This is a genomic window from Legionella pneumophila subsp. pneumophila str. Philadelphia 1 (assembly GCF_000008485.1).
Lineage (GTDB): Bacteria > Pseudomonadota > Gammaproteobacteria > Legionellales > Legionellaceae > Legionella > Legionella pneumophila.
On record NC_002942.5, the window covers coordinates 2974531 to 3032201 of the forward strand.

The following is a 57671-nucleotide window of genomic DNA, read 5'->3' on the forward strand; positions in this document are numbered from 1 at the left end:
CACATCACAATCCTTTTTTTCGGCGGCTTGCAATAAGTGAATTAAAGGGATTGCTCGTTTAGCCAAACTGATATCAGGCTCACTATCCTCATCGTCTTCTAGCAGTTTATTTTCGCTTTTTATTTTTTCCAGCCCTTGTTGTAAATGATGCAAAGCATCAGGTACATTTTCAGACTTAATAGCACCGGGGATTGTGCCGCCATGCCCCATTAACAACAATAATTGTTTTGCCACATTTTCAAAATAAGTAATGTTCTCATATGCATCACAACTAAAAGTCACAAACATAACTAGCTCCCAACTGAAAATTCTATCCGTAAGTCTGTAATAAATACTCAGCAACAGCTCGCAAGCCCATTGCTTCACCACCTTCTGGCTTTCCTGGCTTACTTACTGCATTCCAGGCCATGATATCAAAATGAACCCATGGTATTGATTTTGTCACAAATCGTTGTAGAAATAAGCCGGCAGTAATAGCCCCAGCATAGGACGAAGAACTGGAATTGCTCATGTCTGCAATATTCGAATTCAATAACTCTTCGTATGGTGAAAATAAAGGCAACCGCCAGACAGGGTCTGAGACTTTATTAGATGCCGCTACTATATCCTGAGCCAGTTGATCATGATTAGAAAACATGGCTGCAATTTCAGTTCCGACAGCGACACGAGCAGCACCTGTTAAAGTAGCAAAATCAATGATCAAATCTGGTTTTTCTTCACAAGCCTTAACCAAAGCATCTGCCAGAATCAATCGACCTTCTGCATCAGTGTTTTCTATTTCTACGGTTAATCCGTTGCGCATGGTTAAAACATCTCCTGGCCTAAAAGCATTCGGACCAATGGCGTTTTCAACAGCGGGGATTAATACCTGTAATCGAATCGGCAAACGCTGAACCATGATCCACTGGGCTAAACCTATGACGTGTGCGGCGCCGCCCATATCTTTTTTCATCAAACGCATGCCTGATGAAGGTTTGATATCAAGCCCGCCGCTATCAAAACAAACACCCTTTCCAATCAAAGTTACGCGTGGATGTTTCTCATTTCCCCACTGCAAGGATAATAAACGAGGCGTTAAAGCAGAAGCTCTTCCAACCGCATGAATGGCAGGAAAATTATCCTTTATCAATTCCTCTCCAATCCATTGTTTAAAGTAAGCCTTGTGTGTTTTAGCCAATTCTTCGACAACATGAGCTAACGATTCTGGCCCCATATCGCAGGTTGGCGTGTTAATTAGATCGCGCACGAGAAATAAAGAATTCGCCAAGGATAAAATATAATCCATATCATTTGCCTCAACAATTAAAACTCGAGGCTGTAACTCGTACTTTTTATACTCATCAAATCGATATTGCGCTAATGCCCAAACTACGCCAGACTCACGACTTAACTTATCTTGAAATTGATAGTTCCCTGGAGGCAATAAAAGTGCTGCATTGGCCAAAGCACTTTCCTGATTGCCAGTTCCCGATCCAATAAAAGCTTTTTCAATCACGCCATCCGCATTGAGGATAAAACAATAATCGCCTAATTTGCCCTTAAACTGGCGTACAGAAAAACAATTTCGTTCCATGGGGGTTAGATTTTCAATTCCTTCGTCCCATTGTGATTGAGAAATGAGATGGACAGGAACTATCCTATCGCCGCAACTTTTGTAAAATACTTCTGCTTGCATCTTTTTAATCCTTTATCTGGCCACGAAAGTGGCTAGGCCTAAGCCCTATTATACCTAAAACTAATAAATAGATGACTACGGTGACGAACACATGAGCTAATAACAAGCTCAAACGCATCAAAGGAGAGAAACCAAGCCAGTAAGTCGCTGTTCCACTCATAAAATATAAATAAACCCCAATGGCAAAATTGGCTATCAACAACTGCATACTGTATTTCAGCCATCCGGGAGATGGTTTGAACAATCCCCTTTTAATCAAGAGAAACAGCAAAATAACACAATTCACATAACCAGCTAATGCTGAAGCCAATGTCAAGCCAGCATGAGCCAAGTGCCAGACAAATATGAAACATAAAAGAGTATTAACTACCATGGCTATGGCACCCACTTTTACAGGGGTACTGATGTCCTGACGAGCATAAAAACCAGAAGCCAACACTTTTACTACCATAAAGGCGGGAACTCCCATGGCAAGAGTAATCAAGCTTTTTTGAGTTTGTAATAAATCATAGGCAGTAAATTTACCATAAGCAAAACAACTGGCAATCAGAGGCAAGGCAAAAAAGGACAATCCCAAACCGGCTGGAATTCCTATTAATAAAATCGAACGCAGCCCCCAATCCAAAGCGCGAGAATATTGATTAATATTTTGTTCTGTGTGTTTTCGGGACAGGTGGGGCAAGATAACTGTCGCAATCGCGACCCCAAAGACACCCAAAGGAAAATCAGTTAATCTGTCTGTATAGTATAACCAAGAGACACTCCCTACCTTTAGAAAAGAAGCAAAAATACTATCTATCATCAAGTTAAGTTGCGCAATTGAAACGCCAAATAAAGCTGGGATCATTAACTTGAGTACTTTATTGACTCCTGGATCATCCCGAACAACTCTCGGCCTGATAAGCAAATGTCGTTGATACAAAAATGGTAATTGAAAAAGCAATTGCACGATACCGGCAATCAACACACCCCATGCCAAACCAACAACGGGTTGTGGCAAATCAGGGCACAAATACACCGCAGCAAGTATCATACTGATATTAAGCAAAACGGGAGTAAAGGCTGGAACCCCGAAATAACCATAGGTATTTAATATTGCCCCTGCCATTGCTGTTAAGGAAATAAGCATTAAATAGGGAAAAGTGATACGAAGCATCTGAGTTGCCAATTCAGCCCGGACGCTGTCATGATGGAAACCTGGCGCGAATAAAAAAATAATAACAGGCGATGCTACAATTCCCACTACAGTGACCAGGGTTAATATAGAACTCAAATAGCCTGAAATCCGAGCGATGAAAGTACGAACGTCTTCAGCAGAACGCGTTTTTTGATATTCAGCCAATACCGGGACAAACGCTTGAGAAAAAGCGCCTTCCGCAAAAAGGCGCCGCATAAAATTTGGTATCCTGAAAGCAACAAAAAAAGCATCCATGCCAGCTTGAGCCCCAAAAAAATTGGCAAGAACCATATCTCGTGCAAACCCTACCATCCTTGAAATAAATGTCATTAATGAAACAAGGGAAGTGGATCGTATCAAGCTTTGTTTTTTAGGTACCATAATATCCGTTGTCAGCATGATGTTTTAAATAGATAAAAATTTTCTTTATGATATACTTAAACTGGCGCGAGTTCGATATAAAAAGCATGGAAATACCTCTTATATCTGGTTAAACTGGCATTATCCAGTAAAACACAACACATCAGGATATGGGTTCCACTGCAAATGAAGTCGAGCATGGTATCAAATGAGTAAGTGAATCACCTGAAATATTGGTTTTACAGGATTTATCCGGATAATAAAACATTTCAACATCAACCTGCGTTAAAACAAATACATAAATACAAAAGGTTCAAAGCAGGTCTATTGACAAATTCTAACTCATTGTGCAAGATCTACATCTTTTGCAACATCTGATTGAGTGGAGATTTTTAAGTGGCAAATATCAAATCAGCGATTAAGCGTGCACGTCAAAACGTCAAATTGCGTCAACATAACGCCAGCGCGCGTTCCATGTACCGCACCTACATTAAAAACGTGCTGAAAGCCGTAGAGTCAGGAGATCAAGAAGCTGCGCGTGCTGCTTATACCAAAGCACAGCCAGTGATAGACAAAGCCGCTAATAAAGGCTTAATTCATAAAAACAAAGCAGCACGTATTAAAGGCCGTCTGGTTGCACGTCTTAAAGCTATGGCTGCCTAATCGAGAGTTTCCGTCGCTCTAAGTTCGAAACTACCGAACCGGAATTCCCGGTTCGGTTCCCTAGTGTAGCCCGTTGGAATAATTGCTTGCCTCGATGAGGGGTTTTTCATCATCTGTTATCCTGGGTTCTTGGCTTTGATTCCCTTTGATAAAAGTTGAATAAAAATAATCTCTACCCATTGCTGCTGCAACCCCCTGGAAAAAGCCTAACATACTTAATGGTTGAGCAGGGAACAGCAATGCGGCTAATTTTCTTTGTGACTGCATGTGTATCACTATATCCAATTCCGAGGACATGGCATACACATTTTCTCTGGCTATTTTTTGCTCATTCTCTACTTTTTCTATTTTGCCCTGTAACTCTTTTTCCAAAGAACAAAAAGGCGCCATCATCAATTTGGCAAATTGTTCTGTAATTGCTTTTAAATGTGAGCGATTCACTTCAATGCTGTCGATTGTCGGGTTAGTAAAGCCATTTGTAGTAAAGAGCCATGTGGCTACCTCATTAAGCATGCTATGCCAAGGTAAAGAGGGTAGTAAAAATTTTGTTAGCCAATACCTGTCGTCTTTTACAGAGGAAAAAGCGGCAACCAGGCACTCAACAAAGAAATTTAATGATTCATTAAAGTACATTATCCGTGCATCCAATTGCTCCTTATAAATCCCTAAACACTCATGACAAAAATCCGATGCCAATTTATATTGTTTTTCTGCTATCTGCAGACGCTCCGCATAATACTCTACAGTTTCACGACCCTTTTCGACATCGCGCCACTCCTTATTGATACTGCGTGCCATGCGATAAGCCAAATTTAAGCCTCTAAAATGAACATTAGTTTGGACTTCAAAGGTTAACTCCTCCAATGTATGCAATTGTTCCATTAAGGTAGTAAGTTGGCATAATCTCTTGATTACTTGATTATTTTCTCCTGAGTGGCATACATAAATCACTCTGGGCACTGTTCTTGAGTTGAATTGCTCGGGGAAATTTTCTGAGTGGATCAAAGACGAGGATTGCTCCAGACTATGCTGCGGAAGTTCATCCTCCGATTGATTGACCAATATTGCATTGCGGATCAGGGGAAAACCTGTGGCTTTTAATTGCTCCTGCATTGCTTCTTTTGTCGAGGCTTGAAATGCATTGAGCCAATTTGCCTTATCTTTTGAATTGATTGCTTCCTTTTGAGTATCCAGCCAATTTTTGGCTAAAGCATACAGTCTCTTTTTAGCCAATTGAACTTGGCTTTGTAAATCATTTATGGTTAAAAACATCCTTTTATGCTCACTTGTTTGCTTGAGTGTCCTTAATCTATCACTCTAAAATACATACTTCAATCAAAAAAATTCATTCATAAGCGGATATTTTAATGCAAATTGTTTATTAATAAACAACATGGATTACGTAAAAACAAAGGTCAAGGCAAAAAACATTTTTAATGAGGTGGTTTTTATAAACTAAATGACTGAATTAAAACCATTTTTTAACGAAGAGATTAAGAGATTTCATAAATCCTTTTTTATTTGATATTAATTCCTAAAAAGGGTTGGTCTTTATCAGTCCCTCAACACCAACCCAAGCTGGAATCACAAAAAGCTCATGAACTGGAATCTATTCCACAACCTCTACGTTGCCAAAGGTTGTGGAGATAAAGCAATTTTCCCCTCATTGTCTTCTAGCTCGACATGATCCTCGCAATAGGTGCGTCCGATAATTTTACAAAGATTAATTTTATCCTTCCTGGATAAGTAAGAAGCTACTGCTTCCACCATATTTTCAAATCTGTTTTCGCTAGTTTCTTCATAGGGAAGGATATTTTTATTTTCCATTGGAGCATTATCGTCAATTTGATAATTATCCACAATGGCCATATAAATGCTGTTAAATAGCGATTTTGCTTTTTTAATTTTGCCTTGTAAGGTTCTTTCTTCCGCACTTCTTGGTGCTGAAAATAAAGAAAGCGCCCAGCCATACCAACCTCCAAGTTTAAGTTCTTCTTGCTTAGGCTCAATAAAAGAAAAGGCCTTATAACATCCAACTACCTTATTGATTAATTCATCTTTATAAGGCCGATATTTTTCAGGTAAATTGCTATTGATTAATAACCACTCCAGGCGTTGCAGTTTTCTGACAATTGCCTTCACTTCTTCGCAATATTCCCCATCTATTTGAAATAATTTGATTGTCTCTTCAGATAATGCTTCAAGTTCTTGCGGAGGAACTGTCCAATAAAGCTTTACTCCAGGATCCTTCAAATCACGATAGTGCACAACGTCTCCTGAAGATTTCCTATGCTCCCGTAAAGGACCCGTACTATGTAAAAAAATTGACTCCATTGGCCCACTACGTCTGGGCACTGTGGGATGTTCACCATATTCTGTAAGGCGTTCAATTTGCTCCTTTGATAATACATAAGACAGCAATGATAAAGCTTGTGTTTTACAGTTTTGTGAAAGAGCTAAACTAGGCCCAAACAATCCCCAGGACAAACGCAACTCAAAAGGTTTTAAGCGAGCTTCCCGCCCTTGTTGCTCCGCTTTAATTTTTTCAGTCGCATAAATCAATCTTGAAAATTGTTCGTGAGGATAAATTCTGGTTTTTTCAGGTGGTTTCCCTTTAATGCCCTGCGTTTCGACAAACTCATTTATCGCTGTTTCCTGATCGGTTGCCATCTGCAAACACTTTTTTTGTAATAACTCAAAATCGTCTTTGGTTAACTCAAAGGTAACCCCGCGCAAACCACATCCCTGATCGAGAAATCTGAGCTCTTCATGCCGCAACATTCCATGATTGCCAATCAAATCAACATCCAGCCCCATTTTTATTTTCAATTGATCTAACCAAGAACTATTACGATTGGTTGTCGGTAATCCATAAAATCCCCAATTATCAACAACTTCCAGCAATTTACTGGTTTCGTCCATTTTTGAAAGCAATAGACAACTGTGCCACAGTGGATTACTCCCTACCTCCTGATCTGTAGTACAAAATGTAACAGCATATTTCATATCACCACCCTCATCGATTTGTATCTAATTATTTGACCTTGATTAAATAGAACTTTTGCCCAAGCCGATTCTTTCATTTTATTGCTGCTTTGCAAACATTTCTGCGTTGCTCATTAACTGCATTATAAACTCCGCTCCTCAAAACGTTTGTACCTTGCCCTAAAAAATAATTGGCTTAGACATAAAGCCTAACTAACAATTTAAATCTCTAAAAGATTATTTTTAAAATTACAATAAGACATGGCTACACTTTCGTAAATAGCCAAGATGAGCGCAATCCTTCATGTGTTTAATATAATCGAGGCAACAAATGCAGGCTGGGCCTTGTGGCCCAGAAAAATCGGATAATTGATTAGCAAAATTGAAACATCATCTGTTAAATGGCTCAAAGAGCCGAGCAATGATCTTAACCCAAGTTATTCATTAATTTGGCTTGATTCAACTGCTCATAAGCTCGCTTTGCAGGAATAAAATTGGGATATTGCGTCACCAGACGTTGCAAGATCATTCTGGACAAAACCTCCTCCCCATGATTCCATTCATTTAATGCATCAAAATAAATCATATCAGCGCTTTGGCCATCAAATTTGGGAACATTATTAAATAACACGGGCTCGACATAACTTACTTTACCCTGGGTTTGTGCATCTAATCTTTGCAATACTCTACGGGCCTGTAAACTTCCATTTTCACTCGCTTGTTGTAATAGCTCACGGCCTTTTTCGGGTAGTCGTTCGCCTGCCGTTCCCTCAATATAATAAGTACCTAATTGATATTGAGCATAAGCATTTTGCTTTTGTGCCAATTTTTGATAAATACTCGCTGATCTTTTATGATCCTTTTCGACACCAAGACCATAATGATACATTCTTGCCAAAGCCAGCATTGCTTTTTCATTACCTTTATCAGATGCATCCTGGTAATACCGTAAAGCATCTGGAAAATCCAATTTAACACCAACACCAGTTTCGGATAATAAACCGAGGGCATACAAGGCATTCCCATTACCTAAGCTTGCAGCCTTTTTATACCAGACCAAAGCTTGTTGTTCGTTTCTTGGTTGCCCCAAACCATAAAAATACATTCCAGCCAATTGACTCATCGCTTCAGGAGCACCTTTCTCTGATGCTTCTTTAAACAAAGATAACGCTTTGGAGTAAGTGACGGGCACACCCTTGCCATACTCATACATTAAAGCCAAATTATAAGCGCCTAACATATCTCCTTTTGCTGCTGCATTTTCATAGGCTTTTAGTGCTTGAGCATAATCATCATCTACCGTTTCATAAATAAAACCTAATGCTACATCGGCTTTAGATAAATGTTTCGCTGCTTTTTGATACCAATATTTGGCTAAATTATAATCAGGCTCCCCTGTTTCACCTAGTTGATAAAATTGACCTAATAAGTATTGTGCTTCAGGATTGCCTTGTTCTGCCGAAGCAGTATACCAATGTTGCGCGCCAGCAAGATCCGGTGCGGCACCCAATCCTTTTTGTAGCATATAAGCCAACTTTAATTGTGCATATTGATCGCCTTTATCAGCTAAGCCCTTATAAATTTCCTTAGCTTGATTCATTTGTTCAGGAGCACTGCTTTGAGATAAATAATAATCTGCCAATACTATCCCCGCATGACTATTCCCTAATTTATAAGATTCAATTAAATTGGGTAAAAAGTCTTCCCCTGATTGTTGCTTAAGTACTGCCAGATTAAAGTCGGCATAGGAAAATTGGGAGTTTGCAGATTGCCTCAGCAAATCCAATCCTTTTTCCTTATCCTGTGCGACCCCTTTTCCTTCTGTTATGTAAGTACCCAATATAAACTGACTTACGGGATTTTGTCCGGCTTGTTGATACCAGTACATGGCCTTGGCTGGATCAGCTGTTATGCCTATACCACGGTCATAGAGCATTCCCAGTAAAAGAGCAGCGTTCTCATTACCTGTTTCAGCTTGCTCTTCAGCTACTTTAAATGCTTGTTCCTGCTTTTGCCTGTTATCATCCATCGCATTATAAAATGCCAATGGCAACAATGCCTCTGCCACTTTATTCTTCACAGCACCTTGGTATAACTTTCTTATTAAGGCAATTTTTTGTTTTCTGACATCTACACTTAAACCATTGTTGTAGTCTCTTGCCAAATATTCTGCCAACTCATATTCTGCCGGACCATAATCATTGGCCGCTGAAAGATAAAGCATGGCCATAGCTTGCTCATCATTTGCTTTAATATACTCTTTTCCATCAGGACCAACGATCCCCTGGCGCAATATCCGTGCCAATACATATTGTGCTCTCTTATTCCCTTTGAATGCGGAATCAGTCAGCCAATTTAATGCTTGTTGGTAATCATTTTCGTCTTTACCGCGTTTCAGATAAAGTATTCCCAAATTATATTCAGCACCTAAGTGCTTTTGTTCTGCGGCATTCTCATAAAAAATAATAGCCGAAGCATCATCTTGCATTAAACCAATGCCATATTGAAACAATTGACCAATTTCAAATTGAGTTTGGGCATTTCCAAGTATTGCCCTGAAATACAAATAATTGACCACAGACATATAATTGACAGTCCGCTTCCAATCTCCTGTCCAAATGTCCATCAAATCAAAACTGCCAACTTCGCTATCATCATAATTCGCGTCGGTATAAGGAACTGGCAAGTTGAGCTTTTGTACAACAGGACTATTAGTCCTCTCTAGAGCTTCTACGAATGGGTTAAGTCTGTAAGTTGGATAAGCCCATTGATTTGATTGAAACTCTACTTGTTTACTGATTAAAGCATCATAGTAATTGCTTATAGGAATACTGTTAGGCTGAGTCAACTCAAATTGTGGTTTGAAAATATCCTGACGAGAGATGGTTTCAAGCTTAGGTGCTTGATTATAGCTATTATTTCTCAAGGCAGACGGATTATTCCATGGGCTAAATATACCATTCATCTGGTAAGCCGTCTCTTCCAATTTATCCGTTCTGTCATTACTTAGCCATAATGCAGCTTGGGCAAGAAGAGGAGGCTCTGCATTTTTCTTCTCATTTTCTGCTGCTTTAAGAGTCCATTGTTTAGACAATTCCTCATCAGCCGCTACGCCAATCCCTTTTTGATATAAATTGGCTAATTCTTTTTGAGCTTGAACCGAACCATTCTGGGCTGCTTTTAGTACAAATAAAAAACCTGTTTTTGGATCATAAACTGGACTTTTATCTTGTAAATAAATATGGGCTAACTCAAGAGTAGCTTCTGTACTTTGTTTCGCGGCCTTATTAAGCCATTGAATAGCCTCATCGTATTGATTTTGCATTAAAGCCAACTTACCCAACTCAAGCATGGCTGGAGCATATTGTTCTGACGCTGCTTTATTTAATAATTCAACACCTTTGGCAGTATCTTTGGTAACCATTTGTCCGGCCACATAAAATCTGCCCAATTCTGTTAAAGCTTTTGGATCTCCATTTTCTGCTGCTTTATTCAGCCAAATGATCCCTAATTTTTTATTACCCGCATGCTTACTCTCTAAGAAATACTTTGCTAAGGTGTATTGAGCAATAGGATTACCATTTTTTGCTGCATCAATATAATAACGTCTCGCGATATCTGTATTTTTCTTGACGCCAACACCATATAAATAAGCTGCCGCCATAAACATTTGTGCGCTCATATCTCCCACTGCGGCTGCCTGCTTAAACCAACGAGCAGCTTCTTCCGGATTTTTTTCATGGAGCAAACTGTATTTGGCCATGAGCAGGACAGCAGGTAAATATCCTTTTTCCGCTGATTTGGTAAAGTAGCGCATCGCAACACGATTGTTTTTTAACTGCCCATATCCATAGAGATAAAGTCGCCCTAAATAGTATTCGGCAACAGCATCCTGACCTGATTTAATGATTAGGGGCTCAGCTGCTTCATTATAATTGCCTAATCTATAAGCATTGAACGCCTCATTGGCAAAAGCCTGTTGGCCAGCTGACGCGACTAAAACACACACCCAAGGTACTAGTGATTTCATGAAGATTCCCCTCTTTTCATGGCCATTTATACACCGGGTATAATGCCATAATGCACCACTTGACTAACTGCCCCATTTCTCGTATTGCTGTCTACTATCCAAAAATTACCTTTATTATTCAAACCAAATTTGACATTAACATATTCGCATACTTTAATCACATCAGCACAATCCAGTATTTTTCCATAGGACTTTTTGCCATCACCCAAGGTACAGATGAACTTCACTTCCTTTTCACCTGTGGCCAAAACAGCCCAGGAATTCCCTCTGATAGAGTGATTTAGCCAATAGGAATATAAACTTTCCTTATCATGCATCTGATATAAGCTAACGGTTTCTGGCAATGTATTATAAATAAAATACATCGATTGCAAGGCCCCTTCCTTCCCTGGAAGAAGAGTCAATACCTTTAAATTTTGCTGATAGCCAACAGCAGTACAGCCGAGAGGAAATTTTCCGTTATCTTTTTTCTCCGCCTTATCTTCGGCGGTTGCTGTTTTATTGGATTTGGCGGCATATGCCGATATATTTAGTGCACCAGTTAATAGAATCACAACGATTGCAGTTATCGAGCTTCGGCTTTTTAGGTTCATTTTTTATTCTCACTGTCATTTAAAGGACGTACAATTACCTTAGTCCCCATAAAATTGTTACGCTCACTGGACAACTCTACAAAATTTTCGTTTAACCACTTGGCATCCTGGATAAACATACGCACACAACCATGGCTAGCCCTTACCCCCGGAATATCATCAGAACCATGTAAAGCAAACCCTTTATGAAAATACATGCAATAAGGCATTTTGGCACCGCCTCTGCCTATAGGAAAAACATCTGAAGTACAACGAACATTTTCCTTGCTGAATACACGGAAAATTCCTGTCAAAGTACGACAGACTTTATTGGAATCAGAGCATTTATCACTTCCAGAAGAAATAGGTCCCCACCATACTAAATTGCCCTGAGCATCATAGGCGCCCCAAGCCAGCTTCTCTTGATCCACGATAATTTGTTTTTCATTTTCACTCTGGATTTTAAGTGGGAAAGGAGAGACATCAAAAATATTGATGTTGGCTAAATTCTTTGGTACAGCGATTTCTCTGCCTGACCAAAGGTAGTTATAAGTACGATTGACTCTTTGAACAATATCTCTTTGGACAGGATCAGGGAATAATTTTTCCCAACTTTGTCCCCCGGTTACCTTAATACATTCATATTGAGGATAAGCACATAATGCCGTTCCATAAAAATGCCCAGCGTTAAGTGCAGTCACCATTGACATCATGAACGTTGTTAATAGTATTTTTTTCATGGTGCCGCCCCCTTATGCCTGATTTTTATAATTTTATGCAAAATTTGTGCTAAAAATGAAATGCCACTCTTTTTATCTTTTTTCGGTTATTTTTAATTTAAGTTTAGACCCATACAAAAAAAAATTGAAATTATTGCTATATTTAAATTAGCATTGACTGGGTTGAACACTCATGAGTCCTTTAAAAAGTAAAATTAAAACAAAGTCTTTCAACAAATTAACAAAAACTCAAGACATTACCAACACGATTGAAAGATTATTTACAAACTCTCAAGACAGCATCATTGTTTTTAATCAACAAGGCAAAATTATTGCTATTAATGAAAAAGCTGCTGCTTTATTTAAAAAAAGCCCTGACAAACTAATCGACAAACCGATTTGGAAACTATTTAAGTTAAATAGCTTCGCCATTAAGAGGCAATTTATTCAAGCAAAGAGGTGTTTTCTTTTAGCCAATGAAGGGATAGCCCAGCAATTCACTTGGCTTGAAAGCAAAGCACAAAAACCAGTACTTGCATACCATATCCTGTTCAATAAAACAGAAATAGAAGACACATCAATCATTTTTACCAAGCTTACCGATATTCTAAAATCGAAAACCATAGAATGGATTTTATGGTCTTTAACTAAAATAAGTAACCACCAGGAAATCAATGAAATTATTGATCAAATTCTACAATTAACCAGTGATGTTTTTGCAGCGGATTATACTTCTGTATCTTTCATAAACAATCAACAAATTGCCAGGACAATCAGCTACTATAAATTTGGAAAGAAAGAAGAAAATATTAGTTTTTCTTTAATCAATACACCCTGCGCTAAAGTAATCCAGACAAAAGCTATCTGTTATTTTAATGATGTTCAAAAGCAATTTCCAAACGATAAATTATTGAAAAAGATGAAAATCAATACCTATCTCGCAGGCCCAATTACAAATACCCAGGATGAGGTGATTGGCATAATGACTATCCTGTGTAAACGCAAAGTCGAATTTGACACACTGAATAATACCTTGTTTGGTTTATTTTTAAGCCGAATCAACTCGGAGATTGAGAGACTGATAAACCTTAGAAAATTAGAGTTTCTGGCGAGTATACCCCAGCAAAACCCTAATCCAATCATAAGGATTCTTCTCAATGGGGATGTCGTATTCACTAACGATGAAGGGAAAATCATTTTAAACTACTGGATAAAATTATTTAAGGAACTTCCAGTCGAGTTACTAAAAGAAGCACAAAAAATTCAGAACTCCAATCAAAGCACAAGAATTGAAATGGAAATTGAGGATAAAATCTATTTATTCACACTTGTCTGGATTGACGAATTTAAACAAATCAATATTTACGGAACTGATATAACCCAGCTCAAGAATACACAAAACGCTATGTTAAATCTAACCCGCAGAGATACTTTAACTCAAATCGCAAATCGACAATATTTTGAAGAAAAACTAATTGAAAAAATATATGAGCATCATCTGAAAGAAAAAAGCCTGGCATTATTATTAATCGATTTAGATAACTTTAAAATTGTTAATGATACATTAGGGCATCCAACAGGAGACAAACTACTGATGGCTGTTACCAATAGAATGACCCGATGCCTAAGAGCAAATGATTTTATTGCCCGCCTTGGAGGAGATGAGTTCATCGTCCTTCTTGACCAATGCAATACCGATACCGCAGTTAAGGTTGCGGAAAAGATTATTAACGTGCTCGGCAAACCTTTCCAATTTGATGAATATCATATGACAATCACAGCCAGTATTGGCATTGCCATCTATCCTGAAACAAGTGAAATAGCCAGCGACTTACTAAAGTACGCCGATATTGCAATGTACCTATCCAAAAAAACAGGTAAAAACAAGTGCACTGTGTTTTCAAAAAACTTACACTATAAGGAAAATCAAAGAAATGAAATTCTCAAAAAAGACATAGAATTAGCAGCATTAAAAAGAGAGCTCTATATAGACTACCAACCCCAAATTGACTTATCCGATAACACAATAGTTGGAATTGAAGCTTTATTACGATGGTCACACCCTACTCTGGGTTTAATATTACCTACTGAGTTTATTCCTATAGCAGAGCAAACAGGGTGTATACATACCATCAGTCAATGGTTCATAGAACAGACATTACTTGATTACTCCCAGTTTCAGCAATTAAGTTCAAACATCAAATTGTCGATAAATGTTTCCTTGAGTCAATTAAATGACACGCGATTTACTAAAATATTGTGTGATAGTTTATTGCAAAATAATTTAAGCAAGAGCAAGATCATTTTAGATATATCAGAACGTATGATTGCCCCACACTTTATTCAAATATCAAAAAAATTAAAACAAATACATCATATTGGAATTAATATAAGCTTGGATAATTTTTGCTGCCCACAAATTTCCCTTCCTGAATTGCTGTCATTACCACTTGATTATCTCAAAGTAGATCAACGATTATTAATAGGCATAGAGGGAAAAATCAAATTACGTAAATTATTATCAGGAATAATCAATTTAACTAAAGATCTTAATATTAAAATCATTCAAAAGGGTATTGAAACTGCAGAACAACATGAAGTGATTAAATCTTTAGGATGCCAATACGCACAAGGATATTTTTACTGCAAACCTGTTGCCTTAAATGATTTACTGCCACTTATAAAAAAAACTATCCACTAAGTAATTAATAATTCAACCTAATTTTATGGCATCAAACGCAATAATCTTATAAGATTCTAACTGTTTTGAACCATTACTTAGACAGTTTTTCGTCATAATTAATTGATATAAGAATCATACATTGCAATGGAAGTGACCTTATGCCTTTTTGTTTTTCCAACCAACCAAATATTTTAAATAACAAACTTATTCTAAAAATAGTTGTGCTTATTCTCTTCTTTAGTAATTCGAGCCTTGCGAAAACAATCAATTATCCATGGACAGTCTCCGCAAGCTTGGGGTATGTCAATTATCAATACGTACATGAAGGCGACCATATTACCGCAACAGGTCGGTTTGCAATAGGAAGAGATTTGTTGATGAAAGGTCCCTTTTTATTTGGACTTGAATTAGGTTTACAAAGTGGGAATCAAATGCGACTGCAAATGACGGAAGAAGAAGTCGATGCCCTCGGAGGACTTTTGGTACAAACCACCTTGAAACCTATGGTTGATGCATTAGCTACAATCCGTATTACCCCTGAATTTACCGCCCCTTTGTTTCTACAACTGAAAGCAGGAACCGCCTACAGGCAATGGCAAATGGATAGAGACACGATCAATGACATCTCTCAACTTGCAGGCGAAATAATGGCTGGATGTGGTTATTCAATTACACCAAATGCCAGTATTACCCTATCGTATCAAGGCCTATTTGGAGACAAACCAAATTTCACTATTGATCTGGAAAGTGGCATTGGCCATGTACAAAAGATTCCTGTTCAACACGCCATTTTGTTAGGTATTGTTTTAATGATTTAACTAATTTTTCTAATAGATCTCTTGCATAACCTGCTTATTTTGTTTTAGGGCAAGGTACAAACGTTTTGAGGAGTAGGATTTACAAGCAGTAAATGAGCACCGCAGAAACGCTTGCAACGCAGCAGTAAAATAAAAGAGACAAGTGAGCATAAAGTGGGAAATAAAGAATGATACATCGAAATAAAGTCCTTAATAGCATTTTATTAATCTTATTCACATCACAGATAGCATTTGCCAAAAGCAATCCGGCCTCGCAAGCCTATGTGGACAGCAAGGTATCTGAACTAAAAAATGAATTAACCAACAAAATCAACAGTATCCCCTCTGGACCTCAAGGACCTCAAGGACCTAGAGGAGATAAAGGCGAGGCTGGCCCTAAAGGAGACCAAGGAGAGGCAGGGCCGCAGGGATTACCCGGACCTAAAGGAGACCGAGGGGAAGCAGGGCCGCAGGGATTACCCGGACCTAAAGGAGACCAAGGGGAGGCAGGACCGCAGGGATTATCAGGCCCTAAAGGAGACCAAGGGGAAGCAGGACCGCAGGGATTACCCGGACCTAAAGGAGACCAAGGGGAAGCAGGACCGCAGGGATTACCCGGACCTAAAGGAGACCAAGGGGAGGCAGGACCGCAGGGATTACCCGGACCTAAAGGAGACCAAGGGGAGGCAGGACCGCAGGGATTACCAGGCCCTAAAGGAGACCGAGGGGAAGCAGGACCGCAGGGATTACCTGGTCCAAAAGGTGACAGAGGAGAGGCAGGACCTCAGGGATTACCTGGTCCAAAAGGTGACAGAGGAGAGGCAGGACCTCAGGGATTACCCGGACCGAAAGGAGACAAAGGGGAGGCAGGACCTCAGGGATTACCTGGTCCAAAAGGTGACAGAGGAGAGGCAGGACCTCAGGGATTACCTGGACCGAAAGGAGACAAAGGGGAGGCAGGACCTCAGGGATTACCCGGACCGAAAGGAGACCGAGGGGAGGCAGGACCGCAGGGATTACCAGGCCCTAAAGGAGACCGAGGGGAAGCAGGATCTCAGGGATTACCTGGTCCAAAAGGTGACAAAGGAGAAGCAGGGCCGCAGGGATTACCAGGCCCTAAAGGAGACAAAGGAGAAACAGGAGCAGTAGGTCCACAAGGTATGCCAGGACCTAAAGGCGAAGCAGGAGATGACGGCCAAGGTGTGCCTGCAGGTGGTGAAACGGGTCAAGTCCTTGCCAAATCAAATGACCTCGATTTCAATACCATGTGGGTTGATCCGGCAAATTCCGGCATTAGGCGGCAATTAGGCGATAAAGCTCTTGGCGGTACAGTAATTTATGTTAATGCGCTAGGTACCCATGGGCTTGTGGTGGCAAACTCAGATCAAGTTAATGCAAGCACATGGTGGGATGCACATGACTTCATATCAAATCCTGCCCACTTTGACAATGAAGGTAAATTATATTCTGACTGGAGACTCCCTACCCGTTTTGAATTGAATTTAATTTATATGATGCGTAATGAGCTGGGAAATTTTTTGGCAGGTAATTACTGGAGCTCGATTGAAAAATCATCGGCAAACAGCTGGGTATTTAATTCTAAAACAGGGGAAATTAAAGACCTTGCCAAAAATAAAACGGCTGCTGTACGTGCTGTAAGAGCCTTTTAAGCATGGCAAAACTTCAATTTTGATCAAGGGTGGAAATGTTCATAAATTCGCTTTGCCAACTGCTCGCTGATTCCCTGGACCTTACAAATTTCTTCCAGTGGCGCTTTAGCCAACTCTCGCAACCCGCCAAAACGCTGCAGCAACGCTTGACGTCGTTTCGCGCCAACACCCTCTATACTTTCAAGAGTGGATTCAACACGTGTCTTTTGTCTTTTCTTCCGATGGGCAGTAATAGCAAAACGATGCGCTTCATCACGAATATGTTGTAAAAGATGAAGCGCTTTGGAGTCCTCTGGCAAAACAAATTCTCTGTTTTCATTAACCAGTATCAATTTCTCCCATCCCGCCTTTCGTGAAGGCCCCTTGGATACACCTAATAAAGTAATATCTTCCACACCCAGAGAGGTTAAAACTCGTTTTACAATAGAAACCTGGCCTTTACCTCCATCAATAATCAAAACATCTGGCAATAATTGAACATCAATCAGTCTTTTAAATCGGCGAGTAACTGCCTGTTCCATTGCTGCGTAATCATCCCCTGGAGTAATACCCTCAATGTTAAATCGCCTGTATTCACTGGGGCGAGGGCCTTCTGTATCAAATACAACACAAGATGCAACAGTTGCTTCACCTTGAGTATGGCTAATATCAAAACACTCCATTCGCTCTATATTTTTATCAAGCGCAAGCAATTGCTTTAATGCCTGATATCTTGATCTTATCGTAGAATGTTTGCTGACATATTCTGCTACTGAAATTCGTAAATTGTTCACTGCAAAATCCATCCATCTCGATTTGACACCTCTTGGATTGATTTGAATTTTACAGGATTTGCCTCGTCGCTGGGACAAAATATACTCTAATGAGCGACTCTCTGTTATTGATTGATTAGTAATTATCAAATCCGGAATTCTTTCTGATGTATCCAAATAATAAAAACCAATAAAGGCTTCAAAAGTCTGCTGCCAAAGTGAATTGGCATCCAATTCTTCATCTAATACAGCATAAGGCACTGTAGGGAAAAAGCTTTGACTATTCAATACTTGTCCTTCACGAATAGTCACACACTGAATACATGCGAAACCAGGACGTACTTCTATTGCGATCACATCAGCATCACCACGTAACTGGACAACTCCTTGTTGTTCTTGAATTAAGCGCAAATTTTTTATCTGATCACGCAAAACAGCAGCTTCTTCGAAATTTAATTGACTTACCGCTTGTTTCATTCGTTCGGCAAGTTCATCAAGAATTATTTGGCACTTCCCCTGTAAAAATCTTATGGCGTCCTCTACAGACAATTTGTAGTTTTCAGGAGAAATATAATGAACGCAAGGCGCGGTACAACGTTTTATTTGATATTGTAAACAAGGGCGAGAACGAGCTTTAAAATAGCTGTCTCTGCAATTGCGAATTTTAAATATTTTTTGAATGGTAACTATCGTTTCTCTTACAGCAGCTACCCCAGGATAGGGGCCAAAAAAATTACCGGAGGGCGGCTTCTTTTTACTTCGGTATAACTCAATTCTTGGAAAGTCTGGATGATTTGATAGATGAATATAAGGATAGGATTTGTCATCACGCAACAAAACATTATATTTTGGCCTTAACGCTTTAATTAAATTACTCTCTAATAATAAGGCCTCTGTCTCTGATCTTGTCACAGAAATTTCTATGGATTTGATTTGGCTTACCAGTGCTCGTGTCTTAACTCCTGTATTTTGTTTACTAAAATAGCTGTTGACTCTTTTTTTAAGATTGGCTGCTTTTCCCACATATAGAACGGTGCCTTCTTCGTCTAACATGCGGTATATGCCCGGTTCACTTGGGAGTTTCGTTAAAAATAAAGCGAGTTCAGCGGAAAGCTGTAAGTCATTCATGAAATTAACATCTAATCATCTTGTGACAAATCATTGGGGTGCTCAATAATGCGGTGCTTCATAGCCAAATAAGTAAGCTCCACATCATTTTTAATCCCCAATTTTTCAAACATCCTATATCGATAGCCATTGATGGTTTTACTACTTAAAAATAATCTATCAGCAATGTCTTGTACATTCATGCCGCTAGTAATCATCAACATGACTTGCATTTCTCTTTCAGACAATAAATCAAAAGGGGAATCCTGAGACTCCTGAAGACTATTAATTGCCATTTTTTGTGCTATCTCGGCACTAAGATATTTCTCACCTTTAGCCACTTTACGAATTGCGGCAGCCATTTCTTCAGCCCCTGACTCTTTAGTAAGGTATCCCATAGCACCTAATTGCAATACTCGAGTAGGGAGAGGATCTGAGCAAATAGCTGTAACAGCTATGACTTTAATATTTGGGTTTGTTTTTTTTAAACGACGCGTCACTTCCCACCCATCTATCCCAGGCATTTTCATATCTAATAATACGACATCAGGGGAGTGGGTTTTTACATAGGCTAAAGCCTGCTCACCACTTTCAGCATCTGCAACTACATCAACATCCGACATATCTTCAAGCAATCGTCGAATGCCCATTCTAACCAATGCATGGTCATCAACAATTAATACTTTAATCAAATAATGCTCCTTGACCAATCAGTCAATGAACAAACTGTGTTGGTCGATGTTAACAAGACTCGATAATCATTACAATACATAGTCACTCTAATCTACAAGTCCAGCTGTCTTACAAAATAACAAATTAACAAGCCCTTATATGAATATTTGGATTATCCGGATCCACATCAAAATACGGTGGAAATTCACCTAACTCTCGCGCACGATCCATGAATTTACCCATGTCAGAAAGCACGAAATCATATAAATTTTGATAGCTGTCAATAACGAAATAAACAGGTTGTAGCTGGTCAATCCGATAAGGCATTCGAAAAGCCACCACTGGATCAAATAAAATTCGCACAGGAATATCACTTTCCACACAATATACCGTTTCACTGATAGAAGATAAAATTCCCCCGCCGTATGCTCTAAGCCCTTTAGGCGTTTTAATCAATCCAAACTCTACAGTAAACCAAAACATTCTTTGCAATAAAGGCCAATCCTGTTCAGGAAAAGTTAATACCTTACATGCGTAATCATGGACAAATTCAGCATAGACTCTATCGGTTAACATAGGACAATGACCAAAAAGCTCATGAAAAATATCAGGTTCTTGAACATAATCCAATTCTTCTTCACTTCGAATAAAAGTCGCCGCAGGAAAATATTTTTCTGCTAATAATTCAAAAAATTCCCTGGCTGAAATTAAAGCAGCAACTGGCGCTACTTGCCATCCCGTTTTGGCCTTTAATCGCTCACTTACTTCTGGAAGTTGTGGAATAGTCGAGGAGTTAAGTCCTAAAGTCTGTAATCCAGACAGAAATTCATCACAAGCTCTTCCTGGCAATAACTTGAGTTGCCTCTCAAATAAAATATTCCAAATTCTATTTTCTTGTGCCGAATAATCGACTAAACCCTGAGCATCAGGGACATGTGCGACATACCGGCTACTAAACTCCATAATCTCTCCTTCACTCATCTCATTCAAAAATAAATAACCAGGGATAATAATATTTATTTGTATTTAGGGTCAGCCTATTAAAGTCAACGAGAATTTTTACCTAAAAGTTGCTTTATTTTGAGTATACATCCTAGCCAATACCCTGTTTTAGATTGGCATTATTATGATGATCACTAAACTCTCTAACTTGTTTTAGTAATTACCTAACAGTAAACTAAATGTCAACATGATTACCATTATCTTTTTGAGATACCCTCTAACAATGGAAAGCAATGAGTAACTTTCCGATATGGCAAAAATTACCAACTGGTGTATGTGAGGTAACTGGGGCATCATAAAAGATAACTTAATCTGTTAACCCTTATATATTAATTATTACTTATTTTACAGATTCTGCTATAGAATTTATTACAGAAATTACCCATTGGAATACACAAAATGACAATAGCTATCTTGTCTACCGGAGATGAAATAATACATGGCGATACTCTAAATACCAATGCGCATTACATTGCTCATGCCCTTTGCTCTGAAGGCTTACCTCTTGGATTACAAGTGGCCTGTAGCGATAAGGAAAATGAGATTATAGATAGCCTAAACTTCCTGACGCAACACCATGATATTCTAATTTTAATTGGTGGGCTTGGCCCAACGAAGGATGATATTACTCGCTTTGCTTTGGCTAAATTTACCAAAGAACCTCTTCTTCAGCATGCTGACGCTCTGGATCATATAGAAAAAAAAGCAAACATAGCCAAAATATCACTGAATCAAGGCAATTTGCAGCAATGCCTCTTTCCAGCCAATGCACGACTTTTTCCTAATCCTTATGGCACAGCCATGGGATGTTCTTATTCATGGAAAGGTAAAGTTTTTATTCTATTGCCTGGGCCTCCTCGTGAATGCCTTCCAATGTTTAATCAGGATGTACTGCCGTTATTATTGCAAACATCCAGGCATAGCAATAAACAAATTCTGCGCTGGCGAGTTTTTGGATTGGCTGAAAGTGAAATAGCTCAAATCCTTGAAGAAGCTCTGGAAGGTTTAGACTGTCAGACAGGATACCGATTGGAAACGCCTTATCTGGAGTTTAAGGTTCGCTGCAAAAGAGAATTGATTGAAAAAATAACATCAATAATAGACCCCATTTTAGCCCCGCACATTATATCATCACTTGAAACCAAAGCATCTGATCAATTGAGAAGCCTAATCTTAAAGAATAATGAACCAATAACTATTATTGATGAGATTACTGGAGGATTATTGCAATCCCTATTGGTAAAACCAGAAAACTACCATTTATTAAACTTTCATAATCTTAACAGGACCAGATTATATTTTCATTGCAGTGGATTAGAAGATTATTGGTCACAACAAGCACCCCAAGGCACTACCAAATTAATCATTCACTACAGTAATCAAATGCAAGAGGGTCGTGAAACACATCAGATTCCTTATCGAAGTGCTATGGTTGTGCATTATGCCGCTGAATGGCTAAGCTTCAGACTCTTTCATCTCATCAATCAATTGCATTAAAGCGTAGCAAAGTTCTTGTGTTCCCTTACTCTCTATAGCGGAAATAGAAAATACTTTGTCTTTCCACTCCAAGCCTTTTATTATGGATTGAATTTTTTCTTCTCTTTCCTTTTCATCAGGTAACATATCGATTTTATTTAAAACCAACCATCTGGGTTTGTTGAGCAGATCGGGATTATATTGAGTCAACTCATTGAGAATTGCTTTCGCATCAGCGACAGGATCACTCCCATCCAAAGGCGCAATATCAATAACATGCAGCAAGACACAGGTACGTGAAAGATGTTTTAAAAACCGATGCCCCAATCCTGCTCCTTGAGCCGCGCCTTCTATAAGACCTGGGATATCCGCCATGACAAAACTCTTATAGGGTGAAACACGGACCACCCCTAAACCTGGATGTAAGGTTGTAAATGGATAGTCAGCCACTTTGGCTTTTGAACTGGAGACGGCTCTTATTAAAGTAGACTTTCCTGCATTGGGAAGCCCTAACAGACCTACGTCTGCCAAAACTCGGAGCTCCAAACGCAAATTTCTGGATTCACCCGGGCTTCCGGGTGTTGTTTGTCTAGGTGATCGATTCACGCTGCTCTTATAGCGAGTGTTACCCAAACCATGAAACCCACCCTGAGCAATCAGCACGGGAATACCTGGTTGACTGATATCAGCTAACAATTCACCTGTATCAGCATCATAAACCATAGTACCGACTGGCACTTTGATGGTTAAATCATCTCCTTTCTTCCCAGTACAATTTCCACCCATCCCTGATTGTCCATTCTCTGCTTTGTATTGACGAGTATAACGAAAATCAATCAAGGTATTTAAATCGCTGCTCGCCTCAAAATAAATACTGCCTCCATCACCCCCATCACCCCCGTCAGGGCCACCACGAGGAATAAATTTTTCTCTCCTGAAGCTTAAGCAACCATTCCCTCCTTTTCCGGCTTCAACTTTAATAAGTGCTTCATCAACGAATTTCATGCCTAACCTTAGACTAAAATAGGACTTACGTAAAATTCCAAGCTTAAGGCAAAAAATATTTTCAATGAATGCGCTTAGATAAGCTAATTGACTGAATTGAAAATATTTTTTAGCAAAGAGATTGGGATTTTGCCTAAGTCTGTAAAAAAAAACCCCGTTTCCGGGGTTAAACAAAACGAATTATGATGCCATTGGGTAATAGCATTGTTTCAGCTTAACTCGCAGCTTCTTCTCGTTGCTCCGGTAATATAGTGACATACTTACGATTTTTTTCACCCTTGGTAGTAAACTGTACTAACCCCTCTACCAACGCATACAAAGTATGATCTCGACCACAACCAACACCAGGTCCAGGATGAAAACGTGTGCCACGCTGCCTTACAATGATTTCACCGGCATTTACAAATTGACCACCAAAACGTTTCACACCGAGGTACTTTGGATTCGAGTCGCGGCCATTACGAGTACTACCACCTGCTTTCTTATGAGCCATTGCTATCTCCTCTTATTTACCAATCGCAGTAATTTTAACTTGCGAATAATATTGTCTGTGCCCCATTTGTTTCATATGGTGCTTACGTCGACGAAATTTAATAATTTTAACTTTTTTGTGACGACCATGATCAAGCACTTCGGCCTTTACAGTTGCTTTAGCAACAAAAGGTGTGCCACAAGTGACCTTATCACCATCTACTAGCATTAATACTTCCGAAAATTTAATTTCATTGCCAACATTTTCAGGCAGCATTTCAATTTTTAAAACGTCACCTTCTTTCACGGTATATTGCTTACCGCCAGTTTTAATTACCGCATACATAACTATTCTCCAATTCGCCTGATTGGCTATCACAATTCCAACAAAGTGCCATATTCTATGAAATTATGACTATTACTTCAAGTTCATTTTAAAATATTGTATACTTCACCACCCTTTACCGATTGACTTAATGTTTTTGAGGCTTTCGAGTAAATTTTAATCTGGTCGCGGATTAATTAGGAGCTATAGTCATATTTAAGATAGTGCCTAGAGGGAACCCTTAAATTTTTGGAGTTTTTATAATGTCAACTATTCAATTAGAAGCACAATCAAGAACGGATATGGGGAAAGGTGCGAGCCGCCGCCTACGTCGTCTTGAAAATAAAGTTCCTGCTGTCATATATGGCGGAAGCAAAAAACCTATGGCAATCCATTTTAGCCATAATAAAGTGATTAAGGCATTGGAAACAGAAAGCATTTATTCCAGCGTTTTTGACATCACAGTAGATGGCAAAGTAGAGCACGTTATTTTGAAAGCCTTGCAACGCCATCCCTACAAACCAATCGTGTTACATATGGATTTACAACGCGTTTCCAGTAAAGACATTCTGGTTAAATTAGTACCTGTTCACTTCATAAATGAAGAACAATCTCCAGGAATTAAAGCTGGCGGTATTGTTCAACATACCATGACTCAAGTTGAAATACGTTGCCAGGCAAAAGATCTGCCTGAATTTATTGAAGTAGACATGTCTAAGGTAGGTATGGATGATGTGGTTCACTTATCGGATTTAAAACTTCCAAAAGGCGTTCAGCTGACAGTGGATGTAGCCGATGGTAGTCATGATGCTCCTGTGGTGAGTATACATGCTGCTAAAGTAAGCTCAACTGAACTGGAAGAAACACCTGAAGTTCCAGCATCAGCTGTACCGACTACAGATCAAGGGGAAAGTGCTGAATAAGCACTTCCCTGTTATATATTTATGCAAATATTCAGAGCTTAACCCAGAATATTTGCATAAAATCTAGTGCTAGAATAGTTAACACAAATCCGCTTAATTCAAATTTTATAGAAAATCTATGGTCATTAAACTAATTGTCGGTTTACGCAATCCCGGATCGGCTTATGAACAAACCAGACACAACGCAGGTGCGTGGTTAGTGACCGCTTTGGCCCAAAGACATAATTCGCATTTTAAGATTGACAAGAAAATGCAAGCGGAATTAACTGAAATTGATATTAACAACCACCCATGTCGACTAGTGCTTCCTTTGACTTTTATGAATCATAGTGGTCAAACAACAAGAATAATCAGTCAATTCTATAAAATTGAACCCGGTGAAATATTAATTGTTCATGACGAGTTGGATTTACCTGTTGGACGAATCAAATTAAAAACAGGTGGTGGCCATGGTGGGCATAATGGTTTGAGAGACATAACTGCTCAATTGGGAACAGGTGAATTTCATCGATTACGTATAGGGATAGGTCATCCTGGACATAAAGATCTAGTCCATCAATACGTACTCAGCAGGCCTTCTATGCACGACAGGCAACAAATTTATGATGCAATAGACAGAGGTATAGCGATAATACCTATAGTATTGTCAGGGGATATGGCCCGAGCAATGAATCAAGTAAACGCTTAACATAATGAGGTATGACTCATGGGATTTAAATGTGGAATAGTAGGATTGCCCAATGTAGGGAAATCGACTCTTTTTAATGCATTGACTAAGGCTGGGATAGAGGCGGCCAATTACCCATTTTGTACCATTGAGCCCAATGTAGGTATCGTCACCGTTCCTGATTCAAGACTGGATAATTTAAGCGACATAGTCAAGCCTCAGCAGGTGCTTCATGCCACCATGCAATTTGTTGACATTGCAGGATTGGTAAAAGGCGCTTCCAGTGGAGAAGGATTAGGAAATCAATTTTTGGCCAACATAAGAGAAACAGACGCTATTGCTCACGTCGTTCGCTGCTTTGACAACTCGGACGTTGTTCATGTGGAGGGGCGAGTTGACCCCTTAAGTGACATAGAGGTGATTAATACAGAACTGGCATTAGCGGATATGGAGACATTGGAAAAGTCGCTATTAAAAGTAGGGAAAAACAGTAAAAGTGGAAATAAAGAAGCCATTTTTGAATTAAAAACTCTGGAAAAAATTAAAGCACATCTTGATGCCGGATATCCTGTAAGAACCCTTGAACTTACCCCTGAGGAAGAACAGGTAAGCAAACGCCTTTTTCTTTTAACGGCCAAACCAGTACTTTACATAGCCAATGTTGACGATAACGGCTATGAGAATAACCCGCTCCTGGATAAAGTTCAGGCTCTGGCTTCCCAGGAAAATGCCAGCATAGTAGCCCTTTGTGCAGCAACAGAAGCCGAGCTGGTTGAGCTGGATGAAGAAGACAGACAAGAGTTTATGGTTGATTTGGGGCTTAGTGAACCTGGATTAAATAAAGTGATCCGTGCCGGGTATGAATTGCTGGGATTGCAAACCTATTTCACCGCAGGAGTGAAAGAAGTAAGAGCCTGGACAATACGCAAAGGAGCCACAGCACCGCAAGCTGCCGGGGTCATTCATACTGACTTTGAGAAAGGGTTCATCCGCGCGGAAGTGATTTCTTACGATGATTTTATTCGCTTTGGCGGAGAACAAGGTGCCAAAGAAGCTGGAAAATTGCGGCTTGAAGGCAAGGAATATATTGTCTGTGATGGAGACGTCATGCATTTTCGCTTTAATGTTTAATCATTAGTATTCTGCAACTGGTGATTTTTCAAGAATTGAGCCAAAGAGCCTCGAGCCTCTATCGTTTCATCATTGCGAGTGGCCAAGTATCGAGCCAGGCATTGAAGCAAGTGGAAGTATGCTATCAGGCGTATATTTTCCTACTCTTATACCACGCTGACTGTTGTTTAGCTTGCGATAGCTCAAACCGACGCAGAGTCAACAGAAGATAAACGATTTGGTAGAAAATGAATAGCAAACCAACTCCCTGTGCGTAAATCAACCTCAATGAGGACAGTGTGGCTGTTTTTTAATCTATAATTGAATTAATAAAGGAAATTAGCCCCATTGATTACCGGCCAATGCGATTGAGGTAGGTGAATGTCATTACTAAAGAAAACAAGAGAGCAGGATTACTCAATCCTGGTTACCACTCAAGACCAGCAAAGAAAGCGCCATTTACTTAATGTTATTTCCATAGAGCTTTTAATTTTGGGTCTTTTGCTGATAATAACAAACCTTTGCCTGCTAAGAGCCTGGCTTATAATCACTATGTTAATCGTGGGCATTTTCATCTTGCTCGGAAATTTAATCTTAATCAAAAAGAACTTCAATCTGGCCTTGAGTGGGCACATTTTGAATATTCTTGTGTTGTCTATCATCATTGGAGGCAATCTCATCGTTGGAAAAACTACCATGTCTTACCTGGGATGGTTCTATGTTTCTCCAATCGTTGCTTTTGCTACACTTGGATTAACCGGGTTAGTCGTCTATGGCCTGCTGGCGATTGGGGCAATGTTTCTTTTTATATTCGAATTCTACATCCCCATCTATTCCATTTCTCAGGAATATGTATTTTTTCTGGATAATACCAACCACCTGTTTATTTTTGCCCTTATTTTCACTGTTCTTTATCATTTTCTGGTTCAAAACTTACAATATGAATTGCTGTTAAAAGAGCAAAATTACCTGCTCATTGCTGATAAAGAAAAGTTCCATTATCTTTCGCATCACGACTCACTAACCAACTTACCCAACCGCTCTTACTTTCATGCTCATCTTCAGACCCTATTAGAGAACACTGACACTAAAAAGGAAGCCATTACTCTTTATTTTATGGATTTGGATAAATTCAAACCCATCAATGACGAATATGGTCATGAGTTCGGTGATCAGCTTTTACTTTTAACCAGCAAGCGTTTGCAATCCTGCTTTAGGAAAAATGATTTTATAGCCCGACTGGGAGGAGATGAATTTACCGCGATTATCGTTCATAAACCCCATGATCAAATTGCTGAGGCTCTAACTCTTAGAATTGAACAGGAATTTGAACAACCTTTTGTCATAAATGGCCAGACCATTCATTGCACCATAAGCGTTGGGATAGCCAATTACCCGCGCAATGCAAAAAATGCGGAAGATTTGTTAAAATGGGCTGATAAAGCGATGTATGACAATAAAAGGAAAAAATATCAAACGCTTAAACAAACCTCTTAACCAACATTCCTAATTTAATCAGTATGATTGGGCCTTCATTTTATCAAGCACAGGATGCAGCAATCTGACATTCACTTGACAATTAACTTTTACAACTTTAGCATTCATTGATTAAATATCAGAGGGTAAATGAATGACTATTGACCGTATACGAGCGCTGGTTAGTGAAGATTTTAACGCGGTTAATAATTTAATTATTGATAAAATTCAATCTCAAGTTGGTTTAATTCAGGACTTGTCACAACATATAGTCGAAAGTGGCGGCAAACGTTTACGGCCTTTGGTTGTCCTGTTGGCAAGCAATGCTTGTGGATACAAAGGAAAAGACCATATTTCTCTTGCCGCTATGGTTGAGTTTTTCCATACTGCCACTTTGTTGCATGATGATGTGATTGATGAATCCACTTTAAGAAGAGGTCGACAAACTGCAAATAGCATTTGGGGCAGTAAAGCCAGTGTTTTAGTTGGTGATTATCTTTTTACCCAATCCGTAAATCTAATGGTAGAGGTTGGCATTAAAGAAATTCTCAATCTACTGGCCAATACTTCCCACCAAATTACCTGTGGCGAAGTCAAACAACTTGCCAATCGCCACAATCCCGCTTTAACCCTTGATGACTATTTCGACGTCATCCGGGCCAAAACAGCTCTTTTATTTGCTGCGGCTGCCTGCATAGGTCCTATACTCACGAATGCGCCTATTGAGCTTCGAAATAGTTTATATAATTACGGTTTACACTTGGGAAATGCCTTTCAATTGATTGATGATGCCTTGGATTATTGCTCGGATGCTGCCACTTTAGGTAAAAACATTGGCGACGATTTGGCTGATGGAAAAGCGACTTTACCACTAATACATGCGTTACAAAATGGTAATGCGACTCAACAACAGCAAATAAGAGAAAGTTTAATGAAAGGCAGTCTAAGCCATCTGCCTGATATTTTAATTGCTATTGAGCAAACCGAAGCCATACCGTTTACGAAACGAATTGCTGCCCAAGAAGTAGACTCAGCACTATCTGCCCTGGAAATACTGCCTGACTCAGTTTATAAAGAAGCTTTAGTCGATTTGGCCAAATTTGCCTTGGAAAGAAATTATTAACCTGATAATTGCATCGATTCTAATAATTACACAACCGATTGATAATAATCTGGCGGAGTGCGGCATTTAAAGCAGGCAGTTTTGCAATTGGCTCCTCCCTGACACTTCCTTATTGCCCCTTTCCTAACCCATAAGTCCAGCATAGGTTGCAATGCGGTCAGATCCAAATGAAACTCCCTACTCAACTGTTGAGTACTTACTACCCCTTCCCGGTAGATAAAATCACGTATTTGCAGCAGCATTTTGCCTCCCCATACCATACTGGCTATAACGAAATACAGCTAAAACAAAAAGCAGGCTCAGTGACATAGCCAAAATCCAGACCATACTTTGTTGAGGATGATCCAGAAATTTAGCGCCTTGATAAAAGACAACGGAAGTGGCGTAAGCCACGACAAATGACCAAACAATGGAAGTCCACATAAATCGCTTGTTTGCCTCCTGGCGAATCACTGCCATAGTCGAAACACAAGGGATATAAAGCAAAACAAAAAGCAAATAAGCGTAGGCTCCTACAGCTCCATCAAAACGTCGTGACATAATGCCATAGACAGATTGAGATAACTCACTATCAGCTGCACTGGCAGAAACAGGGTTCCACAATGCAGAGCCTAATTCAGACAAATTGGCGGGAATAGACCCAAAAGCAGCTTTGATGCCCCCCCAAAAATCAAAGTGAGCAGCAGCTATTTCTCCCACATGGCCTACTTGGGCATAAAGTGAGTTTAAGGTGCCAACCACTACCTCTTTAGCCAGCATGCCAGTTAATAAACCGACAGTCGCGGGCCAGTTGTCTTGATGAATTCCCATTGGAGCAAATAATGGAGTAATCCACTGACCCATTATTGACAATAAAGAATCCGTATTGGCTTCTCCGGAGCTAATCCCTCCTCCCCAAGTAATCGCATTTAATCCTCCCAGAATCACACAAATGGGAATAATCAGCTTACCCGCACGATAAACAAAAAATCGTAATCGCATGGAGGTTTCTCTCAGCAATCTTCTGAGTGAGGGTCTATGATAGGCGGGTAACTCCAAAATCAAAGGAGAAGCATGTCCTTTCAACGTAGTTTTGCGTAAAATATATCCGGTAAATACGGCCATTAAAATGCCAATCAAATACAACGAAAAAACAACATTATGCCCGCCAGAGGGGAAAAAGGCCGCGACAAATACTGCATAAATAGCCAGTCGGGCACTACAAGACATAAATGGACTCATCATCACAGTTAATAATCGATCGCGCTCCGAGTCCAGGGTGCGTGCTGCCATAATGGCAGGGACATTACATCCAAAACCCACAATCATGGGTACAAATGATTTTCCTGGTAATCCCATGGCTCGCATCGCTTTATCCACGACAAAAGCAGCTCTTGCCATATAGCCAGAAGTTTCCAATAAGGACAAAAAGAAAAACATCGCGGCAATCACAGGAATAAAAGTAATAGTGGTATTAATTCCTTTGCCTACCCCATTAGCTACAAGCGCGATTACCCAATGTGGTGCATGGAGCTGTTGCAACAACCAACCACTACCCTGAACAAAGATAGTCTCTGTACTAATGTCAAAAAAATCCTGGAATGCTCCCCCAATATTAATAGCAAACAAAAACATCAAATACATCATCGCAAAAAATATGGGCAAAGCTAAAAAGCGATGCAAAACAAGTTTATCCAATTTAGCAGTGAAGTGTTCGCTGGCATCACTATGCTTTTTTTGAACCAACGTAACAATTTCATGGATTTTTTGATAGCGAGCGTCTGCCAGTAACACATCAAGATTTTGCTCCGTTTCTTGAAGCTTTATAAGAAGACTCTCGGTAAAAGCTTTCTCTCCTATCAAAGTATCCCCTTCGGCAAGCCTACGGGAGAAATAGTAGGCAAAGGAATTTTTATACCCTTTTGAGATCAGCTGATTTTCCAGGTCATTCAAAATTTGTTGTGCTGCAACCGATAAGGAAAGTTTTAGAGGTTTTATCTTTTGGGAGCAATGAAGTAATGATTGCTGAAGTGCCGGAATACCAATGTTTTTATGGGCCTGAATGGGAATAACAGAACACCCTAACAAACTCTCGAGTTTCTCTGTATCAATAGAAATACCCCGATGCTCGGCAATATCCATCATGTTAAGTGCTACAACAACAGGTTTACCTAACTCAAAAAGTTGGCTGGTTAAATACAAATGTCTTTCAAGGTGACAAGCATCTATAACATTAATGATGCAATCGTATTCCAAATCAATAACTGACTGAGCAGCAATTTGCTCATCCTGGCTTATTCCTTCGGCATTCGCAACCAGAGAATAGACACCTGGCAAATCAGTGATTTCAATTAGATGTTCTCCAAGCAAAAATTCACCTGTTTTTTTCTCAACAGTTACTCCGGGCCAGTTGCCTACGCGTTGATTCGCATTGGTCAAGGCATTGAATAGGGTTGTCTTACCACAATTGGGATTTCCTATTAATAGGGCATGAGTCATAGATGCTCCAACACTAATTGACTCGCTTCATCTTTACGCAAAGTTAAAAATGTTCCCCTTACTTCAATTTGTACCGGACACCCTAATGGAGCCATCCTCACTACAGAAAACTCAACTCCACAAGTAATACCCAGGGATAAAAGCCTGCGTCGATACTGCATATCAGTCGCACCAAAACTGACCAATCGTACTTTATCCCCTTGTTTTAATTCACTAATCTGCATAATATATAAACAATACGGTGATTCATTTAATTAATTTTAACACAAACGATATCGAGAATCATTCTCAATTAAGAAATTTTATACCACATTACAGCATTTCCTTTACCAAACGCCGAGGATGACGACTCAGATAGTCCACCGATTGCATCTCAATTAGACGGCTCAACGTTCTTTTAAACGTTTCCTTCATTTCACCTTTAACGTACAATTCTTCTGCAGGAACATCCGCTGAGATAATGAGCTTAATGCCCCTATCATACATAACATCTATAAAGTGAATAAACATAATCGCTTGTGCTGTGTGACTTTCAGTAAGCTGATAAACATCACTCAGGAAGACATTATCAAAGCGATCAGCAATTTCTAAATAATCCAATTGGCTACGAGGAAAATTACAAATCACATCAAAAGCAAACCAAATAGACCTTGTCCCGTATTTAATATATGGAATATCACGATTTTGTACTGTTATAAAACCTTTGCAGTCTTCTTCCCGGGTTATTAGAGCAAACTGTTTTTCCATTGCTTCTTGTGTTTGTTCATTTAAAGGATATAAATAAGCCTCTAACAAGGGTTGTCGACCTAAACGATAATCTCGTTTTTGATTAAGATTCAGAACCTCACAATTTTTTTTAATAATCTCGATAGCCGGAATAAATCTCTCTCTATGCACCCCATTTAAATACAACTCATCCGGACGAGTATTCGAAGAAACAACCAAAACAACGCCGTAGTGATGCAGTGCTTGTAATAATTCAGCCAAAATCATTGCATAAGCCACATCGTGAACTAAAAACTCATCAAAACACAGTAAACGAATCGATTTGGCCATTTCTTTGGCGATATACTGCAAAGGATTTTTTTTGCCTTGTAATCGTCTTAATTGAGCGTCAATTTGCTGCATAAAATGATGAAAATGAAATCTCGCCTTTTTTTCCTCATCAATATGCTGATAAAACAAATCCACCAAATAAGTCTTGCCAACTCCCACAGGCCCATAGATATAAAGCCCTTTAATGGGATGCTTTTTTCTCCAGGGAAACCAAGAGTCACTCTTCTTCTGTAAATCCTCAGCAAGCCTCTGCATGTGTTCAAGGATTTCTCTCTGCTCAGGATCGCTATCTATTTCACCTCTATAAATCGCGGCTTCATACTGCTCAATCAAACTCATGACAGGCAAACCTGATCACGAACAGCATCCATCAGTTTTTCTTTTAATATTAAAAGCTTACCATGAAAAAAATGACCCGTTTCAACAAATTCAATGACTGGCAATACCTGCGATGATTGGCTGGCGAACTCACTCACCAGTTCAAATGGCACAACCTCATCTTCTTTGCCTTGTATAATAAGCCAGGGATGAGGAGGTGGCTCAAATTCTTTGTAATCATAATGATGCACAGGAGGAGCTATCGTTATTAACAGAGCATGCTCACAATGAGACGCCGTTCTATAAGCCACATAAGATCCGAAAGAAAAGCCCGCAAAAATATTTTGGGCTTGCGGTTGCTCAGAATGCCACTGCCTCACGAGCTTGCGCATATCTTCACTCTCGCCAATACCATTATCATAATGGCCTCCAGACTGCCCTACACCTCTGAAATTAAACCGTACTGAAGGAATATGCAATTCCTTAAAAACTCTGGCCATCGTGGTAACTACTTTGTTATTCATTGTCCCACCTTGTAAAGAATGTGGATGACCAAGAAAAGCAACATAGCGAGTATCCGCATCTTCAGGAACAGTCAGTACGGTTTCCAGTGGGCCAACTAATCCTTCAAGCATTAATTCATGCTCTCCGGGAGTATTTAATTTGTCGGTAAATAGCATAACAACCCTGCCAATTTAAAGATAATAACCTAAATCAATATGGATTTAAGCAAAAGAGTTAGGCTATTATAGCAATGGATGCGTTGACCCCCAATAGACCTTTTGTATATCTGGTTTATTTTGTTGGCAGCGACTTTTATTGACCTTCAGAGGAGGACTTGATCCATGAGACAGGTACCTGTATTACCATCATTCTTATCTATTCCAGGCGCATTCTCCTATTCAGGGAGAACGGCATGAAAATCCATGATTTTAAAATAAAAAAGCAGGAACAAAAGAAAATTTCCATGTTGACCTGTTACGATTACCCTTCAGCATGCATAGTAGCAGAATCAAATATCGATTGTGTTCTCGTGGGTGATTCCGTAGCTATGGCAGTGCACGGCCACCCTACAACCATTATGGCCACTATCGAAATGATGGAATTACATACCCAGGCAGTAGCTCGTGGTTTAGGCAAACAGTTTTTGATTACTGACTTACCTTTTCTCGGACATAAATCATCTCAAGGTCATACAGTAGAAAACGTAAAAAGGCTGTTACAGGCTGGAGCCCAAGCAGTTAAAATCGAGGGCGCTGATAAAGACACCTGCCAAACGATTTCCCATTTAGTTAATGCCGGCATCCCTGTTATGGGTCATATCGGCTTAACTCCCCAATCCATTCATCAATTAGGCGGTTATAAAGTCCAGGGAAAAAACAGCGAACAGGCAGAAACTCTATTACAACAGGCAGCCACCCTGGAACAAGCCGGCTGCTTTGCGGTAGTTATTGAATGTGTTCCGCAGGAGCTGGCAAAAACGATTACCGATTCGTTAGTTATTCCTACTATAGGAATTGGCGCAGGCCCAGGAACTGATGGGCAAGTCCTTGTCTGGCACGATATGCTAGGTTTACAGACTTCATTTAATCCTAAATTTGTAAAAAAATATTTTAGAGCCAAAGACCATTTTATTGAAGCCTTAAACAGCTATGTCCAGCAAGTACAACAAATGCATTTCCCAGCTAATGAACATTCTTTCTAGGAAAATTATCCATGCAAATTTTTCATAATTTAAATGAGTGGATTCACTTTAGAAACACCCTGTCCCCTGATTTATCCCTGGGGTTTGCTCCAACTATGGGTAACTTGCATGCTGGACATGCTTCTTTGTTTTTAGCCAGTAGCAAAGAAAATCACTATACCGTCTCCAGTTTGTTTGTTAACCCGACCCAATTTAATAACCCTGATGATTACAAGCATTATCCACGCACAGTCGATGCTGATCTCGAATTAATGACTCAGAATGGAGTTGATTTTTGTATACTCCCCAATGAAAATGAAATCTATACCGATGGCTATGCTTATCAAGTTCAAGAAAACCGGCTTGGGCAATTGATGGAGGGAAAACACCGACCGGGGCATTTTAACGGAGTACTGACCATCGTCATGAAACTCTTTAATTTGGTCAAACCAACCCGTGCCTATTTTGGTGAAAAAGATTACCAACAACTGTTGCTAATTCAAGGAATGGTAAAAGCATTGTTCATGGATATTGAAATCAAATCTTGCCCCACAGTAAGAGAAAAAAGTGGCCTAGCCTGCAGCTCACGCAATAACAGGCTTACTCCAAGCCAAAGAGAAATCGCTGATGAATTTGCAAAAATATTTCATCAAAACAAATCCTCTGCCATGATAAGCAAAGAATTGGAAGCGCTTGGAATTACTGTAGAATATATTGAAGAATTCCAGGGCAGACGATTTGCTGCAGTAAAAATTGGCGATATCCGTCTCATTGATAATTATTTGCTATGATTCAAACCAATTGGTGCGTGATAACAGGTGGACCTTCCTCAGGGAAAACCACTTTAATTAATCATTTGGCAGAGTTGGGATACAAAACTGCGCCAGAAATAGCCAGATTTTATATCAACCAGCTGCTGTCTCATGATAAAAAAACTCTACAAGAAATAAAACATGATATCCTTTGGTTACAAAGAAAAATTCTCAATATCATGTTAAGACGAGAAAGAAACCTGCCTAAGAAAGACTTAATTTTTTTTGACCGTGGCACCCCGGACAGCATCGGTTATTTTCGTTTTCATCATTTAGATGAGACTCATGTGGTCAGAGCTTGTCGGTATTTACGCTATAAAAAAATTTTTTTCTGTCATCCCTTGCCTGTTGTCCCAGATACCATAAGAGATGAGGATGATGTCACCGCAAAGAAAATTAGTGACTGCATTTATAATGCCTATGTTGGCCTTAACTACCCTGTCATAGAATTACCAGCAACCTCAATAAAAGAACGCCTGGAAATTATTTTATCCCATGTTGATACCTAGCTTTAGGTTTTATGCAAAGCGATTGCCGCTGCAATAACCGCTGCCTTGTGTTGAGGCAAGGATTTATTTGAATACTTTAACCATTCGGGGTGTGCCTCCACTAAACCGGTATTGAATACCCCTTTCTGAAATTCCTCTGATTTTATCATTTCTAAATAATAAGGAATGGTAGTTTTTACTCCAAACATGCGCATTTCCTCAAGAGCTCGACGCGCCCGTCGAAGTACCGAGGGCCAATCAAAAGCCCATACGGTCAATTTGGCACACAAAGAATCATAATCCGGGGGAATCTGGTAACCAGTATAAATTGCGCTATCTGTCCTTACACCAGGTCCTCCGGGAGCGTAATATCGAGTAATCCTTCCAAAACTGGGTAAAAAATCGTTTTGAGGGTCTTCTGCATTAATGCGAAATTCGATGGCAAAACCATTGTATTTAATTTGTTCTTGAGAGATAGTTAGACGCTCACCAGCTGCAATTCGAATTTGCTCCTGGACTAAATCAATACCAGTAATCTGTTCTGTAATTGGATGTTCAACTTGTAAACGAGTGTTCATTTCCATGAAGTAAGGTCGATTATTTTTATCCAAAATAAATTCAACAGTACCCGCATTGGTATACCCTACCTCCTTGGCTGCCTTGACTGCGTATCCCAAAAGCACTTGACGTGTCGCCTCATCCAATTGGGGGGAAGGCGCTATTTCAACCAATTTCTGATGTCGCCTTTGGATTGAACAATCCCGTTCAAACAAATGAAGTACTGTTCCATGATGATCTGCTAGAATTTGTACTTCGATATGGCGTGGATTCGCTATATATTTTTCCATGTAGATATGGGAGTCTCCAAATGATTTTTCTGCTTCAGATTGCACGCGAGCAAACTGTTGCTTTATCTGACTGGCATCATGACATAATCTGATACCTCTACCCCCCCCTCCAAAAGTCGCTTTGAGCATTACAGGATACCCTAGAGTTTCTGCGCAATGTAAAGCGTCATCTATAGTTTCCAAATTCCCCTTGCTTCCTGGTATGGTGGGAACCCCTGCTTTTATCATCGCTTCTCTTGCTGCAATCTTGGAGCCCATAGTGGCTATCACTGGAGCAGACGGTCCTATAAAAACGATACCTGCCTTATTACAATCCTCAGCAAACTCGGCATTTTCAGATAAAAAACCATACCCGGGGTGAATTGCTTCACAACCGGCCACCTTGGCACACTCAATAATACGCCGTCCGTTAAGATAAGCATCTAAAGGTTTTTTACTAAGACAGTGAGAATGAGAAGCTCTTTTGACATGCAGGGCAAATCTGTCCACTTCACTGTGAATAGTCACTGCTGCTATCCCCATCTCCTTGCAAGCACGTACTATTCGCAGGGCTATCTCACCGCGATTAGCCACCAGAATTTTTTTAAACATTAAAAATCTCTTGTAAAAACTGGCTCATTGCTTGCCATGATCGGCGCGCAGCAACCTCATCGTAAATTAATCCTAAATGTTCATCATGCGCTTGAGGATTAGTAAAAGCATGTTTCACCTGCCCATACATATGCATTTGCCAATCCACATTAGCTTCTGTCATTTCCTGACAAAAAGCATGTACTTGTTCCGGTTTCGCCATAGGATCATCATAACCGTGCAAGGCCAGAATTTTTGCTTTAATTCTTCCGGATGCTAGATTCTCAGGTTTATTAAGCAAGCCATGAAAACTTACTGCTCCTCGAATATCCGCACCACTCCTGGCTAAATCAAGGGCACACAAACCACCAAAGCAAAACCCTATAATGGCTATGCGATTGTTATCGACTACCGATATTGATTTAATGGCTTCCAATGCGGCATACAACCGTCCCCTAAGCAAAGAGCGATCGCTGTACAAGGGTTGCATCAATGCCATTTTTTCATCATTGTTAGAACCAATTTGTCCTTGCCCATACATATCCAAAGCAAAGCCTATATAGCCCATCTCAGCAAGTTGTTTTGCTTTAAGGCAAGCAAACTCACCTCTTCCACTCCAATCATGAGCGACTATTACGGCAGGCCGAGATTGTTTAATTCCCTCTTCATGCGCTAAAAATCCGTGTAACTCAAGATCATCATGTTGATAAATATAATTCGATGAATACATAAAATATCTCCTAAATTATTTTAAAATAGTCTAGGGCAATATCCGTAAAAGTCCAGTAATTACATTAGTTTAGCCTAATGCTTTTCTTTGTCTTTTGTTCCTCGTGGCTAAGTAAAAATAGTGTCGTCCAATAAAAGGATATCGAATTGAATTAATCTAATGCTCTTGCATGTTTCGCCAAAACATGAGTCCATGAGTCAGTAAATATCAATATGTCCACTAATTAACTCAAATTATGGATTTGGTCTAAAATAAAAATAAATTATGTGAGGAATGTTGCCATGATGACTGATTCGTTAATACACATAAGGGATTTGTTACATGCTCAATTTTGCTACCAAATGTTTATTACTCCCATTCATCTTCCTATCGATAAAAAATACAGGGAATTTGCCAAAATGGCCTGTGAATTCATAGAAGGAAGACGGGATGAAATCATACACAGAGAATATCCTCGTCATCATGTTTTACATCGTTTTACTCCCGCGAGCAAACCAAATGGAAAAAAAATATTGATTACGCATGGCTGGATGTCTCGTGCTGCTTATATGGTTCGCTTAATCAGGCTTCTTCATAAAGAAGGATATGAAGTCTATGCTATCGATTTTCCTGCCCATGGCGAAGCTAAAGGAATTCAGCTTCCCTGGACTGATGCCATTGCTATTATCAAAGAAACGATTAACCAATTTGGGCCTTTTTATGGATTGGTTGGCCATTCTTTTGGTGGTTCAATGATTTTAAATACTTTGAATCTGGCAGGCCAACTACCGGAATGGCAATTAAATCACAAGCCGGAAAGAGCCATTTTAATTGCATCGCCAACACAAATGCGAACTCCTGTCAATAAAATTGCCAGACGTTTTAAATTAAGCGGGCAAGCCTATTTACAACTTCGCCAATTAATCCGTCAACAAGCATCGGTAGATCCTGAGAGAATTCGTTTAAGTCATTTTATTTCCCAAGCCCCTGATACCTATTTTCTATGTATCCATGGAGAATTGGATGCCACTATCAACCCCAAAGAATCGATAAATTTTTGCAAATATTACAAAAATGCCCGCCTGTCTCTTTTACCAGACGCTGATCATGTGAGTGTATTAATGGATGAGCGCGTCGAACAAATCGCTTTGGATTTTTTAAATCGTTAATATGACAGGGGGGGTTGATCCACCTGGATTACGGTTTTACCTAATCCAGGTGGATCCAGTAGCTAGGCAGACCATTGTGTTTGCTGAAACAATGAGTTTCACATACAGAGGAATTGGCTTCAAAATTTTGTAATTAACCCTCCATGTATTGACGGATTTTTTTCATGGCATTTTTTTCAAGTTGCCTAACCCGTTCAGCAGAGACACCATATTTTTCTGCCAAATCATGTAACGTGAGTTTTTCTTCAGCAAGCCAGCGTTGTTGTAAAATATCCTGGCTACGTTCATCCAGTTGTTCCATAGCAAACAGTAATTTTTCACGCCCCTGATCGCCAGTATCCTCATTCTCTAACAAGACAGCAGGATCATCGTTCACATTAAACAAATAACGCTCAGGCGCTTTGTAAGCATCATCATTATCATCAACATCTGGCGCATCATAAGATGAATCCATAACATTTAAACGTTGCTCCATCAACAACACGTCTTCTCGGCTAACGCCCAAATCTTTGGCGACAGCGTCAACTTCTTCATTGCTGAACCAACCCAATCGATTTTTCATTTGGCGCAAATTAAAAAATAATTTACGTTGGGCCTTGGTTGTAGCAACTTTAACTATTCGCCAGTTACGCAGCACAAACTCATGAATTTCTGCTTTAATCCAATGAACAGCAAAAGAAACAAGGCGTACGCCCATCTTGGGGTCAAAACGTTTTACGGCTTTCATCAAGCCTACATTACCTTCCTGAATTAAATCACTTAAAGGCAATCCATACCCCAGATAACCGCGGGCTACACGAACTACATAGCGCAAATGCGCAAGAACTAATTGTCGAGCAGCTTCTATATCTCCTTCAGAATGAAAACGCTCGGCATATGCAATTTCCTCTTCCAAAGTCAGCATTGGAATTTGATTTACTCGATGGATATAAGAATCAAGACTACCAACAGGTAGATTCATTGCAGCAAGTTGCAACTGTTGACTCATACTACTTCCTCCGGTCATTAACACTAAAATAGTATTAAAATTTATATCCTATTAACTGATAGGATTCACCAAAATGAATGCTAAGCTATAAATTTTCAAAAACTGCAAATTAAGTAAAAGTTCATAACTTAGCACTCTCTTCATGATGTTTCAATTTTGGTCATTATTTCAGCGATCCTTGGCATATTTATAAATCGCTAAACCTCTTATATAAAAGTTTTTTACGGTTTATAAGCACACAACGAATCCGGACAAATATTGACCAAAACCAATGCTTCATCAACTAATATTATACATTATTTGTAGGGTTCTATAGAAGCCAATTGCCGCTTAACAGACAACAAGGCTCCAAGCCACCCGAGTATAATAGCAAATAACACAAGTAGCAAGATTTGCCGTAGTGACAAACAAGCTAAAGGATAGTGCATTTGATAGACATTAGCCAGCTGATTCACTGCGACGCCCAGGGTTAGAATAAAAATATTAACCAGAAAGATGGCTAAAAGTGCGCCAGCTGCCCCATACCAAATTCCAGAATATAAAAAAGGACGAATAATATAAGGATCTGTTGCGCCAATCAGTTTTAAAATTTTAATTTCTTCTTGTCTATTATGAATGTCCAGACGTAAGGTATTGCCAATAATAAATACTACAGCCAAAGCTAATAACGCCATTAAAGCATTTGCTGCCTTGCCAGAAAAACCCAAGATAGCGTGCAATCGATTAATCCACTCCATATCCAGTTTCGCCAACGCGACTTGTGGAAAAGCCTGAAGTTTTCGAGATAATAAATCTAATTTTGCAGGAGAATCTATAACTAATGCGGGAACTACTTCAATAACTGCGGGCAAAGGATTTTCAGGAAGATACCGCATAATGTCTTGCATACCTTCTTGTTGAGTTAACTCGGATAATCCATCTGCTGCAGATTTGATATTTGCCTGACCAACTCCTTCAGTAGTGCGTACTTTTTCAAGTAACGACGTTTGCTCCGCTTCCGGCAATGAAGGTTTCAAAAACAGGGAAATGTGCCCCCCTCGCTGCCAACGATTGGTTAGTTCACTTAAATTGTCAGTGAATACCCAAAAAAGTGTAGGTAACGCTAAAGCGATGGCAATAACAATGACGGTCATCATGGTTGCTATCGGTTTGCGGCAGAAAAGATTCAAGCTATTGGCCGCGGCTTGCAAATGATAGGCAAGAAGAGATTGTGATCGTTTTAACACAGCCTTCCTCCTTTCAGCATGACGATGCGATGTTTCATTCCGGCTATTAAAGCCAAATCATGGGTTGCAATTAATATACTAACTCCAACCTGATTAAATTGTTCAAAAATCTTCATTATCTCAGAAGAAAGTTTTGGATCAAGGTTACCGGTAGGTTCATCTGCCAATAACAATGCAGGCTTATGAACTACAGCACGAGCAATACCGACTCGTTGCTGTTCACCAACAGATAGGTGAACTGGTAACATTTTCTCTTTACTCAACAATCCCACCATATCCAAAGCGGCATGCACCCTTTTGGCAATCATAGGATAAGCAACTCCTTGAATTTGCAAGGGCAAGGCAACATTATCAAAAACAGTTCTGTCATTCAGTAGCTGAGGAGATTGAAATGTAATGCCTAACTGGCTGCGGTGAGCAGCAACATCTCGCTTTTTGAGATGATTTAATTTCAAACCATTGACTGTTAATTGACCAGACGTCGGCCATTCAAGAAGAGCAATCAACTTGAGCAAGGTGCTTTTGCCAGCACCTGAATGGCCAGTAAGAAAGACCATTTCTCCTTTTTGCAAAGAAAAATTAACTTGGCTTAATGCCTCAAAGCCCCCCGGATAACGTTTACTAACCTGGTCAAATGTGATCATCATCGAATATCGCACTAACAAATTGCGCTGCGTCAAAGGGCCTCAAATCTTCAATGCCCTCCCCTACCCCTAAATAACGAAAAGGTATCCCCAAATCATTCGCTATAGCAAATAATATCCCGCCTTTGGCTGTCCCATCAAGCTTGGTCATAGTAATTCCAGTTAATTGTACTGCTTCATGAAACTGCTTTGCCTGAGCCAAGGCGTTCTGCCCAATACTCGCATCCAATACCAACATGGTTTCATGAGGTGCCTTGGGATCGAGTTTCTGCATGACTCTTTTCACTTTTTTCAACTCTTCCATTAAATTGCTTTGAGTATGCAAACGCCCGGCTGTATCAGCGATTAAAACATCTATTTTTCTCGCTTTGGCAGCCTGAAGAGCATCAAATATTACTGAGGCACTGTCAGCGCCGGTATGCTGGGCAATAACAGGTATGCCATTTCTTTCGCCCCATACATGCAATTGTTCCACCGCAGCCGCCCGAAACGTATCGCCCGCAGCTAACATGACTTTTTTTCCCTGCTTTTGGAATTGTTTGGCTAGTTTACCAATCGTGGTTGTTTTACCGGCTCCATTGACACCAACCATTAATATGACAAAGGGAGAGCCGTCTTCAGTTTCTATGGAAAGCGGTTTCTCTTCCTGGCTCAAAATAGTTTGCAAATTTGTCTTTAGAGTCAGATAAACTGCTTCACCATTAGACAGTTGCTTTCGTGCCAAGCCTTCATTTAGCTGTTTCAATACGTCTTGAGTGGTGTCCAAACCTAAATCAGCACTAATTAATAAGGTCTCTAGCTCTTCGAGTAACTCCTGGCTGATTTCTTTTTTACCTAACAGCAGCCGACTTATGCCTTCCCCCAATTGATGACGGGTTTTGCTAAGGCCTTTCCTAAACCGGGCAAAAATACTTTCTTTGGGCGAAGGCTCTTTGACAGTCAGTTCCTGGGGTTCTTCAAGCCTGGATTCCATGCTGCTTTTGGCATGATCTTGTTGCTCTTCGGCATCCAAATTTGGTTCGGAATTTTGATTTCGTTTAAACCATTTAATCATTTTAGTGTACAATTCCTTAAAAATATGAAATTCTATCATCTTTTTAGCTTTGAGGTGACATTGTGCACAAATTACTCATTTCTCTTATGATGCTACTCTCATTTCAGGCTTTTAGCCAAGTCCAGGAGTATACGTTAAACAATGGTTTAAAAGTACTGGTAAAAGAAGATCATCGAGCTCCAGTCGTAGTATCCATGATTTGGTATAACGTGGGTTCAGCAGATGAGCCTGTAGGCATCACTGGTGTTTCTCATGCCATAGAACACATGATGTTTAAAGGAACTTCCAAATACCCGGTAGGGGTATTTTCCAAAACAATTGCTGCATTGGGAGGTCAGGAAAATGCTTTTACAAACAATGATTATACCGCCTATTATGAAAAATTAGATGCTGGCCATCTGGCTACAAGCTTCGAATTGGAAGCCGATCGCATGAATAATTTACTGCTTAATAGCGAGGAATTCGCTAAAGAAATTAAAGTCATTCAAGAAGAAAGACGTTTACGTACTGACAATAACCCGCAGGCACTTGCTTTCGAACGTTTTCTGGCCACAGCGCATCTTACAGCGCCGTACAATCACCCGGTGATAGGATGGATGAATGATTTGAAACAAATGAAAGTAGAGGATTTAAAAAAATGGTACGAAAGTTATTACGCACCAAATAATGCCACCTTGGTAGTAGTAGGCGATGTGAATCCTGAGAAAGTACATGCCTTGGCTGAACATTATTTCGGCTCAATAGCCAAACGTCCCATAGCGTCTCGTAAACCCCAGCAAGAACCCTCTGCGCTTGGGAAAAAAATGGTTTACATTAACGCGCCAGCGAAACTGCCATTACTGTTAATTGGCTATACTGTACCTAGTGTAAAAACTGCTAAAAATAACTGGGAACCTTACGCCTTGGAAATTATCGCCGGGATACTTGATGCCGGGGAAAGTGCGCGCTTTGCCAAACACCTGGTGCGAGGCAATCAAGTAGCCACTGGTGCAGAAGCCTATTATAACCTCTATTCAAGGTACCAAAGCCAATTTATTGTCTATGGGGCGCCTAGCCAAGATCATCAAATAAAAGATCTGGAAAAGGCATTAATTACGGAATTGGAAGCCTTAAAAAAAGCGCCTGTTAGCAATCAGGAATTACAAAGGGTTAAAAATCAAATCATAGCACAAAAAACTTTTGAAAAAGATTCTATTTTTGGTCAGGCCATGGAGTTGGGATTGTTAGAAACAATAGGTCTGGGTTGGAAAAATACGGAAACATACACCAAAGCCATCAATGAAATAACCCCTGAGCAAATTCAGCAAGTTGCGCAACGATATTTTCAAGAAAATAACATGACTGTTGCAGAATTAAAGCCAATCAGGCAAGAAGAGGTAAGACCATGAGTGTTTTAAGAGCTTTTATCATTTCGTTTAGTGTAATTTTTTCTCACAATCTATTCGCCAATTCATTCAAAACTGAAAAATGGCAGACTAAAAATGGGGTGCGAGTTGTATTTTATCAAGCAATGGAAGTACCTATGCTTGATATTAGTTTGGCATTTGCTGCCGGCTCTGCCTATGACGGTAAGTATTTTGGTTTAAGCGCATTAACAACCAATTTGATTAATCAAGGCAATTCCGGTAAAGACGCAACGAATATTGCGGAAGCTTTAGCAGACACCGGAGCGCAATTTAATGCCGAAACGAGTAGGGATATGGTTGTCCTTAGTCTAAGAACTCTTACCAGCAAAGAGGCTTTGCAGCAATCTACCAAAACCTTTAGCCAAATTATTAGTCATCCTGATTTTCCTAAAGAAGCCTTCGCAAGAGAAAAAGATCAACTTCTCATGGCAGTTGAACAAACAGAAGAATCGCCAGATGATGTAGCCATCCAGAACTTTTTTAAAACCTTATATCAAGAGCATCCCTATGCCCATCCTGTGCATGGGACAGTTGAGTCACTAAATGCCATTAAAGAAAATCAAGTCATTGATTTTTATAAAAAATATTTTGTTGCTAAAAATGGTATATTAGTTATGGTTGGTGCTATTGACAGTTCTCAAGCTCATCAATTGGCAGAACAATTGACCCAGGATCTACCCGCAGGAGAGCCAGCACCAACAATTCCCAAAGCCTCTCAGCTGGCCGATGCGGAAAAAATTAATGTACCGTTTCCTTCCTCGCAAACAGTAGTTCGCTTGGGACAGATAGGAATAGATCATCATAATCAAAATTATTTCCCTTTAATGGTTGGGAATTATATTTTAGGTGGAGGAACATTAGTTTCCAGGCTGGGTACTGAGGTAAGAGAAAAAAGAGGCTTAACTTACGGAATCGATAGTCAGTTTGTCCCTATGCTAGGTGAAGGACCTTTTATCATTAGTTTATCAACCAAAAACTCCGAGGCCAGAAACGCACTGCACATTACCCAGGATACCCTGATAAAATTTATCAAAAATGGGCCGAATCAGGAGGAGCTGGCTTCAGCGAAACAATATCTGACAGGCAGTTTCCCTCTCTCTCTGGGAAGCAATACCAACATTGCAAACCTGTTATTAAGAATGGCGTTCTACCATTTACCTGATAATTATCTGGATACCTATGTTGCTAAAATCAATGCGGTAACCGATGCTGAAATCAAACAAGCATTCCAGCAACAGGTGAATCCTGAAAAATTACTCTTGGTAACGGTTGGACAATCTTGAAACAGGTAATAAGGATTATTGGAGGATTATATCGGGGGAAAAAAATACATTTCCCCGATGTAGATGGCCTGAGGCCAACACCAGACAGAGTTCGGGAGACCCTCTTTAATTGGTTAATGAATGATATTAAAAATGCCCGCTGTCTGGATGCTTTTGCAGGTAGTGGCGCGTTGGGATTTGAAGCCTATTCCAGAGGAGCGTCTCATGTCGTTTTTATCGAACAATCTCCCAAAGCTCATGCCAGTTTGCAAAATACCATTCGTCAATTTGATACCCCCAAATTGCACCTTATAAAAACTGATACGTTAAATTATCTTAAACAAAGCACCGAGCAATTCGATCTGATTTTTTTAGATCCTCCCTACGCTCTCAACTATGTTCCTCAGTGTCTTGATCATATCATAACAAATAACCTTCTTGTTAAAGGAGGTCTTGTCTACATTGAATCATCATCTCCTATTGAAGTAAAAACAGAACTTTGGAAGCAATTGAAATTAAAACAAGCCGGTCAAGTCATTTATGGATTATTTGAAAAACTCTAACAAACAATGTCTTGACAACAAGCCTTCCTCCTGTTTCAATCAAACTAATATTTCCAAATGGTAAAGAACATTGAATGAACAACAATAAGATTGTCATAATGTTTATTTTTTCAGCGCTTCTTGCTGGTTGCGCTGGAACAATGAAATTTAAAAAACCACCCATCAATAATCCAAGTGATGATGCGACCATTAAATTAGCAGAAGCTGCCGTTTCAGTCAGTGACTCCATGCTTGAAATGGCAAAAGTTGAAAAAGTAATTACTCCACCAAGCAAAGACAATACCTTAACTATACCTAATGCTTATAACTTGCAAGCAAGAGCCAGTGTCGATTGGTCTGGTCCGATTGAAGAATTGACTGCACGTATCGCCAAAGCAGCACATTTCAGATTTCGTGTTTTAGGCAAGTCGCCTTCAGTTCCAGTTTTAATCAGCATCAGTACCAAAGATGAGAGTCTGGCCGAGATCCTTAGAGATATTGATTATCAAGCTGGGAAAAAAGCCAGTATTCATGTGTATCCTAACAGTCAGGTCGTAGAATTGCGCTATGCGAAAATTTATTCTTAGTTTATCTATTTTGCTATCAGCCCTCCTGGTAGCCTGTTCTTCTCGTAATCATTACGGGGATACTGGCTCATTGGCAGGACTTCAAGCTATGGCTGATTCAAAATACACCCGAGCTCAAAAAAAACAAAAAATGGGTAAAATTCGCGAGATGGCCCTTAAGGAAACCGCTTTAAGTGTTGGCGCCCAGGCTGGGTTAGCCTGGAGAGCAAAAATAATTGACGAGCAATTAAACAAACAGGCAAGGAATCTTGATGCAATTTATGATTTTAATTCCCTGGTCTTAGAGCATAATATTTTGCCTCCTGTATTACTTGAGGGAAGGAATACTTTGAATCTTGCAGATGCTCAAAGTATCCGTATTTCAGACCGCACCTATAAAGTCGCAAAACAAGCTCATTTCATTACTACTCCACCTACCTGGCGGCAATATTTGTGGATGGATTATGTGAAACCTGAAGCTCCCAATGTCACTCTACTCCCCAAAACCAAGGCTGAAAAAGAAATATGGTGCATCTATACTGAAAGAGGGTGGAAAAATGGTATAGATCAGGCAAACACCATTTTGGAAGAAAATATTGCCCGCATTAAAGAAGATTTCGGCGGTATGATTCTTTATAGAAAATTACTGGCTATGAACATGGTATCTCCTCCTTATGTTTCTCATACTGACTTGGGCGTAACTGGGGATGGCTCAGAAATTCATATCGATGACAGGGTCTTACGCATCACGGCGTTACCTGAACTTAATGTCAATAGTGCAGAATGGAGAGCTGCGGTCGCCAAAGATGAAAATGCTCTCGAACGTTTCAAAAATATGGAAAAACTGGCAAATCAGGCTAAAATTGTTATAACAAACAAATCCTGGCAACCTATTATAGCACCAGTAAGTTAATGTCTATGGATAATATTAATTTAATGCCCGATGAGCCAACTCGTTTCACTCCAGTATTCATGGACAGAATGCTGGAGCATGCAGAAAGCCTGAATGCTTCAGATATAACAATCCAAACTGGCGAACCCATTTTTGCAGAGGTTTATGGAAGACTCCTTAAAATTACAAATCGACGTCTTTCCAATACAGAATTGGGCGACCTTATTAATTCCATTTATGGCCCGAATGCCACGACACAATTACTTTCCGGTAAAGATATAGATACTCATTATGAGTTTCGACCCAACCGTGGTGTACGCTATCGATATAGGGTTAACGCGACTGCCTGCCTGGTTGAAGGTCATGATGCCATTCAAATCACATTAAGAACTATTCCAACCACGCCACCCAAACTCAGTACCATGAACCTCCCTGATAACATTATTGAAGCGATTGCTCCACAGGAAGGAATCGTGTTTATTACAGGCGCTACCGGTTCGGGCAAATCGACATTGTTAGCTTCCATTATTCGAGAACTTATTGAAACATCAGACTCAAACCGTAAAGTATTAACTTACGAATCCCCGATAGAATTCGTCTATGATGAAATTGAAACAATTTCCGCTGTAGTAAGCCAATCAGAGATTCCAAGACACTTACCCAACTTTGCTGATGGAGTAAGAAACGCATTAAGACGAAAGCCAAGATTAATTATGGTGGGTGAATGTCGTGATGCAGAAACCATCAGTGCCGCTCTTGAAGCCGCTTTAACAGGGCACCCTGTCTACACAACCCTGCATACTTCTGGTGTTGCAGAAACAATGCGACGTCTGGTCACATCTTTTAGCGGGGAAGAGCGTTTGGGAAGAACCATCGATATTCTTGAAACAATTAGGCTTTGCATTTGGCAAAAACTGGTCCCAACCGTTGATGAAAGACGTGTAGCCCTAAGGGAGTATCTGGTATTCGATGAAGAAGTGAGAGATATTCTATTGGAGGGAGACCCTAACGAAGTGACTTCAGCCACTCGTAAGTTAGTGAGGCAAAAAGGGCAGTTAATGACTTGGGACGCAAAAATGAAATTTGAACAGGGGATTATCAGTGAGCGAGTTTATAAATTAATCATTGCTGGGGCCAAAGAATATCAACAATAATCAAAATTAATCTGTTTGCACTTGCCATAGAAAAATCATTGATATACCGCATATAAAACAATCAAGCTCAAGGATTCGATTCATGATGTTTCACAGGAAAAGCCTATATCATTATTTTAACTTATTTATTTTGTTAATTTTAGGCTCTTCTCTCAATTGGGCTTCCGTCAATCAGCACAGCACAGCTTCGCCAACCCTCAACATTAAAATTTTAGGCATTAATGATTTTCATGGTCAAATAAGCAGTGGGAGAGCCGTAAAAAATGAACCTGTTGGCGGGGCAGCTGTCCTGGCCGCTTATCTTAAAGAAGCTCAATTGGGAATGGAAGATCGATCAATAATTACCATCATGGGTGATTTGGTTGGAGCCTCCCCCCCTTCTTCAGGACTGTTGAATGATGAACCCAGTATTTTATTTATTAATGGCTTGGGAAATAATCAATGCAAGCCCGAATCAAGAATGGATCCTCTTTGCAACATCGTTGCCACAGTAGGAAACCATGAATTTGACAAAGGGCAAAAGGCCATGTTTGATTTAATTTATGGTACCAATAATCCACCGACCGATTCATGGATCTCATTACCCAATTATCCGGGTGCATCTTATCCCTATGTTTCTGCGAATATCGTTGACGCCAAGTCAGAACAACCTCTCTTCCCACCCTACATAATTAAACGGATACATAATACTCCCATAGCATTTATTGGCGCTGTTTTAAAAGATGCGGCGGACTCTATGTTTCCAGCAAACGCAGAAGGAGTTAAATTTTTAGATGAAGCAGACAGTATTAATCATTACATCCCGGAAATTAAAGCGAAAGGAGTCAATGTTATTATTGTCCTGATTCATGAAGGTGGAAATCAAATTCCTTATGAGGGAGACACCCAAACTACCTCAGCAGTAGAAGGTCATATTAAAGAAATAGTTTATTCCCTTGGTGATGAAATCGACGTTGTTATGGGTGGTCACACCCATCAATTTCTAAATGCTTTCCTTCCAAATCGCAATGGGCATAAGATCCTGGTCACACAAGCGAATAGTTACAGTGCTGCTTTTGCTGAAGTTACCCTCCAAATCGATACCAAAAATCATACGGTAAAAAACAAATCAGCCAAAATTATTACAACTTATGCTAATCGATGGCCTGGAACAAATCCGGATACACAAGCCTTGGAAATTGTTAAATTAGCAGAAGATAAAATTGGGCCAATGATAAATAACCATGTAGGCACTGCAGAATATGATCTGCTAAGAAAACAAAATAAAGATGGTGAATCGAGTTTAGGGAATCTGATCGCAGATGCTTATAGAACAGTAATGAATACCGATCTGGGTATCACTAATCCCAATGGAATTCGTGATGATTTAAAAGCTGGGGAAGTTAACTGGGGAAATATCTATTCTATTTTACCCTTTTCCAACAGGATAGTCACAATTACCTTAACTGGAAATGATATTTATGACTTGTTAGAGCAACAATGGATGGGCTCTTATATCAATATGTTACAAATTTCCGGGTTTGCCTACACCTATGATTCACATCAACCTCTGGGACATAAAATAATTGAAATTAGACATCAAAATAAACCATTGCTTAGAGAAAAGATGTATACCATAGCCACTTCAGATTTTCTTGCCAGCGGGAATGGAGTTTTTTCAGTTATGAAAAGAGGAAAAATAATCCATATTGGTCAAAGTGATCATGACACGGTAATCGCTTATATTAAAAGTTTACCTCAACCCTTTCACGCGTCCATTGAGGCAAGGATAAAAGAATCAGAGACTGGATTAAAAACAGGAGTTGGATAGACTAAATTCGTTTTACCGTCAGCCCCTGTTTTTATTATTTATTAATTAAGTTTTGCTATTATTTTATGCATTCTAATCCAGCACATAGTAGAATTTGTTTTCGCTAAGTCCTCAAGTTCATTATGTAATTGTTTGATTTCCTCCCTTTTAGCTATGCCAAGCTCTAAAAGCTGAGGGGTCAAATCATCAAGCGCCATTGAATAAATTAGTTTTTCTTTGTTCGTTCTGAGCAAGGGTTGAAATAAAGAACAATGCTCAATTTCAAAACCGCAGGATGAAAACTCTTGCTCTAATCGATGCGCTATCTGAAAATCCCGATTGCTTTTGCTAAAGCATGACCTCGCCCATTGTGTAAACTGGTCATAGGAGGGTGAAGGAGGAGAGCAAAAGGTAGAATCAAATAAAGAGGGTTCTTCACATACGACGAAACCACCAGAATTAAGACAATTTTTCATTTGGAGAATGACAGAGCGCGCATCAGCCACATGATGTAAAACCATTCGACAATAAATCAAATCAAATTTTTCCCCAAGATCTGAAAGATGATTAACATCCCACACCTTAAATCGTATATTGCTATAGGTTCTGGTTCGTTGTTGAGTATGATCCAGTTGATCCTGACTCAAATCTATAGTAAGCAAACTGCCCTCCCGGCCAATTAATTTGGCTAATTCGAGGGTCATATCACCAGAGCCACACCCTATCTCCAGAGCAGTCATTGCCGCTGAAGGCCCAACCTCAGAAAGTAAATCCAGGCTGCTCTTGGCATACAATTGATGTTGCAGAGAAAGACGCTCTCTCGCCTTGTCATTGGTATTTAGAATGTAAGTACTGGGCATAATATATCCTTATATTTGATAAAAAATAATTATTGTTCTTCAAAAAGAGTTACATGGCTTTCCCTTTGCCACAAAGACTCATTTAAATATTGGTTTAAATGTTTTGCCTGTAATTGAAACATCTGGTTTAAATTTTCTTTAGTTGAGCTACCCATATGTGGTGATAAGACGACGTTATCAAGTTGCCTTAAAGCGAAAGGAACTTCCGGTTCATACTGGTATACGTCCAAAGCGGCACCAGCGATTGTATGGCGTTGCAAAGCATCAATCAGAGCGTTTTGATCCACTATACTGCCTCGCGCAACATTAATCAAATATCCCTCTGGCCCTAAATTATCTAAAACCTGTTTGTTAATTAAATGTTGTGTATCAATACCGCCGGAACAACAAATGATTAAAAAATCACTAATAGATGCTAAATTTGCGGCTGTTGGACAATACAAGTAAGGGCTATTTTTTTGACTTCGGGCCGTATAAGCAATTTTTAGCCCGAAAGGCTCTGCAAATTGCGCTATCTTTTCACCAATTTGACCGAATCCAACCAAGCCCAATTGCTTTCCCAATAAATGGTTGCCTAGAAAACGGGGCTTTTTCTCAACCCATTCATTATTTCGGGTATAGCGATCATTTAGAATCACCCTTCGCGACAGTGTTAACAATAAAGCGATAGCAAGTTCTGCTGTGTCATGAACACCTGCATTAGGTTGTGAATGCAGAATAATATGATTTTGCTTTAAAAAATTAATATCAATATTGTCCGTTCCTATTCCCAGGTGACTAATAATTTTCAAGTTAGGAAATTGCATTAAAAACGAATGGTCAATCTGATCCCATACCGTTGTGGCTAAAGCCACAACCCGGGATTGATCCACTCGTGAAGCCATTTTCCAACCATGAATAATGTTCCAATCAGGAATCAGCATGGGAATAATTGGCTCTAGAAATTGGTTGGTCAGGTAAACAAATGGCTTCATTAAAATGTCCTATTTTTCAGAATAAAGATTCCGTGTGTTGCCCATGATATTCTCTCTCATCTTTCTGACAAGCAAATAAAATCAAGCGGTAAAATGAGCGTTCTCAAGTAGAGACATATAGCGATTATTACGGTTATGATACTATATTCTTTTACTATTGCATTTCATTATTCCAAGGAGACGTTACCATAGAGAGGAATGCACAGCAATATTTTGAAAGCGCGAAGGAATTGTTCTTGCCAGTAATACCTGTGGAGGAGTTTGATGGTTTTATACTTAAATTGGGCAAGAATAACTACCATTTTTGCAAAAATGAAACTCCTTTTAATAATAGCTGTAGTGCCAATATTGCTATTGATAAATATTGTACCTCTAAACTATTGGAAAAAGCGGGTATTCCTGTTCCCAAAGCTATCTCTTTAAACTGTAGTGAATTTCAACGGAATTTGCATAAAGATAAAATTGCACAATTAAACTTTCCCTTAGTCATTAAACCAATAGACGGTTCGCTGGGAATCGGTGTTTTATGCAATATAAAAACATGGGAAGAACTGGAAAGCCATTTAACAAAATATTTTTCCTCTTATCAGTGCTTAATAATAGAAGAATTCCACGGCAAACTGAATTCTTACCGTGTATTGGTTTTTAATAACCGTATCCTTGGCATAGTCCAACGTTACCCAGCCGCTGTAACTGGCGATAGAGTACATCCCATACATGAGTTGATTAAACAAGAAAATTTAAACAGAAAAAGAATCAATGAAGCTTTAGGTGAAATTACTTTAGATGAGGAAGCGCGGATTAAACTTCAAGAGCTGGGCATAACAGAAAATTACATCCCCTCTTTTGGAGAACAAATTGTTTTATGCTATACAAGCAATGCAACAAGAGGTGGATCCTATGTCACCATAAACAAGAAGATGTGCAAGCAAAATCGTAAATTATTGCTTCAAGCAGCCAAAATACTCGACTTGCAATTGGTTGGGATAGATGTGGAATGTTCGGATATCATCAATATTCCTATAGAACAATCAAATGGCGTCATACTGGAAGTGAATCATAAGCCCAGTATTCGAATTCATGAGTTTCCAATGAAAGGAACCCCACAAAAAGTCACAAAAAAAATTATGCGCAGTTTCATCACCCGCCATCCGTTGTCTTACTTATATTCTATCTACAACAACCAACCGACCGCTTTTTATGTCCGCAGCTCTATTCTTATTATCATTATGGGATTAATTCTTTTAGCCGTGTGGTAATTCACCTCACCTAAAACTTATGTCATTTCCCAATCTTTACTTCCAATACCTGGCAGTGAGCTTATTTGATAATAAATTTATTTCTGAAATCACTTTGCTCAGGTAAAGGTAGTTCACTCCATGATAAATTCTGATAATTCACCAATCTCAATGAAAGAAATTTGAGATTAAAGTGCTTAATTGAACAACATATTGAACATGCTCATTTTGCAAGTGGTCTTTTAAAGTTTATACTTAATAATAATGAGGTTAAATTATTATTACGAGGTATTAAATGAATCCTGTATCGATTTTAGATGCCTCATTAAGAGATGGTGGACATAGAACTAATTTTCATTTTAAGGATGATGATTTAAAAAAAATACTACTTCCTCTTGATAACTCAGGTATTGAATACATTGAAATTGGCTACCGTAATGGTTCACTTCACCCTATTGAAAATATAGGGAAAGCTGGAATGTGTCCCCAAGATTATCTCCTGTATTGCCAATCTCTAATAAAAAAAGCAAAAATTGCAGTGATGGTTCATCCTCATAATGTAAACGAACAGGATCTGTTCGAGCTAAAAAATTGCGGTGTGAAATTAATAAGAATATGTATAGCAAAAGGTGATCTGGTAAATGCTGTCCCTCTGATTAAACTGGCTAAGAATTTGAATTTTGAAACCTCAGTGAACATCATCCATATTTCTTATTATACGGAAAGCGAACTGGATAGTTTGATTGAGGAAGTAAGCGAACACGAACCGGATATGATCTATTTTGCTGATTCTAATGGAAGCTTATTTCCTGACAGGATAAATTGCCTGTATAAAAAATACACCCGTCAATATAAAGTTTCTTTTGGATTTCATGCTCATGATAACCTTGGATTGGCGCAAGCCAACGCTCTTGCGGCGGTAAACGCCGGGGTTCATTTTATTGATGCCTCACTGGCAGGAATGGGCAAGGGAACAGGTAATCTAAAAACTGAATTTTTTATCGCTTATTTACATGCGAACAATATAAAAAAATACAATTTGGAAGATGTGTTGACAGCAGCTAATTATGTAAGAGATGCCTTGAAAATAGGACAAGAACCTATTGAAATGAGTGAATTCATAAGGGGAATTTCTGATCTGTCTACAGCAGACCTGAAAAGCTATAAACCAGGCAAGCTCTAGAAAATGCTTATATTTCCAATATAGGAATATAAGGCTGGGACACCTTGATTCCCCAAGATTTGATGCTCCAGAAAGCAACGTACTTTCAAAATTAAGCTGGCAAAATCATAGACCTTCCAGGAATAAGTAGAGAATACAATGGCAAAAAAAAGATTATTGATTATCGGTCCTGTTTCAACTCAATCCTCTAGTCTGAGGCACTTAAGCCAAAATTTATCTTTTCTTAATCCTTATTACTCCATTGAATGTCTTGATCCTCTTGTCAAGCAGCATGAGTGTCCCGATGAAGAATATTATGGAATTTGGCAAAAGCAACTAAAACAACTCATCAAAATTTATGATGCATTTGTTGGCTTTTCTTTTGGTGGTGTTATTCTTCAACAATGTTTTTCCATATTGAACGGGGAAAAAAAACAAATTATTCTTTTTTCTACACCCACATTTTCAGATTCCTCCTTAAGAGAAAAACTTGAAAAAGTCATCTCGCTCTGTTCGCAAAATAAACTGGAAGAAGCATTATCCACGCTTTATCAAGCAGTTTATGCTCCTCATCCCATTCCTGTCACTTCGCTGCGGTATTTAAATAGGGAACTTGCGATCAAGCGACTTATTTTTGGCTTAACCAAAGTATTGAAAACAGATTGTGTTTCGATTTTAAATCATTGTAATGTGAATCACTTTCATTTAATAGGTGAAAAATCACAACTGGTTAATACCAATAACGTGATAAAACCACCATGTGGCCAATTGATTGTAGTTCCCGAAGCAAGTATGCGAGTCCTAGAAAGCAACCCCACTTTTTGCAAAAAAATTATATTTAAGGCCCTGAATCATGAAATCCACTGATCCTATAAAAATTGCTGTATTACCAGGTGACGGGATTGGTATTGAAGTGACTGAGGCTACACTTCCTGTTTTTGAAGTCCTTGATGTTCCTGTAATCTTGAATTATGGTGATATTGGCTGGGAATTTTGGAAAAAAGAAGGAGCAGCAATCCCCTCCAGAACATGGCAATTGATAGCCTCCTCTGATACCGTTTTGCTAGGAGCGATTACCAGCAAGCCGCAACGTGAAGCCAAACAGGAATTAAGCAACGCGCTTAAAAAGAGCAATCCTTATTATGTTTCTCCCGTCATTCAGTTAAGGCAAGGTTTGGATCTTTTTGCGAATGTTCGTCCCTGTTTTTCCATTGATGACCAATCAAAGCCGTTTAATTTTTGTATCATTAGAGAAAATAGCGAAGGATTGTATTGCGGATTTGATTATTTTCCATTACCAAAAGCAATACATAGTTTATTAGCAGAAAGCCAACATTGGCAAACGATTCCAGCTGATGAAGCAAGTTGTGCCTTAAGATTGCAATCAAAATCCGGTTTAACCCGTTTATTTGATTTCGCCTTTAAGCATGCCATGCAAACCGGCATGCCTAGAGTCACTTTAGCAGATAAACCAAATGTTCTTAGAGAAAGCGGCGAATTTACCAGGAAAATTTTTGAAAGCACAGCCCAAAGATACCCGAAAATCCAGGCGGACATACTCAATGTCGATGCCGTAGCATTATGGTTGATAAAAAGCCCGGAAAAATTTGGAGTAATCGTCGCGGAAAATATGTTTGGTGATATTTTATCCGACGTCGGAGCAGGAGTCATGGGGGGATTAGGCCTTGCACCCAGTGCTAATATTGGCGATAAAGGGAGTTATTTTGAGCCAGTACATGGAAGCGGGCCAAGAATAAGAAAAAATTGTGCCAATCCATCAGCTATGTTTTTAACGATTAGCATGCTGTTAAATCATTTTGGTTATCCTGACCGAGCAAAAAAAATAGTCAATGCCGTAATGCAAGTCATAAAGGAAAAGCGTTTTATTACTTATGATCTGGGTGGGCATGCCACTACGACAGATATGGCGAATGCAGTGATTGAACATTGTGCGCGATTGAATGCCTCTTGTTTATCAAAGGATTTTAATCCCACCCCTAAAGAAAATTTAATTGAGTCTGATACTATGCCCAACTTGCTTCAGCAATTAATAAATTGTAATTCCGCAGAAATTTCTGATGCACTGGACGCTTGTGGAATCGAAGGCGGATTATTGAGTATAAAACCGTTATCGCAGGGAATGAAAATTATTGGGCCTGCTTATACTATCCAATACTTACCCAGAGAAAAAAAAGGAACAGCCTTCCATAATGCCGCAAACTATATAGACAAGGTTCCCAAACATTCGGTAATAGTTATTGACAACAATGGTCAAATTGATTGCACCGTTTGGGGTGACCTATTAACACATACCGCATTGAGAAATAACATCATGGGCACTG

Annotated in this window: 52 protein-coding genes (2 of these 52 only partly in view); 25 read left to right on the forward strand and 27 right to left on the reverse strand. The window is 39.4% G+C overall.

What is annotated here, in order from left to right; genetic code table 11:
* The 3 genes in view from LPG_RS13290 to murJ are tightly spaced (at most 22 nt apart) and all read right to left on the reverse strand, a layout consistent with a single transcriptional unit that may run on beyond the window.
* Nucleotides 1-288, reverse strand: partial view of a DUF1840 domain-containing protein gene (locus tag LPG_RS13290; protein ID WP_010948333.1) — the 5' portion only. The gene continues 30 nt to the left of window position 1, outside the view; 288 of the gene's 318 nt are visible here — the first part of the coding sequence; the start codon lies at nt 286-288; its stop codon lies off the left edge, out of view.
* 22 nt (nt 289-310) lie between these two features.
* On the reverse strand, nt 311-1675 hold the full coding sequence (locus LPG_RS13295; protein WP_010948334.1) for a leucyl aminopeptidase family protein: 1365 nt from the start codon (nt 1673-1675) through the stop codon (nt 311-313).
* 4 nt (nt 1676-1679) lie between these two features.
* Nucleotides 1680-3251 carry a murein biosynthesis integral membrane protein MurJ gene (murJ, locus tag LPG_RS13300; protein WP_010948335.1) on the reverse strand — a complete coding sequence of 524 codons (1572 nt, stop codon included), beginning with the start codon at nt 3249-3251 and terminating at the stop codon, nt 1680-1682.
* Between the two features lie 357 nt (nt 3252-3608).
* Here murJ and rpsT point away from each other — a divergent pair, with 357 nt between their 5' ends.
* Nucleotides 3609-3875: a 30S ribosomal protein S20 gene (rpsT, locus tag LPG_RS13305; protein WP_010948336.1), complete on the forward strand. Its 267-nt coding sequence runs from the start codon at nt 3609-3611 to the stop codon at nt 3873-3875.
* A gap of 60 nt (nt 3876-3935) precedes the next feature.
* Here rpsT and LPG_RS13310 read toward each other — a convergent pair whose 3' ends face one another.
* The 5 genes from LPG_RS13310 to LPG_RS13330 form a co-directional block, all read right to left on the reverse strand.
* Nucleotides 3936-5147, reverse strand: coding sequence for a lpg2637 family Dot/Icm T4SS effector (locus LPG_RS13310; protein WP_010948337.1), 1212 nt, complete (start codon nt 5145-5147; stop codon nt 3936-3938).
* A 351-nt stretch (nt 5148-5498) separates the two neighbouring features.
* Nucleotides 5499-6881, reverse strand: coding sequence for a Dot/Icm T4SS effector MavV (gene mavV / locus LPG_RS13315; protein ID WP_010948338.1), 1383 nt, complete (start codon nt 6879-6881; stop codon nt 5499-5501).
* Nucleotides 6882-7287: 406 nt separating this feature from the next.
* Nucleotides 7288-10890: an enhanced entry protein EnhC gene (enhC, locus tag LPG_RS13320; protein ID WP_010948339.1), complete on the reverse strand. Its 3603-nt coding sequence runs from the start codon at nt 10888-10890 to the stop codon at nt 7288-7290.
* Nucleotides 10891-10916: 26 nt separating this feature from the next.
* Nucleotides 10917-11483, reverse strand: a complete 567-nt coding sequence (locus LPG_RS13325) for an endopeptidase IV (protein ID WP_010948340.1) — start codon at nt 11481-11483, stop codon at nt 10917-10919.
* Nucleotides 11480-12202 (reverse strand): L,D-transpeptidase, encoded by a 723-nt coding sequence (locus LPG_RS13330; RefSeq protein WP_010948341.1) that lies wholly within the window; start codon nt 12200-12202, stop codon nt 11480-11482. Before LPG_RS13330 ends, LPG_RS13325 begins: the two co-directional genes overlap by 4 nt.
* Nucleotides 12203-12374: 172 nt before the next feature.
* Between LPG_RS13330 and LPG_RS13335 the strand changes: the two genes are divergently transcribed.
* From LPG_RS13335 to lcl, 3 genes are all read left to right on the forward strand, one after another.
* A complete protein-coding gene (locus LPG_RS13335) occupies nt 12375-14882 on the forward strand; it encodes a sensor domain-containing phosphodiesterase (protein ID WP_010948342.1) in 2508 nt (835 codons plus the stop codon).
* Between the two features lie 140 nt (nt 14883-15022).
* Nucleotides 15023-15682 carry a hypothetical protein gene (locus LPG_RS13340; RefSeq protein WP_010948343.1) on the forward strand — a complete coding sequence of 220 codons (660 nt, stop codon included), beginning with the start codon at nt 15023-15025 and terminating at the stop codon, nt 15680-15682.
* A gap of 167 nt (nt 15683-15849) precedes the next feature.
* Nucleotides 15850-17331: a collagen-like adhesin Lcl gene (gene lcl, locus LPG_RS13345; RefSeq protein ID WP_010948344.1), complete on the forward strand. Its 1482-nt coding sequence runs from the start codon at nt 15850-15852 to the stop codon at nt 17329-17331.
* A gap of 23 nt (nt 17332-17354) precedes the next feature.
* On the opposite strand, the gene uvrC is transcribed toward lcl, so the two are convergent.
* From uvrC to phhA, 3 genes are all read right to left on the reverse strand, one after another.
* A complete protein-coding gene (gene uvrC / locus LPG_RS13350) occupies nt 17355-19211 on the reverse strand; it encodes an excinuclease ABC subunit UvrC (protein WP_010948345.1) in 1857 nt (618 codons plus the stop codon).
* A gap of 11 nt (nt 19212-19222) precedes the next feature.
* Nucleotides 19223-19882, reverse strand: coding sequence for a two-component system response regulator LetA (letA, locus tag LPG_RS13355; protein ID WP_011216518.1), 660 nt, complete (start codon nt 19880-19882; stop codon nt 19223-19225).
* 124 nt (nt 19883-20006) lie between these two features.
* Nucleotides 20007-20825, reverse strand: a complete 819-nt coding sequence (phhA, locus tag LPG_RS13360) for a phenylalanine 4-monooxygenase (RefSeq protein WP_010948347.1) — start codon at nt 20823-20825, stop codon at nt 20007-20009.
* 438 nt (nt 20826-21263) lie between these two features.
* Here phhA and LPG_RS13365 point away from each other — a divergent pair, with 438 nt between their 5' ends.
* Nucleotides 21264-22361 carry a competence/damage-inducible protein A gene (locus LPG_RS13365; RefSeq protein WP_010948348.1) on the forward strand — a complete coding sequence of 366 codons (1098 nt, stop codon included), beginning with the start codon at nt 21264-21266 and terminating at the stop codon, nt 22359-22361.
* Here LPG_RS13365 and cgtA read toward each other — a convergent pair.
* The 3 genes from cgtA to rplU all read right to left on the reverse strand — a co-directional run bounded on the left by cgtA (nt 22320) and on the right by rplU (nt 24162).
* Nucleotides 22320-23345: an Obg family GTPase CgtA gene (gene cgtA / locus LPG_RS13370; RefSeq protein ID WP_010948349.1), complete on the reverse strand. Its 1026-nt coding sequence runs from the start codon at nt 23343-23345 to the stop codon at nt 22320-22322. The genes LPG_RS13365 and cgtA overlap by 42 nt on opposite strands.
* A gap of 214 nt (nt 23346-23559) precedes the next feature.
* Complete coding sequence (gene rpmA / locus LPG_RS13375) at nt 23560-23838, reverse strand: 50S ribosomal protein L27 (RefSeq protein WP_010948350.1); 279 nt, start codon at nt 23836-23838, stop codon at nt 23560-23562.
* Between the two features lie 12 nt (nt 23839-23850).
* The gene (gene rplU, locus LPG_RS13380; RefSeq protein ID WP_010948351.1) at nt 23851-24162 is read right to left on the reverse strand and encodes a 50S ribosomal protein L21; all 312 of its coding nucleotides are present in this window, start codon (nt 24160-24162) and stop codon (nt 23851-23853) included.
* A 242-nt stretch (nt 24163-24404) separates the two neighbouring features.
* Between rplU and LPG_RS13385 the strand changes: the two genes are divergently transcribed.
* From LPG_RS13385 to LPG_RS13405, 5 genes are all read left to right on the forward strand, one after another.
* Nucleotides 24405-25064, forward strand: a complete 660-nt coding sequence (locus tag LPG_RS13385; protein WP_010948352.1) for a 50S ribosomal protein L25/general stress protein Ctc — start codon at nt 24405-24407, stop codon at nt 25062-25064.
* Nucleotides 25065-25182: 118 nt separating this feature from the next.
* Complete coding sequence (pth, locus tag LPG_RS13390; protein ID WP_010948353.1) at nt 25183-25752, forward strand: aminoacyl-tRNA hydrolase; 570 nt, start codon at nt 25183-25185, stop codon at nt 25750-25752.
* Nucleotides 25753-25770: 18 nt separating this feature from the next.
* Entirely contained in the window at nt 25771-26862 is a 1092-nt protein-coding gene (gene ychF / locus LPG_RS13395; RefSeq protein WP_010948354.1) for a redox-regulated ATPase YchF, read from the forward strand.
* A 360-nt stretch (nt 26863-27222) separates the two neighbouring features.
* Nucleotides 27223-28338, forward strand: a complete 1116-nt coding sequence (locus LPG_RS13400) for a GGDEF domain-containing protein (protein WP_010948355.1) — start codon at nt 27223-27225, stop codon at nt 28336-28338.
* A gap of 133 nt (nt 28339-28471) precedes the next feature.
* On the forward strand, nt 28472-29440 hold the full coding sequence (locus tag LPG_RS13405) for a polyprenyl synthetase family protein (RefSeq protein WP_010948356.1): 969 nt from the start codon (nt 28472-28474) through the stop codon (nt 29438-29440).
* Between the two features lie 26 nt (nt 29441-29466).
* On the opposite strand, the gene LPG_RS13410 is transcribed toward LPG_RS13405, so the two are convergent.
* The 5 genes from LPG_RS13410 to LPG_RS13430 all read right to left on the reverse strand — a co-directional run bounded on the left by LPG_RS13410 (nt 29467) and on the right by LPG_RS13430 (nt 33972).
* Nucleotides 29467-29682 carry a FeoC-like transcriptional regulator gene (locus LPG_RS13410; protein ID WP_011216527.1) on the reverse strand — a complete coding sequence of 72 codons (216 nt, stop codon included), beginning with the start codon at nt 29680-29682 and terminating at the stop codon, nt 29467-29469.
* Nucleotides 29663-31918 (reverse strand): Fe(2+) transporter permease subunit FeoB, encoded by a 2256-nt coding sequence (gene feoB / locus LPG_RS13415; protein ID WP_010948357.1) that lies wholly within the window; start codon nt 31916-31918, stop codon nt 29663-29665. Before feoB ends, LPG_RS13410 begins: the two co-directional genes overlap by 20 nt.
* Complete coding sequence (gene feoA, locus LPG_RS13420) at nt 31915-32142, reverse strand: ferrous iron transporter FeoA (RefSeq protein WP_010948358.1); 228 nt, start codon at nt 32140-32142, stop codon at nt 31915-31917. The genes feoB and feoA overlap by 4 nt, the downstream gene beginning before the upstream one ends.
* A gap of 88 nt (nt 32143-32230) precedes the next feature.
* Nucleotides 32231-33313, reverse strand: coding sequence for a cell division protein ZapE (gene zapE, locus LPG_RS13425; protein WP_015443984.1), 1083 nt, complete (start codon nt 33311-33313; stop codon nt 32231-32233).
* Entirely contained in the window at nt 33310-33972 is a 663-nt protein-coding gene (locus tag LPG_RS13430) for an alpha/beta hydrolase (RefSeq protein ID WP_010948360.1), read from the reverse strand. Before LPG_RS13430 ends, zapE begins: the two co-directional genes overlap by 4 nt.
* A 236-nt stretch (nt 33973-34208) precedes the next feature.
* Between LPG_RS13430 and panB the strand changes: the two genes are divergently transcribed.
* From panB to LPG_RS13445, 3 genes are read left to right on the forward strand one after another with little or no spacing between them, the layout of a single operon-like run.
* Entirely contained in the window at nt 34209-34997 is a 789-nt protein-coding gene (gene panB, locus LPG_RS13435; RefSeq protein WP_015443983.1) for a 3-methyl-2-oxobutanoate hydroxymethyltransferase, read from the forward strand.
* A gap of 11 nt (nt 34998-35008) precedes the next feature.
* A complete protein-coding gene (gene panC, locus LPG_RS13440; protein WP_010948362.1) occupies nt 35009-35767 on the forward strand; it encodes a pantoate--beta-alanine ligase in 759 nt (252 codons plus the stop codon).
* Nucleotides 35764-36297 carry an ATP/GTP-binding protein gene (locus tag LPG_RS13445; protein WP_010948363.1) on the forward strand — a complete coding sequence of 178 codons (534 nt, stop codon included), beginning with the start codon at nt 35764-35766 and terminating at the stop codon, nt 36295-36297. The genes panC and LPG_RS13445 overlap by 4 nt, the downstream gene beginning before the upstream one ends.
* A gap of 2 nt (nt 36298-36299) precedes the next feature.
* Here LPG_RS13445 and LPG_RS13450 read toward each other — a convergent pair whose 3' ends face one another.
* Together LPG_RS13450 and LPG_RS13455 are read right to left on the reverse strand one after the other, a co-directional pair.
* The gene (locus tag LPG_RS13450) at nt 36300-37715 is read right to left on the reverse strand and encodes an acetyl-CoA carboxylase biotin carboxylase subunit (RefSeq protein ID WP_010948364.1); all 1416 of its coding nucleotides are present in this window, start codon (nt 37713-37715) and stop codon (nt 36300-36302) included.
* Nucleotides 37708-38424, reverse strand: a complete 717-nt coding sequence (locus LPG_RS13455) for a dienelactone hydrolase family protein (protein ID WP_010948365.1) — start codon at nt 38422-38424, stop codon at nt 37708-37710. The genes LPG_RS13450 and LPG_RS13455 overlap by 8 nt, the downstream gene beginning before the upstream one ends.
* Before the next feature lie 281 nt (nt 38425-38705).
* Between LPG_RS13455 and LPG_RS13460 the strand changes: the two genes are divergently transcribed.
* The gene (locus tag LPG_RS13460; RefSeq protein WP_015443982.1) at nt 38706-39572 is read left to right on the forward strand and encodes an alpha/beta hydrolase; all 867 of its coding nucleotides are present in this window, start codon (nt 38706-38708) and stop codon (nt 39570-39572) included.
* Between the two features lie 133 nt (nt 39573-39705).
* On the opposite strand, the gene rpoH is transcribed toward LPG_RS13460, so the two are convergent.
* The 4 genes from rpoH to ftsY all read right to left on the reverse strand — a co-directional run bounded on the left by rpoH (nt 39706) and on the right by ftsY (nt 43484).
* Complete coding sequence (rpoH, locus tag LPG_RS13465; protein ID WP_013101924.1) at nt 39706-40560, reverse strand: RNA polymerase sigma factor RpoH; 855 nt, start codon at nt 40558-40560, stop codon at nt 39706-39708.
* A 296-nt stretch (nt 40561-40856) separates the two neighbouring features.
* Nucleotides 40857-41786, reverse strand: coding sequence for a permease-like cell division protein FtsX (ftsX, locus tag LPG_RS13470; RefSeq protein WP_010948368.1), 930 nt, complete (start codon nt 41784-41786; stop codon nt 40857-40859).
* Nucleotides 41780-42430, reverse strand: a complete 651-nt coding sequence (ftsE, locus tag LPG_RS13475; protein ID WP_011216539.1) for a cell division ATP-binding protein FtsE — start codon at nt 42428-42430, stop codon at nt 41780-41782. Before ftsE ends, ftsX begins: the two co-directional genes overlap by 7 nt.
* Complete coding sequence (gene ftsY, locus LPG_RS13480; RefSeq protein WP_015443981.1) at nt 42417-43484, reverse strand: signal recognition particle-docking protein FtsY; 1068 nt, start codon at nt 43482-43484, stop codon at nt 42417-42419. Before ftsY ends, ftsE begins: the two co-directional genes overlap by 14 nt.
* A 62-nt stretch (nt 43485-43546) precedes the next feature.
* Between ftsY and LPG_RS13485 the strand changes: the two genes are divergently transcribed.
* From LPG_RS13485 to LPG_RS13515, 7 genes are all read left to right on the forward strand, one after another.
* Complete coding sequence (locus LPG_RS13485) at nt 43547-44872, forward strand: M16 family metallopeptidase (protein ID WP_010948371.1); 1326 nt, start codon at nt 43547-43549, stop codon at nt 44870-44872.
* On the forward strand, nt 44869-46173 hold the full coding sequence (locus LPG_RS13490) for a M16 family metallopeptidase (RefSeq protein WP_010948372.1): 1305 nt from the start codon (nt 44869-44871) through the stop codon (nt 46171-46173). The genes LPG_RS13485 and LPG_RS13490 overlap by 4 nt, the downstream gene beginning before the upstream one ends.
* A complete protein-coding gene (gene rsmD, locus LPG_RS13495) occupies nt 46170-46715 on the forward strand; it encodes a 16S rRNA (guanine(966)-N(2))-methyltransferase RsmD (protein WP_010948373.1) in 546 nt (181 codons plus the stop codon). Before LPG_RS13490 ends, rsmD begins: the two co-directional genes overlap by 4 nt.
* Nucleotides 46716-46789: 74 nt before the next feature.
* Nucleotides 46790-47281 (forward strand): type IVB secretion system lipoprotein DotD, encoded by a 492-nt coding sequence (gene dotD / locus LPG_RS13500; protein ID WP_010948374.1) that lies wholly within the window; start codon nt 46790-46792, stop codon nt 47279-47281.
* The gene (gene dotC, locus LPG_RS13505; RefSeq protein ID WP_010948375.1) at nt 47262-48173 is read left to right on the forward strand and encodes a type IVB secretion system protein DotC; all 912 of its coding nucleotides are present in this window, start codon (nt 47262-47264) and stop codon (nt 48171-48173) included. The genes dotD and dotC overlap by 20 nt, the downstream gene beginning before the upstream one ends.
* The gene (dotB, locus tag LPG_RS13510) at nt 48173-49306 is read left to right on the forward strand and encodes a Dot/Icm type IV secretion system ATPase DotB (RefSeq protein ID WP_011216546.1); all 1134 of its coding nucleotides are present in this window, start codon (nt 48173-48175) and stop codon (nt 49304-49306) included. Before dotC ends, dotB begins: the two co-directional genes overlap by 1 nt.
* An 82-nt stretch (nt 49307-49388) precedes the next feature.
* Nucleotides 49389-51116 (forward strand): bifunctional metallophosphatase/5'-nucleotidase, encoded by a 1728-nt coding sequence (locus LPG_RS13515; protein ID WP_010948377.1) that lies wholly within the window; start codon nt 49389-49391, stop codon nt 51114-51116.
* 41 nt (nt 51117-51157) lie between these two features.
* On the opposite strand, the gene LPG_RS13520 is transcribed toward LPG_RS13515, so the two are convergent.
* On the reverse strand, nt 51158-51955 hold the full coding sequence (locus tag LPG_RS13520) for a class I SAM-dependent methyltransferase (RefSeq protein ID WP_010948378.1): 798 nt from the start codon (nt 51953-51955) through the stop codon (nt 51158-51160).
* Between the two features lie 29 nt (nt 51956-51984).
* Entirely contained in the window at nt 51985-52929 is a 945-nt protein-coding gene (locus LPG_RS13525) for an NAD(P)-dependent oxidoreductase (protein ID WP_010948379.1), read from the reverse strand.
* Between the two features lie 236 nt (nt 52930-53165).
* Here LPG_RS13525 and LPG_RS13530 point away from each other — a divergent pair, with 236 nt between their 5' ends.
* The 4 genes from LPG_RS13530 to LPG_RS13545 all read left to right on the forward strand — a co-directional run.
* Nucleotides 53166-54188: a cyanophycin synthetase gene (locus LPG_RS13530; RefSeq protein WP_015443978.1), complete on the forward strand. Its 1023-nt coding sequence runs from the start codon at nt 53166-53168 to the stop codon at nt 54186-54188.
* 274 nt (nt 54189-54462) lie between these two features.
* Nucleotides 54463-55350, forward strand: a complete 888-nt coding sequence (locus LPG_RS13535; protein ID WP_010948381.1) for an aldolase catalytic domain-containing protein — start codon at nt 54463-54465, stop codon at nt 55348-55350.
* A gap of 138 nt (nt 55351-55488) precedes the next feature.
* Nucleotides 55489-56196 carry a hypothetical protein gene (locus LPG_RS13540; protein ID WP_010948382.1) on the forward strand — a complete coding sequence of 236 codons (708 nt, stop codon included), beginning with the start codon at nt 55489-55491 and terminating at the stop codon, nt 56194-56196.
* Nucleotides 56183-57671, forward strand: partial view of an isocitrate/isopropylmalate family dehydrogenase gene (locus tag LPG_RS13545; protein ID WP_010948383.1) — the 5' portion only. 359 nt of this gene lie beyond the right edge of the window; the window shows 1489 of its 1848 coding nt (coding positions 1-1489); it begins with the start codon at nt 56183-56185; the stop codon falls past the right edge of the window. The genes LPG_RS13540 and LPG_RS13545 overlap by 14 nt, the downstream gene beginning before the upstream one ends.

Bases quoted from the DNA above. Each gene is read 5' to 3' on its own strand.
- LPG_RS13295 (WP_010948334.1), bottom strand. From the start codon at position 1,675: ATGCAAGCAGAAGTATTTTACAAAAGTTGCGGCGATAGGATAGTTCCT.
- murJ (WP_010948335.1), bottom strand. From the start codon at position 3,251: ATGCTGACAACGGATATTATGGTACCTAAAAAACAAAGCTTGATACGA.
- LPG_RS13310 (WP_010948337.1), bottom strand. From the start codon at position 5,147: ATGTTTTTAACCATAAATGATTTACAAAGCCAAGTTCAATTGGCTAAA.
- mavV (WP_010948338.1), bottom strand. From the start codon at position 6,881: ATGAAATATGCTGTTACATTTTGTACTACAGATCAGGAGGTAGGGAGT.
- enhC (WP_010948339.1), bottom strand. From the start codon at position 10,890: ATGAAATCACTAGTACCTTGGGTGTGTGTTTTAGTCGCGTCAGCTGGC.
- LPG_RS13325 (WP_010948340.1), bottom strand. From the start codon at position 11,483: ATGAACCTAAAAAGCCGAAGCTCGATAACTGCAATCGTTGTGATTCTA.
- LPG_RS13330 (WP_010948341.1), bottom strand. From the start codon at position 12,202: ATGAAAAAAATACTATTAACAACGTTCATGATGTCAATGGTGACTGCA.
- LPG_RS13335 (WP_010948342.1), top strand. From the start codon at position 12,375: ATGAGTCCTTTAAAAAGTAAAATTAAAACAAAGTCTTTCAACAAATTA.
- LPG_RS13340 (WP_010948343.1), top strand. From the start codon at position 15,023: ATGCCTTTTTGTTTTTCCAACCAACCAAATATTTTAAATAACAAACTT.
- lcl (WP_010948344.1), top strand. From the start codon at position 15,850: ATGATACATCGAAATAAAGTCCTTAATAGCATTTTATTAATCTTATTC.
- uvrC (WP_010948345.1), bottom strand. From the start codon at position 19,211: ATGAATGACTTACAGCTTTCCGCTGAACTCGCTTTATTTTTAACGAAA.
- phhA (WP_010948347.1), bottom strand. From the start codon at position 20,825: ATGGAGTTTAGTAGCCGGTATGTCGCACATGTCCCTGATGCTCAGGGT.
- LPG_RS13365 (WP_010948348.1), top strand. From the start codon at position 21,264: ATGACAATAGCTATCTTGTCTACCGGAGATGAAATAATACATGGCGAT.
- cgtA (WP_010948349.1), bottom strand. From the start codon at position 23,345: ATGAAATTCGTTGATGAAGCACTTATTAAAGTTGAAGCCGGAAAAGGA.
- rpmA (WP_010948350.1), bottom strand. From the start codon at position 23,838: ATGGCTCATAAGAAAGCAGGTGGTAGTACTCGTAATGGCCGCGACTCG.
- rplU (WP_010948351.1), bottom strand. From the start codon at position 24,162: ATGTATGCGGTAATTAAAACTGGCGGTAAGCAATATACCGTGAAAGAA.
- LPG_RS13385 (WP_010948352.1), top strand. From the start codon at position 24,405: ATGTCAACTATTCAATTAGAAGCACAATCAAGAACGGATATGGGGAAA.
- pth (WP_010948353.1), top strand. From the start codon at position 25,183: ATGGTCATTAAACTAATTGTCGGTTTACGCAATCCCGGATCGGCTTAT.
- ychF (WP_010948354.1), top strand. From the start codon at position 25,771: ATGGGATTTAAATGTGGAATAGTAGGATTGCCCAATGTAGGGAAATCG.
- LPG_RS13400 (WP_010948355.1), top strand. From the start codon at position 27,223: ATGTCATTACTAAAGAAAACAAGAGAGCAGGATTACTCAATCCTGGTT.
- LPG_RS13405 (WP_010948356.1), top strand. From the start codon at position 28,472: ATGACTATTGACCGTATACGAGCGCTGGTTAGTGAAGATTTTAACGCG.
- LPG_RS13410 (WP_011216527.1), bottom strand. From the start codon at position 29,682: ATGCTGCTGCAAATACGTGATTTTATCTACCGGGAAGGGGTAGTAAGT.
- feoB (WP_010948357.1), bottom strand. From the start codon at position 31,918: ATGACTCATGCCCTATTAATAGGAAATCCCAATTGTGGTAAGACAACC.
- feoA (WP_010948358.1), bottom strand. From the start codon at position 32,142: ATGCAGATTAGTGAATTAAAACAAGGGGATAAAGTACGATTGGTCAGT.
- zapE (WP_015443984.1), bottom strand. From the start codon at position 33,313: ATGAGTTTGATTGAGCAGTATGAAGCCGCGATTTATAGAGGTGAAATA.
- LPG_RS13430 (WP_010948360.1), bottom strand. From the start codon at position 33,972: ATGCTATTTACCGACAAATTAAATACTCCCGGAGAGCATGAATTAATG.
- panB (WP_015443983.1), top strand. From the start codon at position 34,209: ATGAAAATCCATGATTTTAAAATAAAAAAGCAGGAACAAAAGAAAATT.
- panC (WP_010948362.1), top strand. From the start codon at position 35,009: ATGCAAATTTTTCATAATTTAAATGAGTGGATTCACTTTAGAAACACC.
- LPG_RS13445 (WP_010948363.1), top strand. From the start codon at position 35,764: ATGATTCAAACCAATTGGTGCGTGATAACAGGTGGACCTTCCTCAGGG.
- LPG_RS13450 (WP_010948364.1), bottom strand. From the start codon at position 37,715: ATGTTTAAAAAAATTCTGGTGGCTAATCGCGGTGAGATAGCCCTGCGA.
- LPG_RS13455 (WP_010948365.1), bottom strand. From the start codon at position 38,424: ATGTATTCATCGAATTATATTTATCAACATGATGATCTTGAGTTACAC.
- LPG_RS13460 (WP_015443982.1), top strand. From the start codon at position 38,706: ATGATGACTGATTCGTTAATACACATAAGGGATTTGTTACATGCTCAA.
- rpoH (WP_013101924.1), bottom strand. From the start codon at position 40,560: ATGAGTCAACAGTTGCAACTTGCTGCAATGAATCTACCTGTTGGTAGT.
- ftsE (WP_011216539.1), bottom strand. From the start codon at position 42,430: ATGATCACATTTGACCAGGTTAGTAAACGTTATCCGGGGGGCTTTGAG.
- ftsY (WP_015443981.1), bottom strand. From the start codon at position 43,484: ATGATTAAATGGTTTAAACGAAATCAAAATTCCGAACCAAATTTGGAT.
- LPG_RS13490 (WP_010948372.1), top strand. From the start codon at position 44,869: ATGAGTGTTTTAAGAGCTTTTATCATTTCGTTTAGTGTAATTTTTTCT.
- dotD (WP_010948374.1), top strand. From the start codon at position 46,790: ATGAACAACAATAAGATTGTCATAATGTTTATTTTTTCAGCGCTTCTT.
- dotC (WP_010948375.1), top strand. From the start codon at position 47,262: ATGCGAAAATTTATTCTTAGTTTATCTATTTTGCTATCAGCCCTCCTG.
- dotB (WP_011216546.1), top strand. From the start codon at position 48,173: ATGTCTATGGATAATATTAATTTAATGCCCGATGAGCCAACTCGTTTC.
- LPG_RS13515 (WP_010948377.1), top strand. From the start codon at position 49,389: ATGATGTTTCACAGGAAAAGCCTATATCATTATTTTAACTTATTTATT.
- LPG_RS13520 (WP_010948378.1), bottom strand. From the start codon at position 51,955: ATGCCCAGTACTTACATTCTAAATACCAATGACAAGGCGAGAGAGCGT.
- LPG_RS13525 (WP_010948379.1), bottom strand. From the start codon at position 52,929: ATGAAGCCATTTGTTTACCTGACCAACCAATTTCTAGAGCCAATTATT.
- LPG_RS13535 (WP_010948381.1), top strand. From the start codon at position 54,463: ATGAATCCTGTATCGATTTTAGATGCCTCATTAAGAGATGGTGGACAT.
- LPG_RS13540 (WP_010948382.1), top strand. From the start codon at position 55,489: ATGGCAAAAAAAAGATTATTGATTATCGGTCCTGTTTCAACTCAATCC.